The organism is uncultured Phascolarctobacterium sp. (assembly GCF_937920985.1).
Taxonomy (GTDB): domain Bacteria; phylum Bacillota; class Negativicutes; order Acidaminococcales; family Acidaminococcaceae; genus Phascolarctobacterium_A.
The window spans coordinates 1-57,671 of sequence record NZ_CALDXR010000047.1 but is presented as its reverse complement, the minus strand read 5'-3'; the positions used below and the strand labels follow the sequence as shown (position 1 = coordinate 57,671).

Sequence of the window (57,671 nt, the reverse complement as noted above, 5' to 3'; positions counted from 1 at the left end):
ATCGCGGACGCTTTGCTTTGGTGCAGTTGCCGGAGCGCTTTGCCGAAAGCATGCAGTTGGCGCTGAAATATGGCCTGCAGCCGAAGCGTTTGCAATGGGTGCATTCCAAAATTGATAAGCCTGCCTGGATTTTCCTGATGGAAATGCAGAAGGGCGGCAGCTACGGCTTGGATGTTCTGCCGCCGCTGATTATGTATAATCAGGATGGCAGCTATACGGAGCAGGTGAAAAAATTCTATGAGCCTGCTGTTAAATAATCTCAATGGACGGGAAAATGTTAGAATATAAGTAGTCTATATGCTAACAAATTATATATTTTAGATATGCGAAAATGCTGTAAATGTCACGGATTTGACGCTTCCTGCTGTTTTATGTTAAAATAATTACCGGATTAAGGAGGTTTTTATGATTAAGCATATATGCAGATTACATTTAAATTGTTTATTATCTGCCGTTATCCTTATGCTGATGGTGCCTTTCCTGACCGGTTTTGATATTTCACAGCAGGTGACTATTCTTTATGATGGTCAGACCAAGGAAGTGCGTACTAATGCAGTAAAGCCTGGCAAAATTTTGCAGGAGGCCGGCATTGTCCTGGAGAAGGGCGATGGCTGGAAGCTGCAGAATACCAAAAGGGTACAGAACGGCAGTGTGATTGAGGTACTGCGCGGCAAGCCCTTTACTGTTATCCGTGGCAATGAAACGGTAGAATACAAAAGCTGCAAGCCGACTGTAGGCGAGGCGCTGAAGGATTTGGGCATCTCCTACAAAAAGGAGCGTGTTTATCCGGATGTGCATGAGCCGTTCAAGGAAGGTATGCAGGTTTATATTTTGAATGCCGATGAGGAGCTGCAATTCAGTGAAGCGAGTGTAGATATTCCGGTGAAGTATGAGGACGATTACAGTCTGAACTTCGGTACGGAAAAGATACATGTTGAAGGCAAGGCCGGTACAGCGAAGGTTGTTTCCAAAAAGGTGAAAAACGGTGATGGCAGTCATTCTGTACAGGAGCTGACGCGTCATGTGCTGATTGAGCCGGAAACAAAGGTTATCCGCAAGGGTATGGCGATGAGCGTCTATACTCCTGAGGGCTATAAGCGCTATACGAAAAAAATCAGTGCGCATGCCTCTGCTTATGTAGCAACAGGCAGCCGTACTTCTATCGGTCTTGTTCCGTATGAAGGCATTGTGGCTGTTGACCCGCGCTTTATTCCGTATTATACAAAAATGTATATCCCCGGTTATGGTATCGCTATGGCCGGTGATACCGGTGGCGATATGGTTCACCACAGAGTAGATTTGTTTTTTAATGATTATCATCGTGCTATCCAGTGGGGCAGACGCGATGTAGATATTTATATTTTAGCTGATTAAGGTGGAATTTATCTGATGCTTAAGGAAGTGCTCGTAGTAGAAGGAAAAATGGATACGGTGGCAATCGGTAAGGCGCTGGAGGCCGATACTATCGAAACCGGCGGCTTTACGCTGGCCCCCTATACTTTGCGCCAGATAGAGGCTGCGTATAAAAAACGCGGGATAATTATCCTGACTGATCCTGACGGTGCCGGTGAACGCATTCGCCGCTTTTTGACGGAGCGCTTTCCGGAAGCAGGGCAGGCGTTTATTCCTAAGCGTCAGGCAACTGCCAATAATGATGTAGGCGTGGAGCAGGCGCAGCCGGAGGCTATTTTGGAAGCTCTGGCTAAGGTGCGACACCATGAATATCGTCCGCAGCAGGAATTTACTATGCGCGATTTGTTCCAAAATAATCTGAACGGCAGCGAGAGTGCTTCTGCACGCCGTGATGCGCTGGGTGCCGAGCTTGGTATAGGCTATGGCAATGCCAAACGCTTTTTGGAACGCCTGAATCATTATGGTGTGAGCCGTGAAGAATTTACGGTTGCTTTACAAAAATTGGAGAGTGAAGAGTGAATAAACCGGTTATTGCTTCTCCCCAGGTAACGAATCATATTCTGCACCGCTTTAAGCTGCGTGCCGATAAGAAGCTGGGGCAGAATTTCCTGATTGATGAAAATATCGTGCGCCGTATTGTGGAAGCAGCAGAGCTGTCCCCGGCAGATAAGGTGCTGGAGGTAGGCCCGGGCATCGGTACGCTGACACAGGGGCTGGCAGAAAGCGGTGCCGATGTTGTGGCGGTAGAGCTGGATAAACGCCTGCTGCCGGTACTGGATGTTACGCTGGAGGGTTATGACAATGTTCGCATCGTCAATGGCGATATCCTGCAGGTAAATATTATGGAAACGGTGGCAGCACCGGAATTTAAGGTGTGTGCTAACCTGCCGTATTATATTACCACGCCGATTATTTTTGCCCTGTTGGAAAAGCGCCTGCCTATGGAACGCTTAGTTGCTATGGTGCAGAAGGAGGTTGCCGAACGCATGGCTGCCAAACCGGGCAGCAGAGATTATGGTGCGCTTTCGGTAGCTATTCAGTATTATACCGAGCCGGAGATAGCGTTTATCGTACCTCCGACCTCATTTATTCCCGCACCGGCTGTTGATTCGGCTGTTATTGTATGCAAGCGCCGCTCCGAGCCGCCGGTAAAGGTGTGCGACGAAGCGCTGTTCTTCCGCGTGGTTAAGGCAGCCTTCTCCCTCAGACGCAAGATGCTCAGCAATTCGCTGAAGAATATGGGCATCAACTCCGAGCAGTGTGCGCAGTGGCTGCAGCGTGCCGGCGTAGACGGAAAGCGCAGAGCGGAAACTCTCAGCCTGGAGGATTTTGCGGCTTTGACCAATACCTTCGGTGCAGAAAAATAAAAAACGCTGAAAAGAAGTTACTTTACAAAACAGCAGAGAAAATGTAACGTAGTTTACACTTTCTCTGCTGTTTTTGGCTTTAAAGGGCTTATGTTATTCCTACTGCGCATTATTAATATTCCAATAAAGCATAACTAATATAAAACTAATTGCCGCATGCCCAAACGATATAACTTGACCTCTTGAAAATTCTGACAGAATAGTTTATATTATAACTACAGGGAATAATAAATATTCCCCAAGGTTTGCGCGGCGCTTCACCTCCCACGATGAAAGCGAGGTAAGTATTATGGAAAAGTTATTAGCAAAAATGTATGAGCAGTCAGAAAGCAAAGCAGAAAAGAAGCAGTACCGGGTGCTGAACGCACTCAAGGCTGCAGCCTTCTTAAATCTGGCAGTTTTCTACTTCCTGTATAATATAAATGTAGCTCAGGGTACTAATCCTGCTTGGGATTATGCTTGGTGGCAGCGGCTGACGCTGTGGAGCATTGTGGTTCTGTGCGGTATGACATTTAGCCAGGGCAGCAATTACCTCAAATGGGGATTGGGCCTTTTGGGTGTAGGCACTGCGATTTCGCTTTGCACCTATATCTTCACACCGCAGCATCCCATTTATTTCGGCATCTTTACCTTCCTTGGTCTTGCATATCTGGTAGTACAGCCCATTCATTGGTGGCTGCAGAAGTCTCCCGGTTCCTGCGGTTGGCTGTTATCTGCAATAGCCTATGATTTGACCAGGCATCTTACCGATGGCGTGATCATCTGGCAAGGTAAGATAATCGGACATCTGCCGTCCTTCCTGTACGGTGACTGGAACGTATGGCTGGGGCTGCCTAGTGCAGATTTTGTCTCGCTGGAGTATGTGCCTTTCCTGCCGAACATCTTCTTATTCCTGTGCGGCCTCTACCTGTTCCAGTTTATGTCCGAGCACGAAAAAGGACAAGCTTATCTGAAAAAGCTGAGCTAATTTAACAAGCCTTTCTTTAAAAGTCAATTTGCATAGAAATTCTCGTAGTTATACAGTTTGTCTGCATATGGTGTTATCCCTCTGCTTATTTCTTCTTAACTTTTAACACCCCTTGCTTTTAGCCAATGTCCCAACAAAGCTAATGTCCCCGGACTCATAATTAACGAGAGAGAAAGAAGAAAATCCTCCGCAGCTGGCGAGCTGACGGAGGATTTTTCTTTATGGCTGATTTAATTTAAAGCTGTCCAAGGAATAAATTGCCTGAGGCAGATAGTTATCTGCCTGCATTGCAGGCATTACGTACAGCAGCTGGTAGGTTTTGTTGTTCTGCTGAGCTTCTGCAGTCAAAAGCAGCTTGTTGCTGTGATAATCATTGTGGGCGCTCAGGCGGCAGGTCCAAATTAACTGATTGCCATGCTGCCATTGCCAGTATACTTTGGCATTTTCATAGACAGGCAGAGCTTCTGTTGCCTTAAAGCTTGCAGTGTCCGCAGGGTCAAGCACGGTTGCTGCCAGCATCAGAGTGTTGCCGGCTGTGCGCACCAGCATAGCTCCTTCGGTTTGCGGCAGGTCTGCCAGCGGATTTTTACCGAAGGCCTTGGGCACGACCATACTGTAGCCGCCGGCTTCACTGCTGACGCTGATGAAATCGCTTGCCTGCGGTGTACGCATGAACTGCCTGGGCAGCGGCGGCTTGCCTACCAGATTCAGCTTTGGTTTAGGCTTGGGTTTATCTGCAGGCGGCACAGGCTCGTTGCTGACAACGGGAGGCGTGGCTGCAGCGTTTGCAGCTTCTGCTGCTGTTGCTTCGGTAGCTACGGCTTCCTCCTGCTTTGGCGTTGCCGGTACAGTAGGAGCAGTGCTTACGATGTTATTGTCTGCAGCGGTTTCCTCTGCTTGGGAAGTGCCAATACTGTTTTCTGCTTCCGTAGGCTCAGCCGGTTGAGCCGGAGAGGTGGAAACTACAGCAGGCTGCGTAGCATAATTTGGCAGCTCCTCGGCTGCAGCTGCAAAGCTGCTGCCTGCAAGGCTGAGCAGCAGCGAGCAGATTAAGACTGTGCGCCTCATAATTTATCGCAGACTTCGTTGATGGCTGCTTCGTCTACACGCATAGCGGCGATAGTTTTTTCCATCAGCTCGTCTAAAGGCCAGCCCAGGATATCGGCACCTTGTTTGATTACATCGCGGCTGCAACCGGCTGCAAAGTGTTTATCCTTAAATTTTTTTTTCAGGGATTTCAGCTCCATGTCCTGTACGCTTTTGGAAGGGCGCATCAGGGCAGCGGCACCGATTAAGCCGGAAAGCTCATCGATAGCGAAAAGCACCTTTTCCATCTGATGCTCAGGTTCGATGTTAGCGGCAGTCAGGCCCCAGCCGTGGCTGGCAGTGGAGCGGATAATGTTTTCATCTACACCGTGCTCGCGCATCAGCTCCTGAGATTTTACACAGTGCTCTTCGGGATACAGCTCAAAATCCAGGTCATGCAGCAGGCCTACGATGCCCCAGTATTCCTCCTGGTCTGCATAGCCAAGCTCCTTGGCAAAGTAACGCATAATGCCTTCTACAGTCAGTGCATGACGCAGATGAAAGGACTCCTTGTTATATTGACGTAATAAATTCCAGGCTTCTTCTCTGTTCATATTATTTTCCTCCTAATGCTTTGTTATTTTTCTATAAAATGCGGGTGCTTAGCTCGCTTTTAAATATTTTCAGCCTTCGGATGCTTGGCACGGTAATCGCTTATCATATCGTGCAGCGTAGTGTGGTCAACTACGCCGTCAATGGCCTGCTGAATTTTTTTGTAAAGACCGATGGTGATACAGGAGTCAAACTGATCGCAGGGTGTTTTGCAGTCCAGGCAGGATACGGGAGCAAGACTGCCCTCGACTGTGCGCAGAATTTCACCGACAGTGTATTCATCAGGCGTGCGCGCCAGACGATAGCCTCCCTGAGCGCCGCGGGCACTTTGGACAAAGCCTGCTTTACTCAGCTGGTGAATAATTTGCTCTAAGTATTTATCGGAAATATTTTGCCGTTGGGCAACTGTTTTTAATGGTATATAGCTACCGGTGTGGTTGATTGCTAAATCGAGCATCAATCGCAGGGCATAACGTCCCTTGGTAGAAATTTTCATTACGGTCACAACCTTTCTAATGACTATATTCTACTATGAATTTAGTAGGAATTCAATAATGATTATCATATCTGTGTTATGCGGGCATAAATTAATGATTCTGCACACGGAATATGAAAATGCTAGTGCCATTTTATTGCTTTTGTGTTAAAATACCCTTATACAACTATTTTTGGAGGAAGTAAGATGGAAAAAAATAAATTAGATAAAACCTTTAAGCATTATCTGGGAATTTTTACCGAGGATAAGGAACTGGGCAAGATTTTGAACAAGGTATCCTTCCAGGAATTATTCAATCCTAAGTTTTTGCAGGAAAACAGCAAATTTACATCTATGGATGATATGATCTGGCGCAGCGGTTTTGGCATTATGAACCTGATGGAAGTAGAAAATGTTAATCAGGATAAGTGGAATGAGTATATTGCCAAAAATACCGAATGTGAAACCTGGCACGATTTTGGCAAGGTAGCAATGATTGACTGGATGAAAAACAAGCTGGAAGAAGTAAAAAAATCCAAAAACTAAAATCTTCGTTGCCGGAGCTGAATGCTTCGGCAATTTTTGCCTTATGAGGGGAATGAACAATGGAAATAGTTTTACATGCATTAAACGGTGTGCTGACCATCATGCTGATGATTGCTGTCGGCTTTTATTTAGAGCGCAGGGGCTGGTTCAGCGAGGAAAGTGTGGCGCTGATTTCGCGTCTGGTGAATTATGTCTGCCTGCCTACATATATGCTGACCAATATTTTGGGGCAGTTTAAGCATGACCAGCTCATTACGCTTTCGCATGGCCTGATTGTACCGGTTATTTCGATGCTGGCAGGCTATTTTATCAGCAGGCTGCTCGGACGTCTGATAGGTGTGCCGCGGGAGCACAGAGGAATTTTTTCTATCTGCGTCAGCTTTTCCAATACAATTTTTATCGGCCTGCCGTTAGGTATAGCCTTGTTCGGTGATGCCGGCGCTCCTTATATTATGATTTACTACATGGTGAACACAACGCTTTTCTGGACTATAGGATTTCATGACTTGGCAAGCAGCAATGGCGTAACCATGCCGCTTTTCAGCCGTAAGACACTGAAAAGCATTATGTCGCCGCCGCTTATGGGCTTTATGTTGGGTGTAGTGATGGTACTGCTGGAATGGAATCTGCCTGAGCCGGTATTCAAGTCCTTTCATTATCTGGGCAGTATGACTACACCGCTGGCGATGCTGTTCATCGGTATTGCCATGAGCAAAACCCGTTGGGAAGAAATTGCCGTAGGCAAGGAGCTGGTAGTTGCTATGCTGGGACGCTATTTAATCTGTCCTTGGATAGTTTTCCTGATCCTGCCGTTTTTCCATCTGGAGCCGATGATGGAAAAGGTTTTTGTGATTATGGCGGCGATGCCGGCGATGACTAATACGGCGATTGTAGCAAAAGGCTACGGCGGCGATTATAAATATGCTGCCATGCTGACGGCGGTAAGTACGGTGCTGGCGGTCTTTGCAATACCGTTTTATATGTGGCTGGTACACTGAAAAATATTTGCTGTTATAAATGTCGCTGTTTGTGATAAAATAAGCATAGAGTAGTTTAAAATATAAATGTTGCAAATGAGGAGGACTGAATTATGGAGTATAACAAGCTGTCTGACGAAATAATTGCCAAGCTGCAGGCTTTGGTCGGCGTGCAGAATGTATTGACGGATGCAGGGCAGATGGAAATATATGCCCATGATGAAGTAACTGACCCGGCTTATCATCATATGCCTGAGGCTGTCGTATTTGCGGAAAATGCACAGCAGGTGGCGGCTGTGGTCAAGCTGGCGAATGAATATCACTTCCCGGTTGTGCCACGTGGCGCAGGTACAGGTCTTGCCTGCGGTGCAGTGCCCATTTATGGCGGTGTAGTGCTTTCGCTCGAAAAGATGAATAAAATTATCGAGGTTAATGCCGATGCTATGTATGCGGTTGTAGAGCCGGGTGTGCGCACTTCCGATTTGCAGACTGCGGCTGCAGCTAAGGGAGCCTTTTATGCAGGCGACCCCTGCAGCGGTGATTCCTGTTTTATCGGCGGCAATGTGGCAACCAATGCCGGTGGCAACCGCGCGGTTAAATACGGTACTACGCGTCATCAGGTATATGCCGTTGAGGTGGTAAATCCTACCGGCAAGATTGTGCAGCTGGGAGCACGCCTGCAAAAGCAGACTACAGGCTATTGCCTGGAGCAGCTGATAATCGGCAGTGAGGGTACTCTTAGTATCATTACGCAGATTACCGTAAAGCTGCTGCCGTTGCCTAAGTACAGCATGGATCTGCTGGCGGTTTTTGAATCCCCTGAGGATGCTATCGGCACGGTAAACAAGCTGATTATGGCCGGTATTATGCCTACCTGCGTAGAATACATGGATAATATCACTATCAAATCCGTAGAGCGTTATCTCGGTACAACGCTGCAGGGCAGTGACAAGGGCAATTATCTTATCGTAGAAGTGGAAGGCACCAGCGAGGATGACTTGGATGAAAAGGCTTGTACGATGGATGAAATCTGCTCGGAAAACGGTGCCGGCGATGTGCTGGTAGCGGAGCACGATAAAATCTGGCAGGCACGCAAGGCCTTCGCCGAAGCAGTGCGTGCGGAAAGCCTGATTGTCTGCAAGGAGGACGTTGTCTGCCCGGTAGACCATGAGCCTGCGTTGCTTGCGGAAATTTTGCGTCTGGCCGATAAGTATCAGCTGGTAACACGCATTGCCAGTCATGCCGGTGACGGTAATATCCATTTGAATATCCTGAAGCAGGAGCAGGAAGATTATGCGGACTGGGATGCCAGAGTCAAAGCCAACCAGCAGGAGCTGTACCGCTTTATTTACGCACACGGCGGTCGCTTGAGCGGTGAGCATGGCATTGGTTATAAACGCAAACAGCTGATGGAGGAATTCACTAATCCGGATGAGCTGGAAATGATGCGGGCGATAAAAAAAGCCCTGGATCCCAATAATATTTTGAATCCGGGCAAAATTTTCGATATAGAGTAGCATATATTAAGCAAAAGGGCATTGCCGAGAGGTGATGCCTTTTTTGCTGCAGTAATTTTTTGAATATAACGTATAAACTATATTGGAATTTGGAAATACGTTCGCAAAGAGTCGGCAAACAACAAACAAAAATTCATAAAAGTGTTGACAAAGTTCGTGCGGCACACTATAATATAAGCAAACAGAGATTTATTAGGTGGTGATAGATATGAAAAAGTTTTTAAGTATTATCTGCTGTGCTTGTTTCCTTTATGTCGGATATAGTGCTGTGTTTGCTAATGAACCTGTTTATAAGGAATATACGGTGACTGTCGCTGAAGGCGAAACGCTGTGGGAAATTGCCGGTCGTCATACAGAAGCGCGTGAGGATGTGCGTGAGGTTATTTTCCGCATTGAACAGGCGAACAAACTTAACTCTAAGCATATTTATCCCGGTCAGGTTTTGAAGGTGCCTCTGCGCGTTCATGATAACGGACTGATGGTAGCGGAAAGATAGATGAGAATATAAAATATAATAAGCAAAATGATAAGGGCTGTTGTACCTGCGGGGTGGTGCAACAGCCTTGTTATTTAAAATAGAATTTATTGGTAATACTATCTGGGTTATAATCTCTTGGAATTCAATTAGGTTATAAAGGAAAACAAGTCAAAATATAGTAATAAGCTAAATATTTTCATTCCTTTTCTACCGCAACAGAAAGCATACTTATATAGTCATCTCTTGTCTTAGCTGTCCAAAAATCTTTCAAGGTAGTAATTTTTATCGGGCTAATAATCTTTAAATGTTGCTTATGCAGATATTGGGTAATAATATCATAGATTTTTGTGGCTTGCGGTTGAAAAGCTCCTTGAAAAATATATGTTAAGTAATTTCCAGCAGGTAAGATAATCTTTTCTTTATTATTTGAATCAACATATGTTGGTGAGCAGTAGTAGCGTTTTTTCCTGCATTCACCATTAAGAAAATCATTTGCTGTAATTATCCAACTGACTTTGCAGGACTTAAAGTGATTTGATTTATATAGTGGTAGGTTGAAGTTTCCTAATATTTTTATTCTTGTTTTGATTGGTGCTTTTTTATCAACCAAAGGACTAAGTATTAGAATCTCTTGCTCTTGTTGGTGAATAGTTAGACTACCGACGTTATATTTATTGATTGCTGCTAAATTTGTGCGAACTATTTCGATATCTGCTAATAAACATTTTAGTTTTTTTATAGTTAACTCATATTCTGCTGCTTTGTTCATTAGTATGTTATCTAAAGCTTCTGGACTTTTTTCATTTATGTAAGCCTTTATTTCGTCTACAGACATACCTAATTTGCGAAAATTTAATATTATTTCTAAAATAAGATATTCTTTGAAGTGGTAGTATCTGTAACCATTGCTGTCTATAAAATTAGGTTTTAGTAAATTGTGCTTATCATAGTAGAGAATAGTTTGTCGAGATACATTACCTAAGGCAGCGAGTTCACTTACAGAAAAGTAGTTTGTGTTACTCATTTTAATACTAAATCCCCTTGAAAAACATATTGAGTGTATAGCGCTATATAGTATATAATATCACATAAGCTAAAAAAATCAATCGAATATTGAAGCTTATAGGAGAGTGAGTGCAATGATTTCAAGTGGTTATAAGAGTTTAATATTGATGTTGGCTGTTGGCGCTATTACTAATGTTGCAAATGCAATGCCTACAGAAGATTTACCTGAATTTTCATTAGAGAAATTGGTAGTTAGTGCGACAAAGGTACCTACGACAATGTTTAATGCTAATGCGAACGTTAATGTAGTAGGTAGACAGGAAATAGAAAATAAGCATTTTAATAATATTGGTGAAGCAATCCGCAACTTGCCGGGTGTTAATGTTCAGAACATGGGTGGCAGTGGTGAAGCTTATGCAGATAACACTCTTTATATTAATGGTTCAAAAAATATTGTAGTTTTAATTGACGGTGTAAGAATAAATTTTAATGGAGGCGATGCTGAAAAATTTTCTAGCGCAGACTTCATTGATATGAATTTAGTAGAACGTATAGAGGTGCTTAAAGGTTCTGCTTCTACTTTATATGGTTCTGACGCGCAAGGTGGCGTTATTAATATTGTTACTAGAAAGCAGATTGGTAATGGGTATGGTAAACTTCACACAGATTACGGAAGCTTTAAGACAAGCCACGTAGGTTTGAGTGCTGGCGGTACTGAAAAAGGCTTGAACTGGTATATTGCTGCACAAAATAAAAAATCTGGTAGCTTCAAAGATGGTCAAGGAAGAAGGGTACCGGAAACTGTTGATGCCAAAACTTTTAATGTTAAGTTGGGCAAAACTTTTGATGAAAAAAATGACTTGAGCTTAATGTACACGCAGTATAAATCTGACTATTCCAGAATTAAACCTAAAAAAGGACAAGTTTATGAAAAAGCCACTCCGATTTATGGAACTAAGGATAACAATAATTTTGTTATGAGCTATAATCATAAGTTTTCTGAGAGTAGCAATAATATTTTAAGCTTCAGCAGGAATAGCAAGGATATAAATGACAATTATACCGCGAGAAAACCAGTACAATATGTACAAACTAACCTTAGTATTAATGACCAATTAACAAATAAAATAGGTGAACATCATACTTTGGTAGGTGGCTTTGAATATACAAAAGATAGTATTGATAGAGCTTCTCAGACTATTAAAAACAAAGATTTCCATAATACAGCTTTATATATACAAGATATTTGGGATTTTTCCAAACAATACAATTTAACATATGGTCTGCGCTATGACAGTCATTCCAAGTATGGCAACCATACTAGCGGTAGTGCGACTATCGGTTTTACTCCTGATGATAAGACAAATTTTTACGCGTCTTATAAGCAGTACTTTATTGCACCAACAGTAAACCAACTGTATTCTTCCGGTTCCGGCAATCCTGATTTGAAATACGAAACAGGCTATACTTATGAGCTTGGCATGAAGCATTACTTTGATAAGAATACCACAATTGATTTGAATGCCTATAGACGTAAATCCAGCGATGCTATCGGTTTGGTAAAGAAAAATGATGGCAGTGATGATAGTATCTATACTAACTATGATATTGAAAAAACAAAAGGTTTTAGCGTAAAGGTTAATAAGAGTATTAATGACTGTATTAATCTTGGTGCTGGCTATACTTATATTTATGTTGACCCGCAACCAAATAAGAACCCTAATAAAAACGGATATTTACCACGAGGTGTATGGAATTTTAACATCGGCTATGACAATGACCGCTTGGCGGTAGATTTTGACGGACGTGGAGTTATTAACAGGGAAGGACGCAAAGCAGCTAAGGTGCATACGTCTACAAGCTTTTGGGTGTGGGATATAAGTGCTAATTATAAATGTAGCAATAGTATCAAATTGTTCGGCAAAATAGGAAATATTTTTAATACCAACTATACTGAAAGAGTATATGATTTGGATCCAGAGGCATGGTATGCTTCACCAGGAAGAAATTATATGGTTGGCATGGAATATACTTTCTGATTAAAGGTGTTAGATAATGGGACAACAGCTTTTGCGAAGATTTAAAGGCTATGGTTGTAGCATGATAGGGGCTTGCCGCGTTGTGGCGTATGCGGAAGATGTGGTAGTAATCTTAAACAGCCCACTGGGATGTGCACATATTTTGCGTGACAGGGAGCTGGAACGCAACTATCAGGCTACCAACGCTATGCGTGGAATGTTTAACAGCATTGGTAGAAGGATTGTATATACAAATTTGACTAATGATGACTGCATCTACGGATCCGGAAAAAAGCTGGCTGCTGCAATAGGTATGGTTGCGGAATTATATAACCCTGCCTATATCTTGGTGGTTAATTCGTGTATGGTAGGGATTATCGGTGATGATATTGAAGCAGTAGCTGCGGAAGCAGAAGGTACCTATAAAGTGCCAGTCATTTCAATTAATAGTTTTGGCTTTATGAATGGCGCTTACTCTAATGGCTTTAAACTTGCTGTCAGCATAATGCTTAATCGATTTTGTATACTTCAAGAAAAGCGGGACGATACAATAGTTATAATAGCTCCATTTGAAGGAAAACACTCTGCGGCATTCCGCACCATAGAGCAATATCTTTACTTCTTAGGTCTGAAGAAAGTTATATTATTCCCGGGAGCTGCTAGTTTGGAAGAAATAAAGCTATTGTGTACCTGCCGCTATGGTGTCATTATCGATCATAATAACATGTTGGTAGCGGATTATGAGTCAGCGGCGAATTTACTTAACGAAAAACTTGGAATCCAGATACTAGATTATGCTGATCCGGCAGGTTTTAAGGAAACATTGACTTGGCTGGAAAGAATACATATTGCTCTGCAATCGCCAGAATACAGTTACAAGATGCTTTGCGAACAGTTAAAACAGCAATATAGTCAATTCATAAATGATTTTTTAGCTATAGCTGGTAAAGGGAATAAGGTTAGCATAGTTATCAGAGATGCTAAGGTTATACTCAACTTTACATGGCTGAATGAGCTGTTGGATGATTTGCAGCTGGAAGTAGAAGGCATTTATATGGATCAGGATAATTCAATGGCGAACGGAAATGTCCTAGATACTTTGCTGCATGATGTACCAAGGCTTTCAAACATAGACCGCTTTTATCTTACCATAGAAGAAATCAGCTTAAGGTTAGATGGCAAAAATGTGCTTTCTGTGAGAGTACCACGAGACTTATTACCATTTGCCGTGTCGTTACCATACATGAATATGGGCTTTGGGTTAGAAGGCCTGCAAATGGTAATAGAAGATATCAAAAGAATGATAGTACAGAAAAAGCATAGAGGCTATTATGAATAAACGCTTATATGAATTAAAAAAAGAAACAAATTATTGTGCAGGTGTGGGAGAAATTGCCTGCTTGCTTGAGCATATTGGGGAAGCCGTTGTGTTGGTTAATGGACCGCGATTTTGCTACTTGCAAATGAAACGAATACTTCAGCAAATGCTACCATTTAGTATTGAAGACAGGCTATATTGTAGTGATGTTGACGAAAACGCCATTGTTTTTGGTACAGAAGGCAAAGTAAAGAAGGTCTTGAGGCAGATTAAAACACAAAAGCAAGCAATAACATGTATAGGTGTTGTCAATTCTTGTGCTGTTAGTTTAATAGGTGATGACATTTTAGGCATTGTAGCAGAAGAAATTCCTGATGTGTGTTGCTTAAGTATGGAAAGCGGTGCTATGACTGGCGATTTCTGGGATGGTTATAACTATGCATTTAAGATGGTAGAGCAGGCAGGCCTAAAAGTAACATTTGGCTGTTTGCGGGGGTATAGTTTGTGCTATTATAATGCTTATTATGATATGCAGGAAATTCGTCGTTTACTTCGTCAAGGGTTGAATTTGCAGTATCAGGATTTTCCTGTAATAGCATCAGAATTATCCCAAGGGAATGAAGGAATACTTGCATCAGGTATACCATATGGTTATGCTGGCACTTGGCAATGGCTAGAAAAGATAGCAAAACAACGCAATCTTTCTACGGATAGACTAAACGTATTGAAAAAAGAGTCTGAGGCTACTTATAAGATGTTTACTGCTGATGAACTTAGCTTGCAAAGGGAGTGGGGTGGCATTTATTTCCCGATTATAGTAGTTGCGGCGCCAGAGTCAGTTGCATATGCTTTGGCAAAAAGTCTGACAATGGAATTAGCAGGATTTGATAAAATGTACTTAATTATTCACGGAAATATGAAGCAGAAAAATGCTGATGGTCCATATAAGATTGTTCGGGATATGGATGATGTGCTACAAGAAAATAGCGGTACAGTAATTCTTATTATAGGTAGTAGCATTGAAAGTGAGCAGTATATACGCCGTGCAGGACGCAGAGCATATTTTATTGCAATATCCCAGCCAGTTTATGATGACATCAGTTGTATGCCGCTTGCAGGAATAACAGGTTACTATAATTTAAAAAAACTGCTTTGGCAGCAGTATATACAAATGCGATATGATAAAATAATTGAGGCAGAAAGATGAAGCGACTAATTTGTGTAATAATGCTTATAGCCTTAGCCCTTTTGGCGATGGCTTGCGGGAAAGGGCTGAAAACACATGATGAAGAAGCCTTATATACAGTTCAAGATGCTACAGGCGTTAATATAAGATTTAGAGAGAAACCGCATCGGATATTACCATTAGGTGTTGGTGTGCCTGATATAGTAATGGATCTTACTGGACCAGAACGTATATTGGCTTTGCCAAAGTATTTTTCTGATGCGCAAGTGTCGTTTATTGCAGATAAAGCAAAAAAAGTGCCGATAAAAACAGAACGTATTATTCCTGTTGAACAAATAATGAAGCTTAAGCCAGATTTAGTTTTGGCGCCATATAATGCCGACAGGACGAAGATTGAAACGATGCGCTCTATGGGAATAAAGGTTTTCGTTGTTAAAGCACCGCATAATATGCAAGAAATAGAGCAATGTGTATTAGATGTAAGTGAAGCAGTAGGTGAAGCTGAAAAGGGAAAGTCTATTGTGCAGAACATGAAGAGTATCTTTGAGCTGATAAAAAAGACTAATTCATCTATTCCAGTGACTGAACGGAAAAAAATACTTGCTGTATCTGTAGAAGGTGCATTTGGCGTAAAAGGTGGATTGTTCGATGATTTATGCCATTATGCATATATAGAAAATGCGGCTGGAAATATTGAACTGCCAACTGGTGCACGTATTGGAAAGGAAGGTATAGTAAAATTACAGCCGGACGTTATTCTTTTACCGACTGCTACCAGAATGATGGCAGATAGCAAACGTAAAACTGCTATAGATGAAATCCTCCATGATCCGTCATATATGACTTTAAAGGCTGTACAAAATAAGCAGATTATTGCTTTGCCAGATAAATATTATCGTTACTGTGTGTCACATTATGCTGCAGAAGCTGCATATGTTTTAGCAAGTTCAGTATATCCACAATATTACGAGCAACTACAAATGCCGGGATTATTAGCTGGTATTGAAGAATGAAGGATTGACTATACAGCATAGCATATTTTGTTCGTAGTAATTTCACAGAATGCTTGCAAGGCTTTTGATGCTGCTTGTCGAATATAATAAGTATTCGAGGAGGTATGCGTTATGAGAAATAAAAAATGGATTGCGGCAGCACTTGTGTGCGGCTTTGTGTTAGGTAACAGTATGCCTGCAGCGCAGGCTGGTATTTTGGATAAGGTTCTCAAGGGCGGCGTTATCGGTTATGCTGTAGATGCTACCGCTCCGGCGTTGAATAATGCAATTAACTCTGTAACGGCCAAGTATGGTGTAAGCTCGACGGATGCTACGAAGGTAGTACCTGTTATTTCTGTTGGTGACGGCAGCCGTGCCGGTGCGGCGCAGGTTTCCGGCCCGCAGTCTAAGGTTGATCAGGTGAAGGCAGCGCTGATGATTGAGCAGACGTTGTTGGGTGTGCGCTGCAAGGTGCTGATTCCGGTAGATAATGTGTCCTATCAAAATGTTAACCGTGTACAGGGCGTGGGCGTGAGTGCTTCGCTGGACGTAAAGCTTTAAGAAGAGTGAATTTGGCATAAAAAGTTGCTGGGACATAACTCAGCCTTAAATAGAAAAACCGGTGGAAACTTACCTAACGGTAAACTTCCACCGGTTTTTTAGTACATAAAGCACATAACAAGCTTTTCTGTTAGGCTTAAATAATCGGCGACACGTTCAATGCCATCGGGCCGTGTTTACCGCGTGACAGATGATAGGAAACACGCTGGCCCTCCTGCAGACAGCGATAGCCGTCGGAACGGATGGCTGAAAAATGCACGAAAACCTCCTGACCGTTGCGTGCTTCTATAAATCCATAGCCTTTGTTATTATTAAACCATTTTACTGTACCAATACTGAGCATAATTAAGCACCTTCTTTGACAAATATTATACTAACAGCTGTTGTAATGGATTATAACATACAATCTTGCAGAAAACAAGAAAAATTCAGAAAATTAAAACGAAATAATTAGAGTAAAAAAAAATCTTACTCTAAGATGCTCCATTTGTCGAAAATATGTAGCTTGTTGCTGTAAAGCTGTATCCAGCGGCCGACGAGGATGGCTGCGGCAATCGTGCCTACGCCTACGCCGCGCATAGCACCGAAGTGCATAAAGGAAATTGCCAGGCTGATAGCAACGAGTGTGCAGTCGAAGCAGTTCTTGATGATGCTGAATTTAATTTTGCTGACGAAGGCGATAACCAGGACGATACCCTCACCGGCGGCAACAAAAATTTTAGCGCGGATGCAGAGAAAAACGCCGAAGGCAAGGATGATGGTGCTAAGGATGCAGTCAAACCATTGCCAAAACAAGGTGTCCGGTTTTACCCAGCTCAACAGGTTCATCGAAAAATCTATGCAGTAGCCGAAGGCGAGCAGTGTTACCAGCTGGCCCAACAGCTCACGCCAGTAAATTTGCCGCAGCAGGATTGGCTGGGCAATAATAAAAAGCAGATTCAGGACAATAGTTATTTCACCGATGCTCCAGGGTGTAAACATACTCAGAACCCATGGTACACTGGAAATGGGTGAGGTGCCTAAATCAGCTTTACAGGAAAGAGCGATGCCGATGGTCATGGTAAAGATGCCGACGAGAAACATACAGCAGCGCTGCGGAAAATATTGCTTGTGCAAGCTAAGAACCCCTTTGAAAAAATAAAAGACGCCTATGTACGGCAGTTATTGTTGTACAAGAACGTATATATATTATACCATTTTTGTATGAAATGCACAATACGGCTTGCCAGCGGGTGCAAAGCCTTTGCTTTTCAGCTGTTGATGTAGTACAATAATATATTGAAGAAATATATCCATGAAGGAGGATAACCTGTGATTCGTAAAACATCTGCCATGGTTGAGGCTGGTATTTTAGCTGCCGTTGCCATCGTTATGGCTTTAATAAGTATGTATGTGCCTGTGCTGGGTGCTTTCGTTAATTTCGTCTGGCCGCTGCCTATAGTTATCTGCGGCTGCCGTCATGGCTTGAAATGGAGCATTATGACGCTGTTGGTTGCTACAGTGATTATCGCGATGATTATCAGTCCGATTAATGCCTTTTTCCTGGCGGCGATTTTCGGCCTTTTGGGCTTGATTTTAGGCGAGTGCATGCGACGTCATCTGCCGCCGATGAAAATGATGCTTTATGGCAGTGTTGGCGCAATAATTGCGCTGATTCTGAATATCGTGCTGAGCTTCTGGGTACTGGGCATTGACCCGATTGAGATGATGTTCAGCTCCTTCTACCAAAGTCTGGAGCAGCTGACAGTTTATTGTCGCGAGCATGGTATGAGCGAGGCCGATATCAAAAAGACTGTCGACGGTTATGCTGAAATGCTGCGTATGATGCGCATTATTATGCCGGGTGCTTTTCTGATGTGTGCGCCTTTGATGGCCTTTGTAAACTACATGGCTGCCAAAAAGATTTTGACGAAGCTGGGCGAAAGCTTTGAAGCCTTTCCTCCGTTTACAATGCTGCAGGTTCCCGGTTGGATTTTGTGGCCCTATGCTGCTTCTCTGTTTGCAGTAACCTATTATTATCAGCATGACCAGGCCAGCTGGATGTATACGGTTTCTGTCAATGTGCAGACTGTCTGCAGCTTTGTGCTGGTTTTGCAGGGCATCGTGCTGCTGTACTGGTTTGTCGAAACTAAGCATAAGCCGCGTTGGTGGGCTAATATCGGTATAGCATTGCTCTTTATAGTGCCTATCTTTACCCAGATTATGGTTTATGTAGGTGCCTTTGATATTGTTATGGACTTCAGGAAAATCCGTCCTGCAAGCAGATTCAGAAAACAAAGGTAAAGTTCGGCAGCTGTGCCGGATTTGAGGTGAAAATAATGTTCAGTAGGTTTAACCGGAATATGAATTCCAAAGCGGATACTAATATTTATTTGCTGATAATTGTGCTGCTGGCAATATTAGTCTGCTATCTGCAGCCAAAGCTGATTATCCCGGCGCTGATTATTTTTGGTATTATCTACTATTTCAGCCGCCAGAACCTTATCAACAGGGAAATCTTCTTCAGCAGTTATCTGGATAATATTATCCGCAATATTGAACGTACCAACCATTTTGCGGTGCGCAAGCTGGATGTAGGTATTGCTGTTTTTTCTAAGGATGGCAAGCTGCAATGGAAAAATGAATTATTTGCCTCCTGGACCGGAAAAAGCAATCTGGAGGGAAAAAAGCCGGAGGAGATTCTGCCGTTGGCGCAGAATGCCTTTGAGCTGATGCGCGTGCGTGATGGGGAGCATGTTATCCAATTTGAGAATCACTATTACCGTATGCGCTATTACAGTGTAGAGACGCAGGAGCATCATAACAAAAAGGAAGATACCTCCAGCGGTCTGATGCTGTTTTTAACAGATGTTACAGATTATGAGCTGCTGCGTCAGAAATGCAGCAATGATAAGCTGTGCCTGGCCTATGTGCGCTTTGACAACTATGAAGAGGTTATGCGCGGGCTGAGTGAAACCAATATGGCCAATTTGAATGGCGAAATCAACGAGCTGCTGACGAAGTGGGCTGCCTCCAAGCAGGGCTTTATATGCCGCATGAATAAGGAAAGCAGCTTGATGGGCTTTTACCAATCTGCCGTTATGGATATGATGGAAGATAAGTTCATGATTCTTGATAAGGTGCGCGAAATCCGCAGCGGCAATAAAATACCGCCGACTGTAAGTATAGGTGTAGCCTGCGACGGTGTTACGCTGGAGGAGCTTATCGGCAATGCCAATAAGAGCCTGTATCTGGCATTAGGCCGCGGCGGTGACCAGGCTGTTGTTATGAAGGATAAGAATACGCAGTTCTTTGGCGGCACGAGCAGTGTTGGTGCAAAAAGCACGCGTGTACGTGCGCGTATTGTGGCACAGACGATTCATGAGCAGATGCTGCAGGCTGACCGTATCTTTGTTATGGGACATGTCAATGAGGATTATGATGCCATCGGCGCTACTATTGGTATGGCTAAGCTGGGCTTGTCGCTGGGCAAGGAAACCTATATTGTCAGCAGCGAGCATAACGCTTATTATAAGCGTATTACCGAGGTGCTGGATAATGAGAATATCATTCTTTCAGCTAACGAAACAAAGTATATAGATATTATGCGGAGCGGTGCCGATGCTTTGCCGTTGGTTACCAATAAGAGCCTTTTGGTTATCGTCGACCATCACCGCGAGGTGCTTTCGGCCAGCAAGGCTGTGCTGCAGGCAGCCAAGAACCGCATTATTATTGACCATCATCGTCGTGCCGAGGATATTATCGGTGATACAACACTGCTGTATCTGGAGCCTTCCAGCTCGTCTACCAGTGAGCTGGTAACGGAGCTGATTGGTTATTTTGATGACAGACTGGATATTACTCCGGCGGAGGCAACTGCCTTGTATGCAGGCATTGTCCTGGATACGAAAAACTTCAATGTGCAGACAGGCGAGCGTACCTTTGAGGCTGCCGCTCTGCTGCGCCGCTGCGGTGCCAACCCGAATCTGATACGCCAGCTGTTTAAGGATGATTTGAGCTTTGTACAGCAGAAGGCTAAGCTGATAGCCGGAGCTAAAATGCCGATACCCGGTTTATCCATTGCAATTATGCGTAATGCAGATAATGATACTATGTCTTCCGTGCTTGCCGCGCAGACAGCGGATACTCTGATTACTATTGAGAGTGTAGCTGTAGGCATGGCAATTGTTGAATATAAAGATGGTTCCCTGAGCATAAGTGCCCGCAGTGACGGCAGCGTCAATGTGCAGGTAATTATGGAAGAGCTGGGCGGCGGCGGTCATCAGACGGTGGCCGGTGTGCAGCTGGCAAATAAACGTGCCAGGGATGTAGAAGCGCAGATTATCGCGCTGACTAAAAAACAGTTAGAGGAGTGTCGAACAGATGAAAGTAATTCTTTTACAAGATGTTAAAAGCTTAGGCAAGAAAGGTGAAATCGTAGAAACCGCCGAAGGTTATGGCCGCAACTACCTGCTGCCGCGTAAATTGGCTAAGGAAGCTACCGCTGCTAACCTTAACCAGGCTAAACAGGACCAGGCAACCGCTAAGCATCGTGCAGCTCAGGCTAAGGATGAGGCTGTTGTTTTGGGCGCACAGGTAGAAAAGGTTGTAGTAACCATGAAGGTACGCGTGGGTGAAAACGGTAAAATGTTTGGCTCCGTAACCTCCAAGGACGTTGCCGAAGCTTTGATTAATCAAACCGGTCTGAACATTGACCGTCGTAAAATCGAGCTGAAATCCGCAGTTAAAGGCTTAGGCGAATACACCGCTGTTGCTAAGCTGCATACCGATGTAACTGCTAACTTCAAGGTTATGGTAGTTGCCGAATAATTTCAGAACGAAGCTGATGCATGTGGCAGTCGCCGGTGGCGGCTGCCGCTTTTTCTTGTGAGCCCTGTTACCTTCCACTCTTGACGGCTGCAAGAGCATGATGCTGCCCTGGCTGGCGGTAGCTGGGAAAAATTAACTTTTCCTAAGTAATTTATATCACAGGTACTTCCTTTTTTGATAATTTAGGTGTAAAATATTTGCTGTTCCGCAATTGTTTTTGAATACTTGCGGAATATATGAGAATACAGGTCAAAAGATGATTTTGACCGACGAGAGATTAAAAAAAACTAAGCTAATCTGCAATGAGAATTATGAGAGAATGAGAGGGATGCAGATGGAAGTAGCAGGCTTTTTTGCCTTAGGTATTTTAGTTGGCTTATTGGGGGCGCTTTTAGGCATTGGCGGCGGTATGGTGATTGTACCGCTTCTGGTGTTTGCTTGGGATTATGAGCCGCAGCTGGCCATTGGTACTTCGGTGCTGGTGGTACTGATGAATGCTGTTTCGGGGACCTGGGGTTATATCAGGCAGAAGAAGGTTTGCGTAGATGCGGCCTTGAAATTTGCCGTGGCTACCATTCCCGGTGCATTTTTAGGCAGCTATGCTGCAGAATATCTGCAGGGCAGGCTTTTTTATCTGGTGTTTGGTGCTTTCTTTGTGCTGGCAGCGATAAATATGTATCGCAAGGCCAGTAAGAATGCGGCGGGTAAGACGGCCGGTGAGGTGCCGGAAGTCTATAACTGGAAGCTGGGCGTTCTTTGCAGCGTCGGTGTGGGCTTTTTAGCCAGCATTTTGGGCATAGGCGGCGGTATCGTCCACGTTCCCTTTATGGTTTATGTACTGAATTTCCCGGTGCACGTGGCCATTGCTACTTCTACCTGCATTTTGGCAGTTTCCTCGCTTGCAGGCTTAGTTTCGCATGCTATGCTGGGGCATATTGTGTGGGCCAGCGGCTTAGCGATTGGTGCGGGTGCCTTTGTCGGTGCTCAGGGCGGTGTAGCCTTGGCGCAAAGGCTGCAGTCCGGCATTTTGATGAAGCTGGCGAGCGTACTGGTGCTGATTACCGGCATTAAATTTTTGATGAATGCTCTATAAAGTGCAGTACGTTTATAATTAAATATAGTGCAGTAATTAGAGTTCAGTTTTGCATGAAAATGTGAGGTCAGATGCAAAAGTAATGACATCCGGAAGTTGTAAAATGCTATTGCCGTTGTTATGAAGAAGGCAGATATGTAAATGCAGTATTGAGCTTGCTGAAGATACGCAAAAGCAGTCGCCATCATCGTTGATGATAGAGCGACTGCTTTTTTGCTGTCTGCGGCAACGCTTCAGGCGTTGCTTAGCATTATGTTTGTGTAAGCTGTGAAAAAACCTATATTAAAACTGAACATAGTAAATTGATGATAAATGAATATACTAATAAGCTCAGATGTAGGTATAATACTACACATAACCTATTATTTGCATATATATTGGAGGTATTCACAATGAACGAACGTTATAAATTAAATGCACAGCTGGCACAGATGTTAAAGGGCGGCGTAATTATGGATGTTACGACACCGGAACAGGCACGTATTGCGGAGGCAGCAGGTGCCTGCGCTGTTATGGCGTTGGAAAAGATTCCTGCTGATATCCGTGCGGCAGGCGGCGTAGCACGCATGAGCGACCCGAAGCTGATTAAGGAAATTCAAAACGCAGTTTCTATTCCTGTTATGGCAAAGGTGCGCATCGGTCATTTCGTAGAAGCGCAGATTCTGGAGGCTCTGGAGATTGACTATATCGACGAGAGCGAAGTGCTTTCTTCGGCTGATGATGTTTACCATATCGATAAAACTAAGTTTAACGTACCGTTTGTCTGCGGTGCCAAGGATTTGGGCGAAGCATTGCGCCGTATTAACGAGGGTGCATCCATGATCCGTACCAAAGGCGAGCCCGGTACCGGTGACGTTGTACAGGCAGTACGTCATATGCGCAAAATGAATCAGCAAATTGCGCAAATCGCTGCGATGGAAGAAAACGAACTGTTCAACGCTGCCAAAGAGCTGCAGGTACCGTATGATCTGGTGGTTTATGTACACGAGCATAAACGTTTGCCGGTAGTAAATTTTGCGGCAGGCGGTGTAGCAACTCCGGCGGATGCAGCACTGATGATGCAGCTGGGTGCCGAGGGCATATTCGTAGGCTCCGGTATTTTCAAATCCGGCGACCCGGCAAAGCGTGCGCAGGCTATTGTTAAAGCAGTAACCAACTTCAACGATGCCAAGATGCTGGCAGAGCTGTCCGAGGATTTGGGCGAAGCTATGGTAGGCATCAACGAGCAGGAAATTCAGCTGCTGATGGCGGAGCGTGGTAAATAATGAGAATCGGCGTTTTAGCACTGCAGGGTGCATTTATTGAGCACGTGCAGGCCTTGCGTCAGCTGGGTGCGGAAGCTGTAGAGCTGCGTCAGCTGCCGGATTTGGAGCAGCCCCTGGACGGCATTGTCCTGCCGGGCGGCGAAAGTACGGTACAGGGCAAGCTGCTGCATGAGCTTGGTATGTTTGTACCGCTGCAGAAAAAAATAGCGCAGGGCTTGCCGGTACTGGCAACCTGCGCAGGTATGATTCTGTTGGCGAAAAAGCTGACAAACGACAGCAAGGTGCACTTGGCAACCATGCCGATTACTGTTAAGCGTAATGCCTACGGCAGGCAGCTGGGCAGCTTTTTTACCGAGGCAGAATTCAGTAAGCTGGGCAAGGTACCGATGACCTTCATCCGTGCGCCGTATATTGACAGCGTGGGTGACGATGTAGAGGTGCTTGCTGCCGTAGATGAGCATATTGTGGCGGCACAGTACGGCAAGCAGCTGGCGCTGGCCTTTCACCCGGAGCTAGACGTAGCAAAAAGCACGGCCATCCACGAATATTTTGTCAGCCTGTGCGCTGCGAAATAATTACAGCTTCAGATAAGGCTTCAGCACGGTAAACAGTGTGTCTAAGGCCGGATACAGCTTATCATCCGCCAGACCGGTGTAATTCATCAGCAGGGTGTGCGAGCTGTCACCGACCTTTTCGTGATAATAGTCCGAAAGAAATTTAATCTGAATGCCCTTGGCGGCTGCAGCTTGCACAAGCTGGGAATCCTTGGCGTCGGTAGCAAGATGCAGCAGAAAATGCAGACCGCTGTCCTCGCCTTCTACCGTAAGTGCGGGAGCAGCGTCGGACTGCGTCAGATACTGCAGCAGACGGTCACGCTTGCTGCGGTAGTAGGTGCGCATGCGGTTGATGTGGCGTTCAAAGTAACCGTCCTCGATAAATTTAGCGAGTGTAAACTGCTCAAAATTAGATACAGTACAGGAATAAAAGCCCAGCTTGTCATAAAACAGCGATGCCAGGTGCGGTGGCAGCAGCATGTAGCTGATACGGAAGGTTGGTGCCAGCGTTTTGGAGAAGGTATTGATATAGATAACCTTTTCCTCGGTATCAATGCTTTGCAATGGCGGAATAGGCTTGCCGAACAGGCGGAATTCGCAGTCGTAATCATCTTCGATGATATAACGGCTGCTTTTTTTTGCTGCCCAGTGCAGTAATTCGTAGCGACGGCTGACTGGCATGACGATACCTGTCGGGAATTGGTGCGAAGGGCTGATATGCAGAATATCGGCACCGCTGTTTTCCAGAACGTCGGCGCGGATGCCCTGGGCATCCATCGGCAGATAACGGCAGAAAACATCGTTGGCCTGATAAGCTGCTGCCAGCTGTGGATAGCCGGGATTTTCCAACGCATAAACGTGGCTACGTCCCAAAAGCTGCACGATGAGGTTATACAGCGTCTGTGTGCCTGCGCCGATGATAATCTGCTCGGGGGTAATGTTCAGGCCGCGGAACTGGTAAAGATGACGGGCGAGCGCCTGACGCAGCGGCAAAACGCCGCCGGCGCTGGTGTCGCTGATGAGGGCGTGCTCGTCCGCTGTAGTGAGCGTGTTGCGCAAAAGGCGCGCCCAGATGTTATAGGGAAAGGTGTCCGGCGGAACGCTGTTTTTGGCGAAGCTGACGCTTTGCGCCGTTGCTTGTGTTTTGAGTGACGGCAGCGCCTGGCGGTCTGCTTTTTGCGGCAGAGGCTGCTGCTCAATGCGCGCTACGTAATAACCGCGCTTGGGCTGCGAATAGATATAGCCTTCGACAACGAGCTGGGCGTAGGCATTTTCTACGGTGATGAGGCTGATGCCTAAATTTTTGGCCAGCATGCGCTTGGAGGGCAACTTTTCTTCGGCATGCAGGATGCCGTTGGTGATATCATTTTTGATGCATTTGTAAAGATGAGCGTACATGCTCTCTCCCTGTAAGTCGGCAAAGCTGTAGGTTAGCATAGCAGAAAATCCTTTCTGACAGAAAAGCCCAAGAATAATTTTTGACTATAATGAAATTCAGTATATTGGATAAATTGATAAGTTCAGATGAAAATATCATACTATGTATCGGCCGAAAAGTAAAGCAGGCAGAAAAATAGTGCCAAATAAGGCAAAAAAACAACCTATCCTACCCGAAAAACGCCTTTGGGGTAGGGGCAAATTACCGGGATTACCTTATAATAGAATTACACAAAATACAATAGCTGCAGGAAGCGAGGTGTAACCATGAAAAATTTAAAGAAACTGACACTCTTACATTCCAATGACCTGCATGGTGATTTTCTGGCTGAAAGAATTGATAATAAGCTTGTCGGCGGCGTATCCATGCTTTCCGGCTACATCAATAAGGTAAGAGCAGAAGAAGAGAATGTTATCTACTGCATCGCCGGAGATATGTTCCGTGGCTCCGTAATTGATGCGGAATACAAGGGCGTATCGACCATTGAGATTATGAATCTGCTGGGACCGGACGTTGTGACCATCGGCAATCATGAGGTAGATTACGGTCTGTCGCATCTGCTATTCATCGAAAAATGCGCTAATTTCCCGATTATCAATGCGAACTTTCACATCCGCACGAATAATAAGCGTCTTTTCCAGCCGTTTTATATCGCGCATATCGATGGTATGAAGATTCTCTTCATCGGCATAATTACCGAGGACGTACTGGCGCAGACGAAGATGGATAAGGTAATCGGTTCCTTTGTAGATATCTGCGAGGCGGCAGAGGAAATCGGCCGTATTTGTAATACCTACAATCCAATCGATATCGATTTTACGATTATTCTTACGCATATCGGCTTTGAAGAGGATAAAAAGCTGGCAGCAATGCTTGATCCCGCTTGGGGTGTTGACGTTATTATCGGCGGTCATTCGCATACCTTTTTGGAGCATCCGGTAAAGGTTAATGATATTCTTATTGTACAGGCCGGAACAGGCACGGACCAGATCGGTCGTTTTGATATCATGGTAGATACCGACCTGAATGCGGTGGATACCTACACCTGGTCGACTGTGCCTATTGATGAACCCCATTGCCCACGTGATGAGAGTCTGGAAAACTTCATTATGCATTACAAGGATTTGACAGATAAAAAGTACGGCAGACTGGTTACCCGCTTTGCCCGCAAGCTGGAGCATCCTTCCCGAATACAGGAAACTCCTCTTGGCAGCTTGGTAGCGGATGCGCTGCAGGAGAGCCTGGGCATCGATGTTATGCTGATGGGTTCCGGTGCTATCCGCAGCTATAATCTGGGACCGGTAGTGCTTTACAGCGACTTTACCGAATGCTTCCCCTATGATGAAGCTGTGTATATGCTGCCGGTTACCGGCGAACAGCTGACGCGTATGATTAAGCGCTTCCTGCGCGAGGAGGCTTTTACCGGCGAGCATACGGAATTTTACCAACTGTCGCAGGGAATGCACGTGGTTTGGAGCCGCAGTGGCCAGTGCTTCAAGGAGCTGACGTTGGATGGCAAGCCCTTGGGAGCACAGCAGATTTACAAGATTGGTCTGTGCAAATATCACTACAGCAGCCTGAAGCCGTTTTTGGATATTACGCTGGAGGAGGCCGAAGCCAACGGCAGAGTACGCGTGCTGGCGACTTCGTATCGCGATGTGATTGAGGAATACTTTATGACGCATCAGCATCTCAAACGTGAGCTTGAGGGACGTCTGATTATTGAGGAATAATTGTATAAAAGCATCAGGCAGACGTAAAAAGGACCGTCACGGCAAGTGGCGGTCCTTGATGCTTTGGGTAATAATTTGCGCTGTGATTTCAGTGGAAAGCTTCCAGCTCCTTGATTCTATCGATTACAGCAAGTCCGCAGCCGATGCCGTGGTCATGCAGTGCCAGCAGCTTGTGCGGCTTGATATCGAATTTATCAATTGTGAGCGGAATCTGCGGGCGGATGATGACAGCCTTGCCCTCACGCGCCATTTTTTCGACAGCCTCCAGCTGCTCGTTGTAGAGCTTAGGACGTTGCTCCATGATATCCCACAGCTTAGGATATTTTTTGTACACTGATTTGAGCAGGAACTTGGGCACGCCCTTTTTCTTGCGGTAGCCTTCGTTGCGTGTGAGCACAACAATCAGCTTTTCATAGCCTGCGTCGAGCGCTCTATGGTAGGGAATGGGTGCGAGCAGTGCACCGTCGAGCAGCGCACGACCTTCATGCTTGACGACAGGGGCAACGAAAGGCATGGAGGAAGAAGCGCGCACAGGAATAAAGTCCTGACCCAATGCCTTTTGGTCATACCAGACACTTTCGCCGTTGACGATATCGGTAGCGGCTACCTGCAGTACGCCAGGATAGGCGCGGTAGGCAGCGTAGTCAAAGGGCAGCAGCTGCTTGGGAAGCTCATTGAAGATAAAGTCAAAGCCGAAGATACTGCCGCTTTTAATCCAGTTGCGCACGCTGAAGTAGCGCTTATCGGTGACGTAGTGCTCGATAATCTGTCGTGTGCGCAGCGGTTGGGCAGACATATATGATAAGATATTGCAGGCTCCGGCAGAAACGGCGGTGATGTAGGGAAAGGTTAGCTGATGCGCTAAAAAGGCTTCAAACACACCGGCGGAAAACATTCCCCGCATACCGCCGCCTTCCAGAACGAGAGCTGTTTTTTGTAAATGCATAGTAGATTCCTCCTAATTGCTATTATACACTAGCAATTTAGATATACCAATAGCAGAGCGAAGCGCAAATGTAAAATATCGGTGAGCAAAGCGTTTAGGCTCCGTCCGTATAATAATGCAGTCACAATGTTGCAAGACGGCAAAACGACCTGTTGAAGTCTATTCCGAGAACTAAACTTCAGCAGGTCGTTTAATATAACGCCTTAGCTTATCTGTACTTATTAGTGTGTTTCTTTTTGGTGTGCTGTTCGCGGTAGTCTGCCTGCACCTGATATACCTGATAGATATACAGAGCGCACAGGGGAATAGCGACAATCAGGCCTAACCAGCGGTTGTTGAAGAAGTAGCTGCCGGCCATGCCGCCGAGCAAGCTGATGATAAGTACAATCAGCATATTAACCTTGATTTTCATTAAAAATTTTTTCATTATATATTCCTCCCAGGTTTTATAATCAGTATAATGTGTTATTGCCTGCGCAATCAAAGCAACTGCGGTACAACGATATTGTCATGGGGAACCGCTTCCGGACGGAAAAGCGGCAGCAGCTCTGCGGCGGTAAGCGGCTCCGGCTTAGGCAGTTGCCCGGCAAGATAGGCCAGGAGGCCGATAATAGGCTCGGGACTGCCGAAGTGCTGCCTGAGGGCTGCGATTTCCAGATCACCGTCGCGCTTGGAAAGCCTGCGTCCCGCGGCATCTGTCAGCAGCGGAATGTGGCAGAAGGACGGCGGCGTAAGGTTCAGCAGGCGGTAAAGATAAAGTTGCACCGGTGTGGAGCTGAGCAAATCACAACCACGCACTACCTGATTTACGCCCATGAGCGCATCGTCAATGACTACAGCTAACTGGTAGGCGTAGACGCCGTCGCTGCGGCGCAGGATAAAGTCACCGCATTCGTGCGCTAGGTTGGCCTGTTGCCTGCCGTAGTGCATATCCGTAAAGGCGATAAGCTCGTCAGCAACCTTAATGCGCCAGGCGGGATGGCGCTGCTGCATTTTGGCGCTGCGCTGTGCTGCCGTCAGCTCGCGGCAGGTTCCGGCGTAAATAATACGTCCGTCGCTGGCGTGAGGTGCTTCGGCGGCGTGCAGCTCGCTGCGGCTGCAAAAGCAGGGATAGACAAGCTCCTGCTGCTGTAAAAGGTCAAAGTAGTGAGCATAGATATCGCTGCGGCGGCTTTGGAAAAAGCTGTCGCTATCGGCGCTGCAGTACGCACCCTCGTCCCAGGTGAGGCCCAGCCATTCCAGCTCGCGTGCCAATGCGTCAGCCTTAGCGCGCGAGCAGCGCTGCGGGTCCAGGTCTTCGATGCGCAAAACTATTTTGCCGCCGCTGCTTTTGGCATAGAGCCAGGCCAGCAGACTGCAGAAAACGTTGCCTAAATGCAAAAAGCCGCTGGGCGTAGGCGCAAAGCGTCCTACGACAGGCGCAGTAGCTGCTGCCATTTTATCTCACCACCTCGACGTAATATCAATATATACTATAATATTTTACCATAAACTCTCCTGCTTTGCTAAGGAGATTAGTACAGCGACGGAAAAAGTTTGCTATAGCCAGTGATTTCACGATAAACTCACTGTTTTGCCTACCTGCTTTGCTGTATAATGTAATTATAAAAAGTATGCTGGTTATAAGCTTAAGGAATGGAGTGTAAAAATGACAGAACGCTTAGATGAGCATAAAATGAAATATGCTGTTGATACGGATAAGGAGGCAGAGGATATCTGCCGTTGGGCTGCTGCCCGCGCCGGTGTGATTGTAGTTGCTCCGGTAGTAGGTACGATGACACTGATGGCTAACGAGGTTTATATGATTACCCGCCTGGCCAAGCTGCGCGGTGTCAAGCTTTCCGAAAGTGCCGTGCTGGGGCTTTTGGGTTCACTGGGCGGTGCCTTTGTAGGGCAGACGCTGGCGACGCTGATTCCCTTTGCGCCGGTGCAGATTCCTGTAGGTATGTCGGTGACGTATGCTGTGGGCAAGGTGGCGAATGCCTGGCTGGCAGCAGGCTGCCCGGAGGATTTGTCGGCCTTTAAAACAACATATGAGGAGGCACGCATCGAAGGCATCAAAATGCTGGGCGAGCTGAAGAATATGGCCTGTAAGGATAAGCCGCTGGGCGATGAAAGCCGTCGCTTTGAGGTGGATGACGATTCGCCGGCAAATAAAAAGGTCGACGATTTGCTGCGTAAGGTAAAGGGCGTGTTGAAGAAGGACTGAGACACCTGCTTATGCCGGTAGTGTAATTATTATGCTGCCGGCTTTTTTATAATTCTTTTCCCAAGTTAAGGGGATTTGTTGTATAATATATACTTGAGAAAATATTTTTATGTGAGGTCTGACTATGCGCTTAAGAAAAAAACCATGGATTGAAGAAGCTATGAAGGAAGTGCAGGGAGAATACGTTTTCCTGCATGATATTGATAAGTTCAAGGGACATTGGCAGGAGATGTTTCCGGGCAAACGTCTGTGTCTGGAAATTGGCTGTGGCAAGGGACGCTTTACTATTGGTATGGCAGAGCTGTATCCGGATAAGGCCTTTATCGGCATTGAAACACAGCATGATATTGCCTATTTCCCTGCGAAGGCTGCCAAGGATAAGGAGCTGACGAATGTAAAAATCATTTGCGCTAACGCTGAAAACCTGCTGGGCTGGTTCGAGCCGGGCGAAATCAAGGAGCTGTACCTGAACTTCAGTGACCCTTGGCCGAAGGCACGTCATGCTAAGCGCCGTCTGACGCACCGCAACTTCCTGGCGCTGTATAAGCAGCTTTTGGGCGAGGGTGGTCACCTGCGCTTTAAAACAGATAACCGCGCTTTGTTTGATTTTTCCGTAGAGGAATTCAAGGAGTTTGGCCTGCAGATTATTGCTTTGAGCTATGACCTGCATCATTCTGAATATGAGAATCCTGTACAGACAGAATATGAGCAGAAATTCAGTGCGCTGGGAACGCCAATCAATTTCTGCGAGGTAGTTTTTTAAGTAAGGCTTTGCCATGAAGAAGAGATTTTTGTTATGGGACAATCCCTGCATTGCTGTTTATGCACTTGTGGGAGTTTTGCTGCTGGTGGGTGGCATAAATGTGTTCAGTGCCAGCTTTGTGAAGGCACAAGGGATGTTTGGTGACGGTCTTTATTTTCTGCTTTTGTATTATGTCTATGCGTTGCTTGGCATAGTAGCAATTGCTATTATCCGCTATTTTGGCTACAAATTTTGGTTGAATAAAAAATTGCTTTACTTGGCTTTGGCTGTTGTATTGGGCATGCTGATAGCAGTTGAGTTTGTGGGAGAGGTCAATAATGGCGCTGCCCGATGGCTCAAAATCGGTCCGCTTAAGCTTCAGCCATCGGAAATAGCCAAGCCTTTGCTGATAATGATAGCTGCGAAGTATCTGGGCAATGTGATGAAGCGGGATGAAAGATTAAGCCAGTGCCTTGGCGATTGTCTGAAGGTAATTATCCCGACGCTGGTTATTGGCTATCTTGTTTATAGGCAGCCTGATATGGGAACGGCGGCAATTATCGTGGCTCTGGTCATGGGATTGTTTGTTGTTGCTGGTCTGCCTATGCTTTGGGTAACCAGTATGGGTATCTTAGGTGTCGTGGGAGGCGGCATTCTGGCTTTTTCTTCGGAGTATCGTGCGCACCGTTTCATGGTATGGCTTGACCCCTGGCTTGACGCTCAGGGCAGGGGTTATCAGACGATACAGTCGCTGAAGGCCATTGGCAGTGGCGGTCTTACAGGTACCGGCTGGGGACATGGTGCAGCTAAGTTTGCTTTCCTGCCGGAGTCACATACGGACTTTGCCTTTGCTATTTTTTGTCAGGAAAATGGCTTAATCGGTGCTATGCTGTTGCTTCTTGTATTTTGTCTTTTGTGTGCTGCCTTTTGTAAGATTGCCTTCCATACACGTGATAAGGTTGGTTTTTTGCTGGCTGTCGGTGTTACCTTTTTAATTATCGGTCAGGCAGTTTCCAATATGGCCATGGTTTGCGGTTTGCTGCCGGTTATCGGCGTACCGCTTACCTTTATCAGCTATGGTGGTACATCAATGGTAATTTCTATGGCAGCAATTGGCCTGCTGTTGTCAGTTTATGATGAGGAAGAACGTCTGCAGAAGCTGGAGGCCGAGCCGCCGGAAAAACGCCGCAGTGATTTGCGCGTTGTGCATAGCGGGAGGTGGCAGCGGTGAAGCGTTTTTCTTTATTGGATGCGCAAAAACGTTTTGTTAGCCTGTGTTTATTGATGGGATTGTTAGTGTTCCTTGTATTTTTGCGACTTGTCTGGCTGCAGGTGGTAGATGCCGCAAAGTACAAGGAAATGAGCAAATACCAGATGACATTAGATTATGAGCGCGGCACTCCGCGCGGACGCATTATGGACCGCGATGGAGAGGAGCTGGCCGTGAGCATTATGACGGGCTCGCTTTATGCGGACCCCGAGAAGATGGTTGACAGCGAGAACAGAATAAAAGAGCATGGGCCGCGTGATGCACGTCGCCTGTGTGCTAATCTGCTGGCGCCGGTGCTGAAGCGGGATCCCGAAAAGCTTTATAAGGACTTTTGTGGCGGCGGTAATTATCTTTGGCTGAAGCGTTATATGGATCCCAAGGAAGTGGCGCAAATCCAGAAAATTATTGACGATAATGATTTGCCTGGCCTGCATTTTGAGCAGGAAAGCAAGCGCTACTATACTAAAAAACGGGCAGCGGCACAGGTTATCGGCTATGTTGGTACAGATGATAAGGGACTGGCCGGTATTGAACACGCATATGATGACCTGCTTAAAGGTAAGAAAACGCTTTATTCATGTCTCATGGATGCTAACGGCAAGCGGCTGGTAGGACTGCTGTTTAATGAGCCTGCGCATGATTTGCAGCGTAAGCAGGAGCAGCTGCCGACAATCTATTTGACCTTGGACAGCAAAATCCAGTATGTGCTGGAGGATGCTATGGATGATGCTATGAAGCGCACCAAGGCTCAGGGAGCAGCGGCAATCATCATGGATCCGTATACCGGCGAAATCCTTGGTATGGTCAGCCGTCCGACATTTGATCCAAATAATTTTGGCAAATATAGTGCTGATAGCTGGAAGAACCGTGCTGTTTCGCTGGTTTATGAGCCTGGCTCGGTCTTTAAGCCGATTGTAGGCTGCATGGGCCTGACGGAGGGTATTATTACGCCAGATACACTAATTCAGGACAACGGTCATATCAAGATTGCTGACCGCACTATTTATAACTGGGACGGCGAGGGCCTGGGCACGGTGCCCTTTTCTACGGTTATCAAGTTTTCGATTAATACCGGTATGGTACAGCTTGGCATGCAGCTGGGAGCGGAAAAGCTTACGAGCTATGCGAAAAAGTTCGGCTTTGGCTCGCCCACCGGCATCGAGCTTCCCGGTGATGAAAACGGCATCCTGTATAATCCCAAGAATATGTACGAACCTGATATTGCTACCATGGCCATTGGCCAGGGCATTGGTGTGACACCGCTGCAGGAGCTGCGCGCGATTTGCGCTATTGCCAACGGTGGCGAGCTGCTGCAGCCCTATATCGTCAAAAAAATAGTGGCTGCTGACGGAACCGTTATCAAGGAGGGCAAGAAGACGGTGGTGCGCAATGTCATTACCGAGCAGGTTGCTCGCCAGATGCGCGAGATGATGGAAATGGTAGTCAGCGAGGGTGGCGGTAAGACTGCTTCCATTAAGGGTTACCGCATTGCCGGCAAGACTGGTACGGCCGAAAAGCGGGCTGAGAGCGGCATTGGTTACGCTGCCGGTCAGTACATTGCTTCCTTCGTAGGCTTTGTGCCTGCTGATAAACCGCGCTATGCGATGATCGTTATGCTGGATACACCGAAGGGTGCCTTCTACGGCTCGCAGGTCAGCGCGCCTATCTTCCGCGATACGCTGCAGCAGATTCTGGTAGCGAAGGGCATTCAGCCTGTCTACAGTAAGGGCTTACCTTCGTTTGAGGAGTTGAATACTGTCAGCCAGAAGGCTGATAACAAGCCGAAGCAGCTGCCGGTGCTGCAAAGAATGCCGGACGGCAAAATCAAGCTGCCGGATTTCAAAGGCTTGGATATGCGTAATACTGTCGACCTGCTGGAGCCGTATAAGCTGCGGCTGAAGCCTTATGGTAGCGGCCATGCGTGGCAGCAGAAGCCGCCACCTGGTAGCGAGGTGCTTGAAAACACTACGGTAGAAGTGTGGTTTAACTAAAAATTTTTGTATTATTTTACTTCCCCGGGCAGGAGAAAAGCTGCTCGGGGAAGAACTATATATGATACTTTGTTTTCAATGTAGTTTTTACGCAATGAAATAGGAGGAGATAAACATGTTATCCGATATTGAAATTGCCCAACAGGCAAAAATGCAGAAAATTACTGATGTTGCTGCCAAATTAGGCATCAGCGAGGACGATATTGAATTATATGGTAAATATAAAGCAAAGCTGTCCTACGATTTAATCCGTCGTGTGAAAGATAAAAAAGACGGTAAGCTGATTCTGGTTACTGCTATTACCCCGACACCGGCTGGCGAAGGCAAGTCCACTACTACCGTAGGTCTGGCACAGGGCCTGTCTAAGCTCGGCAAAAAGGTTATCGTAGCTCTGCGCGAGCCTTCCCTCGGCCCATGCATGGGCATTAAGGGCGGCGCTGCAGGTGGCGGCTATTCCCAGGTTGTGCCGATGGAGGATATCAACCTGCACTTTACCGGTGACTTCCATGCTATCACCTCCGCACATATGCTGCTGGCAGCAATGCTCGACAACCATATCCAACAGGGAAACGCTCTGAACATTGACCCGCGCCGTATTGCGTGGAAGCGTGTTGTAGATATGAACGACCGCGAGCTGCGCAACATCGTAGTAGGCCTGGGCGGCAAGGCTCACGGTGTACCGCGTCAGGACGGCTTTGACATCACCGTTGCTTCCGAGGTTATGGCTATTCTTTGCCTGGCAAGAAGCCTGCACGACCTCAAGGAGCGTCTGGCAAAAATTATCGTTGCTTATGATTACAACGGTAAACCTGTTACTGCAGGCCAGATTAAGGCTCAGGGCGCAATGGCAGCTCTGCTGAAGGACGCCGTTAAGCCGAACCTGGTACAGACTCTGGAAAACGTACCGGCAATCATCCACGGCGGTCCGTTTGCTAATATTGCCCATGGCTGCAACAGCGTTATGGCAACTCAGACCGGCATGAAGCTGGCTGATTACACTATCACCGAGGCAGGCTTCGGCGCTGACCTGGGTGCAGAAAAATTCTTCGATATCAAATGCCGTTATGCTGGCCTGAAGCCGGACGCAACTGTTATCGTTGCTACCGTGCGTGCACTGAAGATGCATGGTGGTGTACCGAAGACCGAGCTGAAGACTCCGAACGTAGAGGCTGTTAAAAAAGGTCTGGTAAATCTGGAGAAGCATATCGAAAACGTTAAAAAATTCGGTGTTCCCTGCGTAGTTGCTATCAACATCTTCGCTCAGGATACCGCAGAAGAGCTGGAGGCAGTACGCGAGCACTGTGTTAAGCACGGCGTTAATGTAGCACTGTCCGACGTATTCGCTAAGGGCGGCGAGGGCGGCATCGACCTTGCTAAGGAAGTAATTGCCCTGGCAGACAGCGGCGAGAGCAAATTCGCACCGATTTATCCGCTGGAGATGAGCCTGAAGGGTAAGATTGAAACCATCGCTAAGGAAATTTATGGCGCTGACGGCGTTAACTATACTAAGGAAGCAGATAAGGCTCTCAAGGAATTTGAAGAGCTTGGTTATGGCAATCTGCCTATCTGCATGGCTAAAACCCAATATTCCTTCTCCGATGATCCGGCACTTCTGGGCCGTCCGAGCGGCTTTAAGATTACTATCCGCAACTGCCGCATTGCAGCAGGCGCCGGCTTTATCGTAGTTCTGACCGGTGATGTTATGACTATGCCCGGTCTGCCTAAGGTTCCGGCAGCAGAGAAAATTGATGTTACGGATGATGGTGTTATCAGCGGTCTCTTCTAAAAAAGTCTGACGGATAAAGCGCCATCCTTTAAGGAAATCGGAGGATAAAGCGCCATCTGCGTTCCTGTTTTGCTATCTATAATAAATCAACTATGCTTTTTGAGGTGAATTTACTATGGAAACTGTTTTAATGAGGGGTAAGCCTGTTGCTGATGTTTACCGTGAGGCTATTGCCAAAAAGATTGCTGTTGCCAAGCAGCACGACCTGGTAGTAACCCTGGCTATTTTGGTTGTGGGTGATGATCCAGCATCTCACGTATATAAGGACAGGCTGGTCAAATTAATTGAAAGTCTGGGCGGTGCTGCTAAGGTTATCACCTGCCCTGCCGATACTCCGGAGGAGGAGGTTATCAGCATCATCAAAAAGCTGAACCGTAACCGTTACGTTACCGGTATTATGCCGATGATGCCGATGCCGAAGCATATCAACAGCGATAACGTGGGCGCAGCAGTTTCCCCGAACAAGGACGTGGACTGCCTGAATCCGCAGAATATCGGTGATGTGTTCATGGGACGCAGCCGTTTTGCTGCCTGCACGCCGCGTGCCTGCATGGCAACTTTGGCGCACTATGGCATTGAGCTGGAGGGCAAGAACGTTGTTGTTATCGGCCGCAGTAATGTTGTAGGCAAGCCGGTAAGCGTACTGCTGCTGCAGAAAAACGCTACCGTTACCATCTGCCATTCGCGTACACGCAATCTGCCGGAGATTTTAAAGCAGGCTGATGTTATTGTAGCTGCAGTGGGCAAGGCCTGCTTTGTGAAGCCGGAAATGGTTAAAGAGGGCGTTGTGATTGTAGACGTAGGCATCAACGCTGTAGACGGCAAGCTGGTGGGCGACGTTGATCCTGCTGTTGCTGAAAAGGCGAGTGCATTTACACCTGTGCCGGGCGGTATAGGTGTTGTCAGCAATATGATGGTAATGGAGTGCCTGACGCGTCATATCTGATTTTGGCTGCAGACACATTAAGTGAGTGATGGAGCTATATGAAGTATTTTTGGTTTTTACTGGCTGCCTGTTTGGTGGGCATAATCTTTTATAATTCGTCGCTGCCTCTGCGGCAGTCATCCCAGCTTAGCGGCTGGGTGACGGCGCTGACGCAGCTTTTGGCGCAGCACCTGGATATCCAGCTGACGGGTGATGTGGAGCATCATATCCGCAAGCTGGCGCATTTTTGCGAATTTGCGCTGCTGGGGTTTTTGCTGTGCCACAGCTTCAGTGCTCTGGGCGTGTCGAATCGCACAGCAACCGGCTATATCCTGTTTTTGGCTTTGTTCGCGGCGGTGCTGGACGAATATATCCAAAGCTTTTCGCCGGGACGTGCCTGCAGGGTGACGGATGTGCTGCTGGATTTCAGCGGTGTGTTCTGCGCCTGGCTGGAATACCGCATCTGGCAGTGGTGCCGAAGATAATTAAACATGGAAGGCTGCAGCTTGGCGCCGACAGGCGCTGGGCTGCGGCTTTTTGCTGTTTCAGCGTATTGGTGCAGAGAAAATAAATGCTTTTGCAGACATTTTGCCGCTTCTCCTGCTTGCACTCATCGTTATCCTGTGCTATAATTTTGGTTAACAGATGGTGCACGTTAAAAACGTCAAGGTTAACGTACCACTTATTTTTTTACAGTATAAGCCTACCGATTAAATAGGTTACAAAAGGAGAAGAGAATATGAACCCGCAAGCATTAGCACAAGAAATTATTGATGGCAGAAGATTGACACGTCAGGACGATTTAAAGGCATTTCTGACCTGCGATTTGCAGGCCTTATGTGAAGGCGCAGATAAAATCCGCAAGCATTTTGTCGGCGAGCGCGTGGATTTGTGCTCCATCATCAACGGACGCAGCGGCCGCTGTCCGGAAAACTGCAAATTCTGTGCGCAGTCCGCACATAACCATACCGATTGCGAGGTTTACAGCTTCCTGCCGGAGGAGGATATCGTGAAGCTGGCGCGTCTGAACCAGGAGGAGGGCGTGCACCGCTTTTCCATTGTAACCGCAGGCAAGGCGCTGACCGGCGAAGAGTTCGACAAGGCGATTCATGCGTATGAAACCATGCACCGTGATTTGAAGATTGATTTGTGCGCTTCCATGGGCTTCCTTTCCCGTGAGCAGCTGCATCGTTTGCATGAGGCAGGTGTCACCAGCTATCATCATAATATCGAAACCTCTAAGCGCAACTTCCCCAACATCTGCACTACGCATACCTACGATATGAAAATCAACACGCTGAAGATGGTTAAGGAGGAGGGCATGTGCGCCTGCTCCGGCGGTATTATCGGCATGGGCGAAACCTGGGAGGACCGTCTTGATATGGCTATCAGCCTTGCAGAGCTTGGCATTGATTCTATTCCGCTGAATGCGCTGATGCCGATTCCCGGTACGCCGTTGGAGCATCTGCCGCGTCTGAGCGAGGCTGATATCCTGCGTACTGTGGCCTTCTTCCGTTATATCAATCCTTTGGCTAATATCCGCTTGGGTGCAGGCCGTGCACTGCTGACCAATGATGGTGAAACAGCGTTTAAGGCTGGCGCCTCCGCAACTATTACCGGCAATATGCTGACTACTGTGGCCTGCGCTACGATTCGCAGCGACAGAAAGATGCTGAATCATATGGGACGTGACATTAAGCCGGAATATATGACGGATGAAGAAGCTGCTGCTATTGATGCCAGAGCGGAACAGGCATGATTATAGCTTAAAATGAATTTTGCTGCCTGCGGACGGACGAGGTCCTTTTGCAGGCAGCTTTTGTTTTTAGTTGGGTGCAGAGAATTTTGTATAAGAAAATAACTCTTTCTGTAATAACAAAATCAGAAGCCTAACCTCCTTCTCACTTTGTCCTCATCGTTACCTAATGCAATATTTTAGTCAACAATAGTAACGCAACAAGCATATATATACATAAATACCTAATTAGCCGCCTGCAGAGGAAACTCCTATATCCGCAGGCGGCTTTTTGACGTGTGCACTTGTAGAGATGTGCCTGGTGTTATATAATAAAATATGTATACATGAAATATGCACTTGTTTGTTGACAGTGGCTCAATGGAGGGCTTATGGACTTTAAATTTTTTAGGAACAGAATAAAGGTATCTCTATACAGCATAGGCATCTTCGCCTTCTTCCTGCTTGTTTCCCTGGTGAGCCTGTATATTGTGCGCGAAAAAATATTGGATAATTCGCATATTATGGGACAGCAGTTGGCAGCCCGCTTTGCCACAAGGGAAACAGGACGCATAAAAGCTCAGGAAATGCTGCTGCGCAGTGCCGCGCAGAACCTTGCATATATGCTGGAAATGAAGCCCGATATGACGGATGCAGAGCTGGAGGAGGCGCTGACGCATTTTACCGATTATATGGAAAAAAATGCTGATGTGGGCCGCTTTGATATGTGCGCTGTAGTACACGGGCATCTTATTGGCAAGCGATTGGAGGGACAGCCGACAGATGTTGCTTCGCTGAAATGGTATCAGGCAGCGCTGAGCAATAAAAGCGGCGTAGCCTATACTAATTTATATCAATACGGCAAGAATAATGAGCGCCTGCTGACGATGGCCGTGCGCTTTAGCGATAACAATGTACTGGCGATGAATCTTTATCCGGAGCGTCTGAATGGCCTGCTGAGTGACAATAAGCTGCCGAAGGACAGCTATTACTACCTTTGCGATCCGTCCGGTAATATTATGTTTACCATCAATGACCGCAATCTGTCGATAGAAGAAGAGCAACCTTATGTAGATAAAATCTTTAAGGAAATCCGTGATTCTGACAGTGATGTATCTTATATTACCGACTATGAAGGCAATAAGCGCGGGGTTTACTACACGGTTTCGGAAAAGGGCTGGATATCTATTGTAACGATTCCCTATGATTTCCTGATGGGTGATTATAAGGATTTGATGCAGTGGTTCAGCCTGACGCTGGCCATTTTCCTGCTGCTGGCTGCCGGTTTGGCGCTGCGCGAGCATATGCTGAATAAACAGCTGCAAAGCATCAATGAGGTTATCCGCGTTATGAGCAAGTCCTTCCTGGCTGTGTTCAGAGTGAATTATGTTACCGGACGCTATTATATGCTGAAAAGCACCAGCCCGGGGCCGCAGGAGCCGGAGGGCGATTATGATGAGCTGCTGCAGGAGCTGATAAAGAATGTGGAGACGGAGGCTGCCGATGAGTTTGCGGCCAGCTTTTCACGTGAGCATATCAAAGAGCTGGTGGAGCGGCATATCAATGACTTCGGCGGTGAGTTCCGCCATCGCTTCGGCAAGGAATACAGATGGCTTAATGTCCGTCTGATGCGTGATGATTTGCTGAATAAGGACGAAGCGGTTTTCTTCTTCCGTGAGGTGGAGGCTGAAAAGCAGAAGGAGCTGGAGCATCTGCAGCTGACGGAGCAGGCGCTGCAGGTAGCACAAGAAAATGCCAAGTCCAGAAACATGTTCTTCTCCGCACTGTCGCACGATATGCGTGCGCCTCTCAACGGCATTATCGGCATGGCTGAGCTGGCAGAGCTGCACAAGGATGACTGCGGACAGGTGAAGGAATATATCCGCAAAATAAGCGCCGCAGGGCAGCAGCTGCTGACCTTGATTAACGATATTCTGGAAATGGCACGCCTGGACAACGGCAAGGTGGAGCATGTGCAGGAAACCTTTATGATTGCCAAGGTAGCGCAGGATACCAGCGATATTTTTGCGGCGCAGGCCGAGCTGGAGCAGAAGTTCTTTGACTCTCAGCTGATGCTGCAAGAAGATGAAATGGTGAGCGGCGATTTGCAGGGCTTGCAGCAGATTTTGAATAATATTTTGTCGAATGCGCTTAAATATACCAAGGCGCATGGCAAAATCAGCTTTTTGGCGCGTCGTGAGCCGGGCAATGAGCGCAACCGCGTGCATTATACCTTTGTTATTAAGGATACCGGCTGCGGTATGTCGGCCAAATTCTTGGAGAAAATCTATAAGCCGTTTGAACGCGACAGCCGTTTCGGTGTGCCGCGCGTTACCGGCACCGGTCTTGGTATGACGATTGTCAAAAGCTTGGTGGAGCGTATGGATGGCAGCATTCACATCAGCAGTCGTGTTGATGAAGGCACCTGCGTAATTATTTCTTTGCCGTTCAATATCGTGAAAAAGGTGGAAAGCAAGCCTCAGGATGCAATGCCGAAGCTGGAGGATTTTGCGGGCTGCAGAATTTTAGTAGCAGAGGATAACAGTATCAATATGGAGATTATCAGCGAGCTGCTGACGATGAACGGCCTGGAGGTTGTGCCTGCCTGCGACGGCAAGGAGGCTGTGGAGCTGTTTGAGGCTTCGGAGGAGGGCAGCATCAGCATGGTGCTGATGGATATGCAGATGCCGGAAATGGATGGCTGTGAGGCTGCCGAGGCTATCAGAGCTTTGCCGCGCGAGGATGCGCGTAAGGTGCCGATTCTGGCGCTGACAGGCAACAGCGGCAGTGATGACGTGGAACGCGCGATGGCTGCCGGCATGAATGATTTTATGGTGAAACCGGTACAGATGAAGCTGCTGGCGCAGATGATGAGTGCGTATCTGCAGCATTAAGAGCAGAAAGGGGTGCGAAGCCGTGCATTTACAGGAACTGCCGCAGTATGTGGCGATTGATATTCAGGAGGCGCTGGAGGAGCGCTTTATGGAAAGTGAAGCTATGTATGTGCGTTTTTTGCGCAAGCTGCTGACAACTGATGATTATAAATTGATGGAGGAGGCTGCGGATGCAGGTAACCTGCAGGATGTGCTGCGCTATGCGCACAATCTGAAGGGCGTGTGTGCAACGCTGGGGCTGACCGGCCTGCAGGCACAGTTTACCGATATTGTGAGTTTGTTGCGCAGCGAGGATTATACCATGCCTCAGCTGCAGGCGAAGCTGACAGCAGTGAAGAATGACTGGCAGCGCACGCTGCAATATATTGAGCAGCTGGAGAGTGCATGATGGAAATAATAAGTGTAGCAGTCGGCGGTGCTTTGGGCGCAGTGTGCCGTTATCTGCTGGGTAATTTTATCAGCAGAGCGAGCGGCAGCGCCCTTCCATGGGGAACCTTCGCCATAAATATCATAGGCTGCTTTTGCATGGGCCTTTTGATGACGCTGATTGTGGAGCGCGGTCTGCTGCCTGCGGCCTGGCGCCTGTTCTTGTGCGTAGGCTTGTTGGGCGGCTTCACCACCTTTTCCTCGTTTGGCTATGAAAGCCTGATGCTGCTGACGGAGGGTAATATCGCTGCCGCGGCAGCGTACAGCGGCGGCAGCCTGCTTTTGGGACTTGTGGCTGCTGGAGCAGGTGTGCTGGCGGGTAAAGGGGTATGAGGCTGACGCTGTAAGGAATAAACAACACTTGTGAAAATGTATGTTATAATCAGTGATATAGACTATGCGCAAAAGCAAGGGGGAGAATCATATGGGATTATTGTTAAATACTCTCTCTCCGGCAGTGTTATACGAGGAGATGGCTAAAAGTACATATTTTGTTGATAAAACAGCCTTTATAGGCCAAATGCTGCAACGTATAGGTACCAATGGCAAGTATGTGTGCATCACACGTCCGCGCCGTTTTGGCAAAACCGTTATGGCCAATATGCTGGGAGCATTTTTGACTAAAAGCGCTGCCACGAAAAAGCTTTTTGCACAGTTAACCATAGGACGTGATGCCGAGTCTATGCAGCATATTAATCAATATAATGTTATTTATATTGATTTCAGCAGAATCAGCAGTAATGATTACCAAAGCTATATAGATAATATTGCCGATGCCTTAAAAAACGATCTGCATAAGGCGTATCCCGATGTTGATTATCGTGCGGCAGGCGGCGTAGCTGAGGATTTGGAAAGAATTACTGCAGCGACGGGCGAAAGGTTTATTTTCATTTTTGACGAATGGGATGCAATCTTTCATGCTGCCTTTATTTCCGAAGATGACAGAAAAAAATACCTGCTGTTCTTAAAGGATTTACTTAAGGACAGAGTATATGTTCAGCTGGCGTATATGACTGGCGTACTGCCGATATCAAAATATACCAGCGGCTCGGAATTAAATACCTTTGCGGAATATAATATGGCTACTATGTCATTATATAGTGATGTTTTTGGCTTTAATGATGCGGAAGTAGATGCGCTGTTTGCCAAGTATCAGGCTTTGACGGCTCAACCGCAGGTTACACGTGAAGGCTTAAAAATATGGTACGACGGTTATCACACTGCTGCCGGTAATTTGCTGTATAATCCGCGCTCTGTTGTTATGGCTTTGCAGAATAACCAGCTTTATAATTATTGGACAAGCTCTGGTCCCTATGACGAATTATTTTATTATATCCGCAACAATGTGACTGCGGTGCGTGATGATTTGGCGCTGATGGCTGCTGGTGAACGCATACCCTTGAAAATACAGGAATATGCGGCTATGCTGCTGGAGCTTAATACAAAGCAGCAGATTTTTTCAGCGATGGTTGTTTATGGCCTGCTGACATATGAAAACGGCAAAGTGTTCATCCCTAACAAAGAATTGATGGATAAATTTAATGAGCTGCTCCTGAACAAGGATTCCTTGGGCTACGTACATCAGCTGGCGGTGAAATCGGAAGCGATGCTGCAGGCTACGCTGAAAGGCGATACCGCTACAATGAGCAGGATTCTGGAATTTGCGCACAATACGGAAACACCGCTGTTGGCGTATAACAATGAAACCGAGCTGGCTGCTATTGTTAATCTCATATATCTGGCAGCACGTGACAGATATAATGTCCAGAGGGAGGATAAGGTCGGGACAGGCTATGTTGACTTTATCTTCTATCCCTATCAGGAAAACGATGATTGCCTTATTTTGGAGCTGAAGGTGGACCATACGCCTGAGGAAGCGATTGAGCAGATTAAACGCAGACAGTATGCGCTCAAATTTGCCGGAACTTTGGGAGATGGCAGCAAGCGTTATAAAGGACGGATTTTGGCTGTCGGTATAGGCTATTCCAAGAAAACAAAGCAGCACCGCTGTAAGGTAGAGGTGCTGCAGAAATAGTTGGCTGTATAAAACAAAAAGCAATTTGTAACTGCGATTTGGCAGAAGCAAATTGCTTTTTATTTTTTATATTGTTAGTGTGTTTCTATGTTCTCCTGATATTCAACACGGCAATCGCCGCAAATATCAGTCCCATACCGATGATTTTCACCGGCGTCAGTGCTTCCGCAAAGAAAATAACACCGACAACGGCAGCGACAAAGGGCTCAATCGTCGCAAGGATGGAGGCTTGTCCTGCTTCAATCTGCTCAAGTCCCTTGGTGTAGAGCAGATAAGGAAGCACGGCGCAGAGCAAGCCCAGTCCTAAAACGCTGACGATGGACGGCAGGTCAATGGCTGCAAGACGCTGATAATCAAAATCTGCCAATGGCCAGGAGGCTGCAAGTGCCAGATAAAAGGTGTAGGCGGTGATGGTGAGTGATGAATATTTGCGCACGGCGTACTTGCCGAAGATGCTGTACAGCGCGTAGCCGAAGCCACTGCCCAGACCGTAGAGCAGGCCGCTGAGCGTGAGCGTCAGGCTGCTGCCGAAGACGCCGGTTACACAGGCGCAGCCGCTGAAGGTGAGTAGCAGAGCGAGTGCCTTGGTGCGCGTGAAGGCTTCACCGAAGCACAGCAGTGACATAAGCATAACAAAGACAGGCGCTGTGTAAAGCAGTAGCGCTGCCACTGCCAAGCTTGTCTGCTGCATGGCGTTGAAGTAGCAGTAGTTGAAGAATACCAGGCTGCAGATGCCGGTGCCTACGAAGAGCCAAAGGTCACGCAGTCTGATGCGCAGGGCGGCACGTCCTGAGCGCAGCAGCGGCAGCGTGACGCAGATTGCTGCTGCCAGCGAACGCAGGGCAACCATCTGCATGGAGCTGAAGCCATGAGCTGCCAGCGTTCTGACGAAGAGACCGATTAAACCCCAGCAGACAGCAGCGGCGATGATATAAAAATAGGCCTTTGTTTTCATTGCTCAGCCTGCTTTTTGCCACGTCCCCAGAAGGTGTGGAATTTTTGCAGCAGCTCCTTGCCGGGCTTGGGCGGCCACAGCTCCTGCCTGTCGCTGTCACGCATGGCTGCCGCCAGATGCTCGTAGATTTCCGGATACTGCGCGTTGAGCGCGGCGATATGCTCTTTGATGTCCTGACGCATGGTGTGACCGTCATAGGGACAGGGGTTTTTAATGGGCTTCAGGCCCAGCTTTGCCACCAGCTCGCGGATTTCCTGCTCGCGGTAGTAAAGCAATGGGCGCAGTACCGTGATGCCGGAGCGCGACAGCGGTGTTACGGGCAAGAAGGTGCGCAGCTGGCCGCTGGTTACAAGATTCATAAAGAAGGTTTCCACTGCATCGTCATTGTGGTGTGCCAAGGCCACCTTGTTGAAGCCAAGCTCCTGTGCGCGGCGGTTGGTGGCGGCGCGGCGGAAGTAGGCGCAGGTGAAGCAGGGGCTGCCGCCCTTTTTTTCGTGCGCTGCCATTACGTCAACATCGTCACTGTAGTGTGTAAGGCCGAACTGCGCGCAGAAGGCCTCCAGCTCCGCCTTGGGAAAGTTGGGTGCAAACATGCCGTTGACAGTGTAGCAGGCAAGGTCGAAGGGAATAGGCGAATATTTTTTGATTTCCGCCAGCATGGCTGTCAGAAGCATGCTGTCCTTGCCGCCGCTGAGGCCGACGAGGATGCGGTCGCCGGGCTGGAGCATGTCGAATTCTATAATAGCCCGCCACAGCTTGCTCAAATCCTTGGCGGGAACGAAGGTGCTTTTCTTAGTCATCTGTATAATCTCCTTTTGCATTACATAGCCTTATTTTAACACAATGCAGCTGCTTTTCCTAGCATCTCTCTAGGCAAAAGCGGTTGCTTTTCTTCTGCTAAGAGTCGCGTTTTGTGATATAATATTTAAGTCAAAAATATTTTTACCAAAGCAGAGGATGCAGGTGCATCCGTGAAATATTATGGAGGCTAACGACTGATGACCGATACAATGCAAGGACTCAATAAACAGCAGCTTGATGCAGTACAGACTATCAACGGACCGATGCTGATTCTGGCAGGCGCAGGCAGCGGTAAGACCAAGGTGCTTACCTGCCGCATTGCCCACCTGCTGCAGCAGGGCGTGCGTCCCTATCGCATTTTAGCGATTACCTTTACTAATAAAGCCGCCGCGGAAATGCGTGAGCGTGTAGACCGTATGGCAGGCGCTGCTGCCAGAGATGTGTGGTTGTTTACCTTCCATGCCTTCTGTGCGCGTCTTTTGCGCTACGAGCTGGAAAATCTCAACGGCTATGCCAATAATTTTGCTATTTACGATACAAGCGACAGCAAAAACCTGATTAAGCAGGTGCTGAAGGAAATGAACCTTGATGAAAAGCGTTTCCCGCTGCCGGCGATTATCAGCAATATCAGCAATGCGAAAAATGCTTTGCTGCTGCCTGATGCCTACGCCCGTGAGGCCTCCGGCTACTATGAGCAGCAGGTGGCAAAAATTTATGATGCTTATCAGAAAAAGCTGCAGGCCAACAATGCCGTAGACTTTGATGATTTGCTGCTGCTGGCGCTGCGTCTGCTGCAGGAAAACCCTGCGGTAAGAGAAAAATACCAGCGCAAGTTTGATTATCTGATGGTTGACGAATATCAGGATACCAACCATGCGCAGTACTTGCTGACGAAGATTTTGGCAGCAGGCCACAGAAACATCTGCGTCGTAGGCGATGCTGACCAGAGCATTTACGGCTGGCGCGGCGCCGACATCCAGAATATCCTCGATTTTGAAAAGGATTACCCCGATGCCAAGCTGGTAAAGCTGGAGCAGAACTACCGCAGTACGCAGGTTATTCTGGATGCCGCTAATGCCGTTATCGACAACAACAGCGGACGCAAGCCGAAAAATCTTTGGACTGCCAACGGCAACGGTTCGGAAATTGTTTACTATCAGGCGAACGATGAAAGAGATGAAGCACGCTATGTGATTGAAAATATGCAGAAGCTGCAGCTCAACGAAAGCGCCAAGCTGGGCGATATGGCAGTGCTGTACCGCACCAATGCGCAGTCGCGTGTATTCGAGGAAATGCTGATTAAAAGCGGTATCGCCTATACGATGGTCGGTGGTACGAAGTTCTACGAGCGCAAGGAAATCAAGGATGCGCTGGCTTATCTGCGACTGATTTTCAACCCCAGTGACAGTCTGAGCCTGCTGCGTATTATCAACGTCCCGCGCCGCGGTATCGGTGATGCTACGCTGGCACGTCTGCAGGAGCATGCTAATGCTACTGGCCAGACGCTGTTTGAGGTAGTGACTAATGCAGCTGATGTTCCGGGACTTGCCAGCCGTTTTGCCGGTAAGCTGGACGAGCTGAGCGAGCTGCTTTTTGAGCTGATGGGCGAGGCCGCTGATGTGCCGGTAAAACAGCTTCTAGATGATGTGTTGCTGAAAACCGGTTATCTGGAGGAGCTGCAAAGCAGCAAGGACCCGCAGGACGAAAGCCGTGTGGAGAACCTGAAGGAAATGCTGAGCGTAACCGAGGACTTTGCTGTCAAATGCGAGCGCAACGGCGAAGAACCGACGCTGGAAAACTTCCTGGCCGACGTAGCGCTGGTTGCCGATATTGATGATGCTGAGCTGGGTGAGGATGCAGTTACACTGATGACGCTGCATTCTGCCAAGGGCCTGGAATTCCCCAATGTCTTTTTGGTAGGTATGGAGGAGGGTATCTTCCCGCATTCCCGCACATTGATGAACGATGATGAGATTGAAGAGGAACGCCGCCTGTGCTATGTAGGCATTACGCGTGCGGAAAAGCATTTGTTCCTGAGCAACGCCAGAACACGCACTATCTACGGCCGCACGCAGTATTATACACCGTCCCGCTTTCTGCAGGAGGTGCCGCGTAATCTGGTGCATGTGATTAAACGTCAGTCACCGCAGCGTCCGGCGATGACGCAGCAGGTGCATAAGACGAGTGCAAAAGAGGCTGCTAACTGGTTTGAGCAGCACAAGGCCAGCTTCTTCCCGAAGGAAAGCAGTGCGGCGGCCGGCTGCAGCTTCCGCGTCGGTGATAAGGTTATGCATAAAAAATGGGGCGCAGGCACGATTGTTACTGCCAAGGCTGCCGATGATGGCCAGGAGGTTACAGTTGCTTTTGCCGGCGGTGGTATCCGTAGCCTGCTGACGAAGTATGCTAAGCTGGAAAAGCTGTAAGCCGTTTTGCAGATAAAAGTGTTGGAGGATAAAGCAATGGCAGAAATGGATTTATTTGCTGATGAGCGTGCGGCGGATTTGGCTGAGGCTGACAAGCTGCGCCAGGAAATCCGTCATAACGAATATTTATATTATGTATTAGACGCACCAGAGCTGACTGACGCTGAATATGACAGTCTGATGGCACGACTGCGTGAGCTGGAGGCGCGCTATCCTGATAGTATTCCGGCCGATTCTCCTACGCAGCGCGTCGGCGGCCGTGCCTCCTCGCAATTTACCGAGGTGCGTCACCTGGAGCCGCTGCTGAGCCTGGGCAACGTGTTTTCCGCCGAGGAGCTGCGTGCCTTTGATGAACGTGTTCGCAGCGGTCTGCCTGCAGGCAGCAAGGTGGAATACGTTATGGAGCCGAAGATTGACGGCCTGGCCTGCAGTCTGATTTACGAAAACGGTAAGCTGGTTCGCGCCGCTACCCGCGGTGATGGAGTGGTAGGCGAAAATGTTACGGCTAACGTGCGCACAATCCGTAGCATTCCGCTGACGCTGAAGGTGCCGGAGGGTGAAGCAGTGCCAGAGCTTCTTGACGTGCGCGGTGAGGTCTATATGCCGCGTCAGGCCTTTATGCGTTTAAACGAGCAGCGCGCGGAGCGCGGCGAGAGCGAGTTTGCCAATCCGCGTAATGCGGCGGCAGGCAGTCTGCGCCAGCTGGACCCGCAGGTGACTGCAAGCCGCAGCCTGAGCTTTTTTGCCTACTATCTGGTAGGCGAGGGAGCGCAGCCCAAGCACAGCGAATCGCTGGCTTTGCTGGCACGCTACGGCTTTAAGGTGAGCGAAAATTATAAGGTTGTTGAAAATATCGACGAGGCGATTAAATATATCGGCGATTTCAACGAGCTGCGTCAAGGCCTGTCCTATGATACCGACGGCGCTGTTATTAAGGTCAACGATGTTTACCAGCAGCGTATTCTGGGCGCGACAGGCAAGGATCCGCGTTGGGCAACGGCCTACAAATATCCGCCGGAGCAGGCGGAAACTACGCTGGAGGATATTGACTGGCGTGTAGGGCGCACAGGCGTACTGACGCCGACGGCAGTGCTGACACCGGTAAAATTAAGCGGCAGCGTTATCAGCCGTGCTACCCTGCATAATGAGGACTTTATCCGTGCCAAGGATATCCGCATCGGTGACAGGGTTGTTATCAACAAGGCCGGTGAAATTATCCCTGAGGTACTGCGTGTAGTTATTGAAAAGCGCACCGGTGACGAAAAAGAGGTGGAAATTCCCGGCGTATGCCCGGAATGCGGCTGGCGTGTAGAGCGTCAGGGCGAGGAGGCAGCTATCCGCTGCACCAATCCGCATTGTCCTGCGCTCGGACGCGAGGGCCTCATTCACTTTGTCAGCCGTGATGCAATGAATATCGACGGCTGCGGTCCTTCTGTTATCAATGCACTGCTTGATGCGGGCTTAGTGCGCGATGCTGCGGATTTGTACAGCCTGCGCAAGGAGGATTTGCTGAAGCTGGAGCGTATGGGCGAAAAGTCGGCGGATAATCTGCTGACGGCGCTTGCTGAAAGCAAGAAGAACGAGCTGGACAAGCTGCTCTTTGCTTTGGGTATCCGCCATGTTGGCGCCAAGGTGGCGCGTATTCTGGCAACGGAATTCGGCAGCATGGAAAAGCTGCAGCAGGCACAGCCGGAGGAGCTGGCACAGATTCGTGATATCGGTGATAAGATTGCGGAAAGCACCGTTACCTGGCTGAACGTACCGGCGAATATCGACCTGGTGGAGCGCCTGGCGGCAGCAGGACTGACGATGACGTTTACGCCGCCTGCCAGTCAGGAGGATAACCCCTTCTTCGGCAAAACTCTTGTCTTTACAGGCACAATGCCCACGTTAGGACGTGCCGAGGCCAAGACGATGGCGCAGGATGTGGGCGCTAAGGTCAGCGGCAGCGTCAGCAAAAAGACGGATTACGTCATTGCGGGTGCGGAGGCCGGCAGTAAGCTGGAAAAGGCACAGCAATTAGGCGTAACGGTTATTGATGAAGCAGAGTTCTTACGTCTGCTTAAAGGTGAATAGAGTATAAAAATAGCGTGGCTGCGAGTAGCGGCCACGCTTAATTTTTTAGTGATGATATTCGTTTTTGTGTTCCTTGGCCAAAGCGTCCCAAACAGGCAACTGCAGGCCGGCGATTTCGGAGGTGAACGGAGTACCGTCGTTCTTTTCGAAATGCTTCCAGGCACGCAGTACATATTTAAAGCCGATGTATTGCAGCGGTAAGTTGCAGTATACCATGAGGATGTTGGCGAAGTCGCTCAATTCCCAGAGTGCGCCTAAATCCATACCGGCGATGTTAGTGATAACGCCGAAGGAAATAACGATGAGGCACAGCACGCGGATGGCGTTGATGAAGGATGTCTTGCTGGAAATGCGGTTGGCGCACATTTCGGTGAAGGACATAAAGCCCAACAGGCAGGTGAAGGCAAACAGGCCGAAGCAAACGCTTACGAGCAGCGTAACAACGCTGTAAAGCATGTCACTGCCACCGGTCAGAGCGCCGCAGGAGGCGAGAAATTTATCCAGCTTGCCCATCTCGAACCAGGCATTGGCATCTGCCGTGAGCCACATGCTGCCCATGATAACGACAAAGCCTGTCAGAGTGCAGATAACGATGGTATCAAGGAATACGCCTAAAGCCTGCACACAGCCCTGCTCGCAGGGGTGGTCAACCTCTGCTGCCGCTGCCGGCATGGTGATGGTACCCTGGCCTGCTTCGTTGGACATCAGGCCGCGCTTGATACCTTGGCTGAGCGCCAGACCGAAGGCGCCGCCGAAAACAGCATCAGGAGCAAAGGCCTGCGTGAAAACGGAGCTGAAGAACAGCGGGATGCGCTCAAGGTTGCCGACAGTCAAGGCAATGACGGTGAGCACATAAATAACTGCCATAACGGGAACGATGCGGTCGGTAACCTTCGTTACCTTTTTAATACCGCCGAAGCTTATAACAGCAGTGATAACAATAAGCATTGCAAAGGAAATCCAGTAGAGCGAGGAATTGGTGGGAATGTTCACGCCGGAGATTTTGCTGGCGATGGCACCCACGGCGGAAATAGTGTTGAAGCCCTGCGCGGGGAAGCACAGCAGCGCATAAACGATATACAGCATGCTGAGCGCAACGCCGGCAGCGGCGGAATCGTTCAATAATTTGCGTGCGTAAAAGGGCAGGCCGCCGACATATTCGTTATCACGCTTTTCCTTGAAAATCTGCGAAAGCGTGGATTCTGCGAAGGATGTTGCCATGCCGAAGAAGGCGGAAACCCACATCCAGAACAATGCGCCCGGGCCGCCGATGGAAATTGCGCCGGTTACACCCAAAATATTGCCGGGGCCGACACGCATAGCGGTGGAAAGCAAAAAGGCTGTGAGTGAGGAAATACCGTTGCGCGTATGGTTGCGCTGCATCAGCACTTTCACGGCGAAAATAAAGTTGTGTATCTGGACAAAGTGCAGACGGAAGGTGAAGTAAATACCTGTGCCGACCAATAAAATAATTGCCAGACTGAAGTTTCCCAGAATGGGGATAGAACTGTACCAGTCGAGATTACAGGGGAAATCCCAGAACCAGTTGGAAACAATCTGGATTTTGGCGCAGATTGCGTTAACTGCATCAAATAAAGCTTGCATAAGACCTCTCTCCTATAGCTGTAAATTTATTTTGCCCTTGCGTTAAGGCGCAGCAAAGGCAGCTTCATTATCTATATCTTAACCTTTTTTATATTGCTTGGCAATGGGTGCGGGGAAGTATACAATATATGGCTGAGCCTATTTTCTCTGCAAGAAAAACTTTTTGTGTTGATTTCTCATACATAATTTACAGACAAACAGAGTGATTTGTACTATAATATAAAGTTAGATAAGTAACATCTGCTGTCTTTCGCACAGATGTCTATATGTAATTTAGAAATGAGGGAATATGATGAAAGAGTATAATTCCGTATCAGAACCGTTTTTAGCGGATGTGCGCGCCGTAGTAGGTGACGCCAATGTTTTTACCGAGCCTGAAAAGCTGGAGCAATATAAAACCGACGAGGAATATGATCCGCGCCGTTTCCGTGTGCCTGAGGCTGTTGTGCGTCCTGCCAATGCCGAAGAAATTGCCGCAGTTGTGAAGCTGTGCAATAAGTACAATGTGCCGCTGACTGTCCGCAGCGGCGGTACCAGCCTTGCCGATGGCGCAATTGCTGTCTGCGGCGGTATTGTACTGCTCATGGAGCGCTTGAATAAAATTATCGAGATGAATACCGAAGCGATGTATGTTGTCGCCGAAGCCGGCGTGCGTACAGTTGATATTCAGAAGATGGCCAATGAAGCAGGCTATCTTTACGCAGGTGACCCCTGCAGCGCCGAAAGCTGCCTGATCGGCGGCAATCTGGCAACCAACGCCGGCGGCAGCAAGGCAGTCCGCTATGGCGTTACCCGTAATCAGGTTTATAGCCTGGAGATGGTTACTCCGACCGGCGAAATCGTGGAGGTTGGCAGCCGTCTGAAAAAATGCAGCACAGGCTATTGCATGGAGCAGCTGGTAATGGGCAGCGAAGGTACTTTGGGTATTATCACCAAGGTAACCTTGAAGCTGCAGCCGATGCCTCCGTATCGCTTTGACCTGCTGGCAGTATTTGACGACCCGTTCAAGGCTCTTGATGTAGTGCCGAAGATTATGCAGGCCGGTCTGAACCCGACGAGCATGGAATATATGGATAATTCCTATGTGCGTGCCTGCGCCGATTATATTGAATTTAAGGGAGCACCGCATTATGAGGACGGTATTTACGTTATCATTACGGTAGAAACCTTCAGCGAGGATGAGCTGGACATGAAGATGGAGCAGCTCGACGAGCTGTGCGAGGCAGCAGGTGCCGTTGAAGTTCTGGAAGCGGATGACCGTATCTGGGCAATGCGCCGCAACTGCCAGGAATCTATCAGCCTTGTGAGCAAGGTTTCCCTGACCGACGATGTTGTTGTGCCTGTAGATCGCATTGCGCCGACCATTAAAGAAATTATGCATATCGGCAGCAAGTATCCCTTCCCGATTCCGGTAAAAATCAACGCGCATATCGGTGACGGCAATCTGCATATCGTTCTCTGCAAATGCGATTTGGATGATGCAACCTGGGAAAAAATCGTGCATGACTTCCATGAAGAGGTTTATGCCTATGCTTACGCTCAGGGCGGCCGCTTAGCCGGTGAGCACGGCATCGGTGCCAAGAAGCTGGCTTATATGGAAGAGTTTACGCCTGCCGGTGAGCTGGAGCTGATGCGCAGGATTAAGCTGGCTTGGGATCCGAATTTGATTTTAAATCCGGGTAAGGTGTTTAACGCATAAGTAAGAGCGCATATAAAGCACCATCTGCGTCGGGATGGCTCCTAGGAGTACGTGGAAGTACGCCGTCGTCGCCCTCCCTCGCATCTGATACTTTCTCTGCACTCTTTATAAAAATTAGAAAAAGTAGTGTATTATTGAGAAAATAAAATTCTGGCGCATATAAAGCACCATCTGCGTCGGGATGGTATCTGGGAGTACGTGGAAGTACGCCGGCGGTGCCTGTTCTTCGCCTCTGATACCTTCTCGTCAGCCTTTAGAAAAGGTAGTGTATTATGAGCAATTACAATTCTGTAACTCCTGAATTTATTGATGAATTAAAAACGCTGTTGGGCGAAAAATATGTCAAAACCGATGCTGATACGCTCGACCGCTATAAGACGGACGAGGAGGCGGACGAGCGCTGCTTCCATCTGCCGGATGTAGTGGTAATTCCGGCAAACGCCGAGGAAATTGCCGGTGTGGTGAAGCTGTGCAACAAATATCTCATTCCGCTGACCGTGCGCGGTGGCGGTACAGGCATCGTTGACGGCGCTATTGCCGACAAGGGCGGCGTAGTGCTTTTGATGGAACGTCTTAACAAAATTATCGAGCTGAATAAGGAAGGCTTGTACATGGTAGCACAGGCCGGTGTGCGCACGCTGGATATTCAGGCAGCGGCGAAGGCGGAGAATCTGCTTTATGCAGGTGACCCGTCGAGCAGCGACAGCTGCCAGATCGGCGGTAATCTGGCGACGAATGCCGGCGGCATCAAGGCTGTGCGCTACGGTGTAACGCGCAATCAGGTCTACGCTGTGCAGATTGTTACGCCTTACGGCGATATTGTTGACCTGGGCTCTCCGCTGAAAAAATGCAGCACAGGCTACTGCATGGAGCAGCTTGTTATTGGCAGTGAGGGTACGCTGGGTATCATTACGCAGGTAACACTGAAGCTGCAGCCCTTGCCTCCGTATAAAATTGATATGCTGGCAATTTTCCATGACCCGATGGCGGCAATCGGCGTTGTGCCGCAGCTTGTGAAAGCAGGTATTGACCCGACAAGCATTGAATATATGGATAATCCTAATGTGCGGACAACCTCGGAATATCTTGAGTTCCCCGGTGCACCGCATGTTGAAGACGGTATTTACGTTATTATTACGATAGAAACCTTCAACGAAGATGAGCTGGACATGAAAATGGAGCAGGCCAGCGATATCTGCGAGGCCGCAGGCGCTGTGGATGTTCTGGAGGCTGATGAGCGTATCTGGTCAATGCGCCGCAACTGTCTGGAATCTGTGAGTCTTATCAGCAAGGTGTGCACGACGGATGACGTAGTTGTGCCAGTTGATGAAATGAGCGATATGATTCAGTACATCATTAAAACGGTGGCAAAATATCCCTTCCCTCTGCGTATCAACGCACATATCGGTGACGGCAACCTGCATATCGTTTTGTGCAAGCTGGATTTGTCCGACGAAGAGTGGGAAGCCGAACTGAGCCGCTTTACGGAAGAGGTTTATACATATGCTTATGCGCATGGCGGACGTCTTTCCGGGGAGCATGGCATTGGCAGCAAGAAGGCACACTTTTTGGAGCGCTTTACTCCGAGCGGTGAGCTGGAGCTGATGAGAAAAATTAAAAAAGCCTGGGATCCGAATAATATCCTGAATCCAGGCAAGGTTTTTAATTTATAAGACTATCTCAATGGTCTGCTGTAAAACTAAAATATGTAGCATTGTAGCTAAGTAGCAAAGGAGAGATTTTAGTATGACAAATTACAATCCCGTAACCGAAGAAGTCCTGGAGGAGCTGCGTAAAGCAGTCGGCGCAGAGCATGTAAAAAATGATGCCGAAACTCTGGAGCGTTACAAAACCGACGAAGAGCCGGACGCTCATTACCATCATCTGCCGGAGGTGGTTGTAGCACCGGGCAGCACCGAAGAGGTGGCTGCTATTATGAAAATCGCCAATAAATATCTTGTTCCTGTAACTCCGCGCAGTGCCGGAACCAGTGTATCTTGTGGTGCGATTCCTGTTTTCGGCGGTATTGTGCTGCTGATGGAGCGCATGAATAAAATTATTAAGCTCGATGCCGATGCTATGTATATGGAGGTTGAAGCAGGTGCGCTGACCTCCGATATCCAGGCTAAGGCTAATGAGGTAGGCCTGCTGTATGCCGGTGACCCCTGCAGTGCTGACAGCTGCATGATCGGCGGCAACATTGCAACCAACGCCGGCGGCAACAAGGCTGTACGCTACGGCACTACCCGTCATCAGGTTTATTCTATTGAGGTTGTTACTCCGACCGGTGAAATTGTTGAGCTGGGCAACCGTCTGAAAAAATGCAGCACCGGCTACTGTCTCGACCAGCTGGTAATGGGCAGTGAGGGTACTCTTGGTATTATCACCAAAGCAACCTTGAAGCTGTTGCCGCTGGCTCCGTATCGTCTGGATATCCTTGCTGTCTTCACCGAGGTACAGAAGGCTGTCGACCTGGTGCCTGCACTGGTTAAGGCCGGCCTGAATCCGACAAGTGTTGAATTTATGGACAACGGCTTTGTACGTGCTGCCAGCGATTATGCAGAACAGCGTCTGCCGCATTACGAGGATGGCAGCTACGTTATCGTTACCGTGGAAACCTTTAACGAGGACGAGCTGGATATGAAGATGGAGCAGCTTGACGAAATCTGTACTGCCTGCGGTGCAACCGACGTTGTTGAAGCAGACGAGCGCGTATGGAAGGTGCGCCGCAGCTGTCTGGAAGGCTCCAAGGCATTGAGCAAGGTTTCTACCTCTGATGACCTTGTTGTACCTATCGACAAAATTGCTGTCTGCCTGAACCACCTGATGGAGGTTTCCAAGCAATTTGATTTTGAATGCATGTGTCTGGCGCACGCTGGCGACGGCAACCTGCATTTCAACTGCCTGAAGATGGATATGAGCGATGAGGAGTGGGAAAAACAGCTCGCAGAGTTCCACAAAATCTGCTACGCATATGTTTACAGCCTGGGCGGCCGTCTTTCCGGCGAGCATGGTATCGGTGCGAAAAAGATTGACGCACTGGCAGCTTATTGCGACCCGGTAGAAATGTCTATCATGAAGACTATTAAACGCGCTATGGACCCGAACAATATCCTGAATCCGGGCAAGCTTATCCGTGCCTGATTCTTTTTGAGCACTGCTGAATAATTTTAATATAGCGTCCGACGTACTCTTATATGCAAGAGTACGTCGCTTTTTTTATTTACAATATTCCTCGCCTACATTATAAATGTTGCCAACTTGATAGAGGCAGAGTTAAATAAATTGCGGAAAATTAAAAAACTATTGCTTGTAAAATACGTATATGTTATAATGCTGTCTATATAAATTTAATTAGGAATAATGAATATATATTATGAAAAGGGGAGGATGATGATGAATATGAATATGACAGAGGAATACAATCGCCTGATAGGCAAGCGTGTAAAAATGCAGCGCATCTCAGCAAAGGTATCTCAGACAGATTTAGCGAAAGAGTTGGGGGTAACTCAGACGCATTTGAGCAACATCGAAAACGGACGTGCGGGTTTGACAATCCCAAATCTGATTAAGCTGCATCAGATTTTGGAATGCCCTATCAGTTCTTTTTTTGTTGATATCGAAGGGGAAAAGGAAGCTGATAATAGCAGCGATATAACTCTGGAAAATGTTATGGAGCTGGCAAGACTCCTGAAAAAGGCGCGTGCCTGAAATAAAAAGCAAAGTCATTTAAGGGCTTTGCTTTTTATTTTTGCTGGTGCGCCCAGCATGGGCGATAACTAGGTGGTGAAAGTCCACTACGC

At 47.6% G+C, this 57,671-nt stretch carries 52 protein-coding genes (1 of these 52 running past the window's edge); 39 read left to right on the top strand and 13 right to left on the bottom strand.

Annotated elements, in window-relative coordinates; translation table 11 throughout:
* The 5 genes from Q0612_RS08555 to Q0612_RS08535 form a co-directional block, all read left to right on the top strand.
* Window positions 1-257, top strand: the 3' portion of a protein-coding gene (locus tag Q0612_RS08555; protein ID WP_298883419.1) for a tRNA1(Val) (adenine(37)-N6)-methyltransferase. Its footprint begins 490 nt before the window's first position; 257 of the gene's 747 nt are visible here — the last part of the coding sequence; the start codon falls outside the window, past its left edge; it ends in the stop codon at window positions 255-257.
* A gap of 148 nt (window positions 258-405) precedes the next feature.
* A complete protein-coding gene (locus tag Q0612_RS08550) occupies window positions 406-1,374 on the top strand; it encodes a 3D domain-containing protein (RefSeq protein ID WP_293387884.1) in 969 nt (322 codons plus the stop codon).
* A 15-nt stretch (window positions 1,375-1,389) separates the two neighbouring features.
* A complete protein-coding gene (gene rnmV, locus Q0612_RS08545) occupies window positions 1,390-1,932 on the top strand; it encodes a ribonuclease M5 (protein WP_298883412.1) in 543 nt (180 codons plus the stop codon).
* Window positions 1,929-2,780, top strand: coding sequence for a 16S rRNA (adenine(1518)-N(6)/adenine(1519)-N(6))-dimethyltransferase RsmA (rsmA, locus tag Q0612_RS08540; protein WP_210685194.1), 852 nt, complete (start codon window positions 1,929-1,931; stop codon window positions 2,778-2,780). The genes rnmV and rsmA overlap by 4 nt, the downstream gene beginning before the upstream one ends.
* Window positions 2,781-3,069: 289 nt before the next feature.
* Complete coding sequence (locus tag Q0612_RS08535) at window positions 3,070-3,747, top strand: heparan-alpha-glucosaminide N-acetyltransferase domain-containing protein (RefSeq protein ID WP_298883402.1); 678 nt, start codon at window positions 3,070-3,072, stop codon at window positions 3,745-3,747.
* Between the two features lie 219 nt (window positions 3,748-3,966).
* Here the strand turns inward: Q0612_RS08535 and Q0612_RS08530 are convergent, their stop codons facing one another.
* The 3 genes from Q0612_RS08530 to Q0612_RS08520 are packed head-to-tail and all read right to left on the bottom strand — an operon-like array spanning window position 3,967 to window position 5,881.
* Complete coding sequence (locus tag Q0612_RS08530; protein ID WP_298883398.1) at window positions 3,967-4,815, bottom strand: hypothetical protein; 849 nt, start codon at window positions 4,813-4,815, stop codon at window positions 3,967-3,969.
* Window positions 4,812-5,387 (bottom strand): hydrolase, encoded by a 576-nt coding sequence (locus Q0612_RS08525; protein ID WP_298883396.1) that lies wholly within the window; start codon window positions 5,385-5,387, stop codon window positions 4,812-4,814. Before Q0612_RS08525 ends, Q0612_RS08530 begins: the two co-directional genes overlap by 4 nt.
* 59 nt (window positions 5,388-5,446) lie before the next feature.
* Window positions 5,447-5,881 carry an Rrf2 family transcriptional regulator gene (locus Q0612_RS08520; protein ID WP_293387902.1) on the bottom strand — a complete coding sequence of 145 codons (435 nt, stop codon included), beginning with the start codon at window positions 5,879-5,881 and terminating at the stop codon, window positions 5,447-5,449.
* A gap of 186 nt (window positions 5,882-6,067) precedes the next feature.
* Here Q0612_RS08520 and Q0612_RS08515 point away from each other — a divergent pair, with 186 nt between their 5' ends.
* The 4 genes from Q0612_RS08515 (at window position 6,068) to Q0612_RS08500 (ending at window position 9,396) form a co-directional block, all read left to right on the top strand.
* Entirely contained in the window at window positions 6,068-6,406 is a 339-nt protein-coding gene (locus Q0612_RS08515; protein ID WP_009144405.1) for a hypothetical protein, read from the top strand.
* A gap of 59 nt (window positions 6,407-6,465) precedes the next feature.
* The gene (locus Q0612_RS08510) at window positions 6,466-7,404 is read left to right on the top strand and encodes an AEC family transporter (RefSeq protein WP_210685190.1); all 939 of its coding nucleotides are present in this window, start codon (window positions 6,466-6,468) and stop codon (window positions 7,402-7,404) included.
* A gap of 92 nt (window positions 7,405-7,496) precedes the next feature.
* Window positions 7,497-8,900, top strand: coding sequence for an FAD-binding oxidoreductase (locus Q0612_RS08505; RefSeq protein ID WP_298883390.1), 1,404 nt, complete (start codon window positions 7,497-7,499; stop codon window positions 8,898-8,900).
* Between the two features lie 208 nt (window positions 8,901-9,108).
* A complete protein-coding gene (locus Q0612_RS08500; protein ID WP_298883387.1) occupies window positions 9,109-9,396 on the top strand; it encodes a LysM peptidoglycan-binding domain-containing protein in 288 nt (95 codons plus the stop codon).
* 178 nt (window positions 9,397-9,574) lie between these two features.
* Here the strand turns inward: Q0612_RS08500 and Q0612_RS08495 are convergent, their stop codons facing one another.
* Window positions 9,575-10,402, bottom strand: a complete 828-nt coding sequence (locus Q0612_RS08495) for a MerR family transcriptional regulator (RefSeq protein ID WP_298883385.1) — start codon at window positions 10,400-10,402, stop codon at window positions 9,575-9,577.
* A 115-nt stretch (window positions 10,403-10,517) separates the two neighbouring features.
* Here Q0612_RS08495 and Q0612_RS08490 point away from each other — a divergent pair, with 115 nt between their 5' ends.
* From Q0612_RS08490 to Q0612_RS08470, 5 genes are all read left to right on the top strand, one after another.
* Window positions 10,518-12,422 carry a TonB-dependent siderophore receptor gene (locus tag Q0612_RS08490; RefSeq protein ID WP_298883382.1) on the top strand — a complete coding sequence of 635 codons (1,905 nt, stop codon included), beginning with the start codon at window positions 10,518-10,520 and terminating at the stop codon, window positions 12,420-12,422.
* A 16-nt stretch (window positions 12,423-12,438) separates the two neighbouring features.
* Window positions 12,439-13,740, top strand: coding sequence for a nitrogenase component 1 (locus Q0612_RS08485; protein WP_293806400.1), 1,302 nt, complete (start codon window positions 12,439-12,441; stop codon window positions 13,738-13,740).
* A complete protein-coding gene (locus Q0612_RS08480; protein ID WP_298883377.1) occupies window positions 13,733-14,926 on the top strand; it encodes a nitrogenase component 1 in 1,194 nt (397 codons plus the stop codon). The genes Q0612_RS08485 and Q0612_RS08480 overlap by 8 nt, the downstream gene beginning before the upstream one ends.
* Window positions 14,923-15,918, top strand: coding sequence for an ABC transporter substrate-binding protein (locus tag Q0612_RS08475; protein ID WP_293806404.1), 996 nt, complete (start codon window positions 14,923-14,925; stop codon window positions 15,916-15,918). Before Q0612_RS08480 ends, Q0612_RS08475 begins: the two co-directional genes overlap by 4 nt.
* Window positions 15,919-16,029: 111 nt before the next feature.
* Window positions 16,030-16,458: a hypothetical protein gene (locus tag Q0612_RS08470; RefSeq protein ID WP_009145362.1), complete on the top strand. Its 429-nt coding sequence runs from the start codon at window positions 16,030-16,032 to the stop codon at window positions 16,456-16,458.
* Window positions 16,459-16,594: 136 nt separating this feature from the next.
* Here Q0612_RS08470 and Q0612_RS08465 read toward each other — a convergent pair whose 3' ends face one another.
* Window positions 16,595-16,801: a cold-shock protein gene (locus Q0612_RS08465; protein WP_210685187.1), complete on the bottom strand. Its 207-nt coding sequence runs from the start codon at window positions 16,799-16,801 to the stop codon at window positions 16,595-16,597.
* 125 nt (window positions 16,802-16,926) lie between these two features.
* Entirely contained in the window at window positions 16,927-17,574 is a 648-nt protein-coding gene (locus Q0612_RS08460; protein WP_298883372.1) for a YitT family protein, read from the bottom strand.
* 195 nt (window positions 17,575-17,769) lie between these two features.
* Between Q0612_RS08460 and Q0612_RS08455 the strand changes: the two genes are divergently transcribed.
* The 6 genes from Q0612_RS08455 to pdxT all read left to right on the top strand — a co-directional run bounded on the left by Q0612_RS08455 (window position 17,770) and on the right by pdxT (window position 24,200).
* Window positions 17,770-18,741: a YybS family protein gene (locus Q0612_RS08455; RefSeq protein WP_298883370.1), complete on the top strand. Its 972-nt coding sequence runs from the start codon at window positions 17,770-17,772 to the stop codon at window positions 18,739-18,741.
* Between the two features lie 59 nt (window positions 18,742-18,800).
* Entirely contained in the window at window positions 18,801-20,849 is a 2,049-nt protein-coding gene (locus Q0612_RS08450) for a DHH family phosphoesterase (protein ID WP_298883368.1), read from the top strand.
* Window positions 20,821-21,267, top strand: coding sequence for a 50S ribosomal protein L9 (rplI, locus tag Q0612_RS08445; RefSeq protein WP_298883367.1), 447 nt, complete (start codon window positions 20,821-20,823; stop codon window positions 21,265-21,267). Before Q0612_RS08450 ends, rplI begins: the two co-directional genes overlap by 29 nt.
* A gap of 328 nt (window positions 21,268-21,595) precedes the next feature.
* Window positions 21,596-22,360 (top strand): sulfite exporter TauE/SafE family protein, encoded by a 765-nt coding sequence (locus tag Q0612_RS08440; RefSeq protein WP_298883363.1) that lies wholly within the window; start codon window positions 21,596-21,598, stop codon window positions 22,358-22,360.
* Window positions 22,361-22,752: 392 nt separating this feature from the next.
* On the top strand, window positions 22,753-23,625 hold the full coding sequence (gene pdxS, locus Q0612_RS08435) for a pyridoxal 5'-phosphate synthase lyase subunit PdxS (protein ID WP_298883360.1): 873 nt from the start codon (window positions 22,753-22,755) through the stop codon (window positions 23,623-23,625).
* Complete coding sequence (gene pdxT / locus Q0612_RS08430; RefSeq protein ID WP_298883355.1) at window positions 23,625-24,200, top strand: pyridoxal 5'-phosphate synthase glutaminase subunit PdxT; 576 nt, start codon at window positions 23,625-23,627, stop codon at window positions 24,198-24,200. Before pdxS ends, pdxT begins: the two co-directional genes overlap by 1 nt.
* Here the strand turns inward: pdxT and Q0612_RS08425 are convergent, their stop codons facing one another.
* On the bottom strand, window positions 24,201-25,616 hold the full coding sequence (locus tag Q0612_RS08425) for a PLP-dependent aminotransferase family protein (RefSeq protein ID WP_298883351.1): 1,416 nt from the start codon (window positions 25,614-25,616) through the stop codon (window positions 24,201-24,203).
* A gap of 267 nt (window positions 25,617-25,883) precedes the next feature.
* Between Q0612_RS08425 and Q0612_RS08420 the strand changes: the two genes are divergently transcribed.
* Window positions 25,884-27,350, top strand: coding sequence for a bifunctional UDP-sugar hydrolase/5'-nucleotidase (locus tag Q0612_RS08420; RefSeq protein WP_298883348.1), 1,467 nt, complete (start codon window positions 25,884-25,886; stop codon window positions 27,348-27,350).
* An 88-nt stretch (window positions 27,351-27,438) separates the two neighbouring features.
* On the opposite strand, the gene Q0612_RS08415 is transcribed toward Q0612_RS08420, so the two are convergent.
* The 3 genes from Q0612_RS08415 to gluQRS form a co-directional block, all read right to left on the bottom strand.
* A complete protein-coding gene (locus Q0612_RS08415) occupies window positions 27,439-28,296 on the bottom strand; it encodes a patatin family protein (RefSeq protein ID WP_298883345.1) in 858 nt (285 codons plus the stop codon).
* 208 nt (window positions 28,297-28,504) lie between these two features.
* The gene (locus Q0612_RS08410; RefSeq protein ID WP_293391733.1) at window positions 28,505-28,723 is read right to left on the bottom strand and encodes a hypothetical protein; all 219 of its coding nucleotides are present in this window, start codon (window positions 28,721-28,723) and stop codon (window positions 28,505-28,507) included.
* A 53-nt stretch (window positions 28,724-28,776) separates the two neighbouring features.
* Window positions 28,777-29,733 carry a tRNA glutamyl-Q(34) synthetase GluQRS gene (gluQRS, locus tag Q0612_RS08405; protein ID WP_298883342.1) on the bottom strand — a complete coding sequence of 319 codons (957 nt, stop codon included), beginning with the start codon at window positions 29,731-29,733 and terminating at the stop codon, window positions 28,777-28,779.
* 211 nt (window positions 29,734-29,944) lie between these two features.
* Between gluQRS and Q0612_RS08400 the strand changes: the two genes are divergently transcribed.
* The 12 genes from Q0612_RS08400 (at window position 29,945) to Q0612_RS08345 (ending at window position 44,309) form a co-directional block, all read left to right on the top strand.
* Entirely contained in the window at window positions 29,945-30,505 is a 561-nt protein-coding gene (locus Q0612_RS08400) for a hypothetical protein (RefSeq protein ID WP_298883340.1), read from the top strand.
* A 124-nt stretch (window positions 30,506-30,629) separates the two neighbouring features.
* Window positions 30,630-31,268, top strand: a complete 639-nt coding sequence (trmB, locus tag Q0612_RS08395; protein WP_298883337.1) for a tRNA (guanosine(46)-N7)-methyltransferase TrmB — start codon at window positions 30,630-30,632, stop codon at window positions 31,266-31,268.
* 13 nt (window positions 31,269-31,281) lie between these two features.
* Window positions 31,282-32,478, top strand: a complete 1,197-nt coding sequence (locus Q0612_RS08390) for an FtsW/RodA/SpoVE family cell cycle protein (RefSeq protein WP_298883334.1) — start codon at window positions 31,282-31,284, stop codon at window positions 32,476-32,478.
* A complete protein-coding gene (locus Q0612_RS08385) occupies window positions 32,475-34,508 on the top strand; it encodes a penicillin-binding transpeptidase domain-containing protein (protein WP_298883331.1) in 2,034 nt (677 codons plus the stop codon). The genes Q0612_RS08390 and Q0612_RS08385 overlap by 4 nt, the downstream gene beginning before the upstream one ends.
* Window positions 34,509-34,623: 115 nt before the next feature.
* Window positions 34,624-36,294 (top strand): formate--tetrahydrofolate ligase, encoded by a 1,671-nt coding sequence (locus Q0612_RS08380; protein WP_298883328.1) that lies wholly within the window; start codon window positions 34,624-34,626, stop codon window positions 36,292-36,294.
* A gap of 115 nt (window positions 36,295-36,409) precedes the next feature.
* A complete protein-coding gene (locus Q0612_RS08375; protein WP_298883325.1) occupies window positions 36,410-37,240 on the top strand; it encodes a bifunctional 5,10-methylenetetrahydrofolate dehydrogenase/5,10-methenyltetrahydrofolate cyclohydrolase in 831 nt (276 codons plus the stop codon).
* A 38-nt stretch (window positions 37,241-37,278) separates the two neighbouring features.
* On the top strand, window positions 37,279-37,704 hold the full coding sequence (locus Q0612_RS08370; RefSeq protein WP_298883320.1) for a VanZ family protein: 426 nt from the start codon (window positions 37,279-37,281) through the stop codon (window positions 37,702-37,704).
* A 254-nt stretch (window positions 37,705-37,958) separates the two neighbouring features.
* The gene (bioB, locus tag Q0612_RS08365) at window positions 37,959-38,978 is read left to right on the top strand and encodes a biotin synthase BioB (protein WP_293806487.1); all 1,020 of its coding nucleotides are present in this window, start codon (window positions 37,959-37,961) and stop codon (window positions 38,976-38,978) included.
* 368 nt (window positions 38,979-39,346) lie between these two features.
* Window positions 39,347-41,848, top strand: a complete 2,502-nt coding sequence (locus Q0612_RS08360) for a response regulator (protein ID WP_298883312.1) — start codon at window positions 39,347-39,349, stop codon at window positions 41,846-41,848.
* 22 nt (window positions 41,849-41,870) lie between these two features.
* Window positions 41,871-42,236 carry an Hpt domain-containing protein gene (locus Q0612_RS08355; protein WP_298883309.1) on the top strand — a complete coding sequence of 122 codons (366 nt, stop codon included), beginning with the start codon at window positions 41,871-41,873 and terminating at the stop codon, window positions 42,234-42,236.
* Window positions 42,233-42,607 carry a fluoride efflux transporter CrcB gene (crcB, locus tag Q0612_RS08350; RefSeq protein WP_210685144.1) on the top strand — a complete coding sequence of 125 codons (375 nt, stop codon included), beginning with the start codon at window positions 42,233-42,235 and terminating at the stop codon, window positions 42,605-42,607. The genes Q0612_RS08355 and crcB overlap by 4 nt, the downstream gene beginning before the upstream one ends.
* Before the next feature lie 91 nt (window positions 42,608-42,698).
* On the top strand, window positions 42,699-44,309 hold the full coding sequence (locus Q0612_RS08345) for an AAA family ATPase (RefSeq protein ID WP_298883300.1): 1,611 nt from the start codon (window positions 42,699-42,701) through the stop codon (window positions 44,307-44,309).
* Between the two features lie 85 nt (window positions 44,310-44,394).
* Here the strand turns inward: Q0612_RS08345 and Q0612_RS08340 are convergent, their stop codons facing one another.
* Together Q0612_RS08340 and Q0612_RS08335 are read right to left on the bottom strand one after the other, a co-directional pair.
* Window positions 44,395-45,264: a DMT family transporter gene (locus Q0612_RS08340; protein WP_298883298.1), complete on the bottom strand. Its 870-nt coding sequence runs from the start codon at window positions 45,262-45,264 to the stop codon at window positions 44,395-44,397.
* Complete coding sequence (locus tag Q0612_RS08335) at window positions 45,261-46,064, bottom strand: tRNA 2-thiocytidine biosynthesis TtcA family protein (protein ID WP_298883296.1); 804 nt, start codon at window positions 46,062-46,064, stop codon at window positions 45,261-45,263. Before Q0612_RS08335 ends, Q0612_RS08340 begins: the two co-directional genes overlap by 4 nt.
* Before the next feature lie 198 nt (window positions 46,065-46,262).
* Here Q0612_RS08335 and pcrA point away from each other — a divergent pair, with 198 nt between their 5' ends.
* On the top strand, window positions 46,263-48,488 hold the full coding sequence (gene pcrA / locus Q0612_RS08330; protein ID WP_298883294.1) for a DNA helicase PcrA: 2,226 nt from the start codon (window positions 46,263-46,265) through the stop codon (window positions 48,486-48,488).
* Window positions 48,489-48,524: 36 nt separating this feature from the next.
* On the top strand, window positions 48,525-50,564 hold the full coding sequence (ligA, locus tag Q0612_RS08325) for an NAD-dependent DNA ligase LigA (protein ID WP_298883292.1): 2,040 nt from the start codon (window positions 48,525-48,527) through the stop codon (window positions 50,562-50,564).
* 45 nt (window positions 50,565-50,609) lie between these two features.
* Here ligA and Q0612_RS08320 read toward each other — a convergent pair whose 3' ends face one another.
* The gene (locus tag Q0612_RS08320; RefSeq protein ID WP_298883290.1) at window positions 50,610-52,169 is read right to left on the bottom strand and encodes a sodium:alanine symporter family protein; all 1,560 of its coding nucleotides are present in this window, start codon (window positions 52,167-52,169) and stop codon (window positions 50,610-50,612) included.
* Between the two features lie 292 nt (window positions 52,170-52,461).
* Here Q0612_RS08320 and Q0612_RS08315 point away from each other — a divergent pair, with 292 nt between their 5' ends.
* From Q0612_RS08315 to Q0612_RS08300, 4 genes are all read left to right on the top strand, one after another.
* Window positions 52,462-53,868, top strand: a complete 1,407-nt coding sequence (locus Q0612_RS08315; protein ID WP_040564517.1) for an FAD-binding oxidoreductase — start codon at window positions 52,462-52,464, stop codon at window positions 53,866-53,868.
* 272 nt (window positions 53,869-54,140) lie between these two features.
* A complete protein-coding gene (locus tag Q0612_RS08310) occupies window positions 54,141-55,541 on the top strand; it encodes an FAD-binding oxidoreductase (protein ID WP_298883284.1) in 1,401 nt (466 codons plus the stop codon).
* A 73-nt stretch (window positions 55,542-55,614) separates the two neighbouring features.
* Entirely contained in the window at window positions 55,615-57,012 is a 1,398-nt protein-coding gene (locus tag Q0612_RS08305) for an FAD-binding oxidoreductase (protein ID WP_298883281.1), read from the top strand.
* A 246-nt stretch (window positions 57,013-57,258) separates the two neighbouring features.
* The gene (locus Q0612_RS08300; protein WP_298883277.1) at window positions 57,259-57,579 is read left to right on the top strand and encodes a helix-turn-helix domain-containing protein; all 321 of its coding nucleotides are present in this window, start codon (window positions 57,259-57,261) and stop codon (window positions 57,577-57,579) included.
* Window positions 57,580-57,671: the final 92 nt, after the last annotated feature.

Bases quoted from the DNA above. Each gene is read 5' to 3' on its own strand.
- Q0612_RS08420 (WP_298883348.1), top strand. From the start codon at position 25,884: ATGAAAAATTTAAAGAAACTGACACTCTTACATTCCAATGACCTGCAT.
- rplI (WP_298883367.1), top strand. From the start codon at position 20,821: ATGAAAGTAATTCTTTTACAAGATGTTAAAAGCTTAGGCAAGAAAGGT.
- Q0612_RS08470 (WP_009145362.1), top strand. From the start codon at position 16,030: ATGAGAAATAAAAAATGGATTGCGGCAGCACTTGTGTGCGGCTTTGTG.
- Q0612_RS08390 (WP_298883334.1), top strand. From the start codon at position 31,282: ATGAAGAAGAGATTTTTGTTATGGGACAATCCCTGCATTGCTGTTTAT.
- pdxT (WP_298883355.1), top strand. From the start codon at position 23,625: ATGAGAATCGGCGTTTTAGCACTGCAGGGTGCATTTATTGAGCACGTG.
- Q0612_RS08315 (WP_040564517.1), top strand. From the start codon at position 52,462: ATGAAAGAGTATAATTCCGTATCAGAACCGTTTTTAGCGGATGTGCGC.
- Q0612_RS08450 (WP_298883368.1), top strand. From the start codon at position 18,801: ATGAATTCCAAAGCGGATACTAATATTTATTTGCTGATAATTGTGCTG.
- Q0612_RS08310 (WP_298883284.1), top strand. From the start codon at position 54,141: ATGAGCAATTACAATTCTGTAACTCCTGAATTTATTGATGAATTAAAA.
- Q0612_RS08525 (WP_298883396.1), bottom strand. From the start codon at position 5,387: ATGAACAGAGAAGAAGCCTGGAATTTATTACGTCAATATAACAAGGAG.
- bioB (WP_293806487.1), top strand. From the start codon at position 37,959: ATGAACCCGCAAGCATTAGCACAAGAAATTATTGATGGCAGAAGATTG.
- Q0612_RS08505 (WP_298883390.1), top strand. From the start codon at position 7,497: ATGGAGTATAACAAGCTGTCTGACGAAATAATTGCCAAGCTGCAGGCT.
- gluQRS (WP_298883342.1), bottom strand. From the start codon at position 29,733: ATGGCAGCAGCTACTGCGCCTGTCGTAGGACGCTTTGCGCCTACGCCC.
- Q0612_RS08360 (WP_298883312.1), top strand. From the start codon at position 39,347: ATGGACTTTAAATTTTTTAGGAACAGAATAAAGGTATCTCTATACAGC.
- Q0612_RS08550 (WP_293387884.1), top strand. From the start codon at position 406: ATGATTAAGCATATATGCAGATTACATTTAAATTGTTTATTATCTGCC.
- Q0612_RS08520 (WP_293387902.1), bottom strand. From the start codon at position 5,881: ATGAAAATTTCTACCAAGGGACGTTATGCCCTGCGATTGATGCTCGAT.
- Q0612_RS08500 (WP_298883387.1), top strand. From the start codon at position 9,109: ATGAAAAAGTTTTTAAGTATTATCTGCTGTGCTTGTTTCCTTTATGTC.
- trmB (WP_298883337.1), top strand. From the start codon at position 30,630: ATGCGCTTAAGAAAAAAACCATGGATTGAAGAAGCTATGAAGGAAGTG.
- pdxS (WP_298883360.1), top strand. From the start codon at position 22,753: ATGAACGAACGTTATAAATTAAATGCACAGCTGGCACAGATGTTAAAG.
- Q0612_RS08530 (WP_298883398.1), bottom strand. From the start codon at position 4,815: ATGAGGCGCACAGTCTTAATCTGCTCGCTGCTGCTCAGCCTTGCAGGC.
- Q0612_RS08425 (WP_298883351.1), bottom strand. From the start codon at position 25,616: ATGCTAACCTACAGCTTTGCCGACTTACAGGGAGAGAGCATGTACGCT.
- Q0612_RS08335 (WP_298883296.1), bottom strand. From the start codon at position 46,064: ATGACTAAGAAAAGCACCTTCGTTCCCGCCAAGGATTTGAGCAAGCTG.
- Q0612_RS08440 (WP_298883363.1), top strand. From the start codon at position 21,596: ATGCAGATGGAAGTAGCAGGCTTTTTTGCCTTAGGTATTTTAGTTGGC.
- Q0612_RS08375 (WP_298883325.1), top strand. From the start codon at position 36,410: ATGGAAACTGTTTTAATGAGGGGTAAGCCTGTTGCTGATGTTTACCGT.
- Q0612_RS08485 (WP_293806400.1), top strand. From the start codon at position 12,439: ATGGGACAACAGCTTTTGCGAAGATTTAAAGGCTATGGTTGTAGCATG.
- Q0612_RS08465 (WP_210685187.1), bottom strand. From the start codon at position 16,801: ATGCTCAGTATTGGTACAGTAAAATGGTTTAATAATAACAAAGGCTAT.
- ligA (WP_298883292.1), top strand. From the start codon at position 48,525: ATGGCAGAAATGGATTTATTTGCTGATGAGCGTGCGGCGGATTTGGCT.
- Q0612_RS08490 (WP_298883382.1), top strand. From the start codon at position 10,518: ATGATTTCAAGTGGTTATAAGAGTTTAATATTGATGTTGGCTGTTGGC.
- Q0612_RS08510 (WP_210685190.1), top strand. From the start codon at position 6,466: ATGGAAATAGTTTTACATGCATTAAACGGTGTGCTGACCATCATGCTG.
- Q0612_RS08475 (WP_293806404.1), top strand. From the start codon at position 14,923: ATGAAGCGACTAATTTGTGTAATAATGCTTATAGCCTTAGCCCTTTTG.
- Q0612_RS08400 (WP_298883340.1), top strand. From the start codon at position 29,945: ATGACAGAACGCTTAGATGAGCATAAAATGAAATATGCTGTTGATACG.
- Q0612_RS08345 (WP_298883300.1), top strand. From the start codon at position 42,699: ATGGGATTATTGTTAAATACTCTCTCTCCGGCAGTGTTATACGAGGAG.
- Q0612_RS08535 (WP_298883402.1), top strand. From the start codon at position 3,070: ATGGAAAAGTTATTAGCAAAAATGTATGAGCAGTCAGAAAGCAAAGCA.
- rnmV (WP_298883412.1), top strand. From the start codon at position 1,390: ATGCTTAAGGAAGTGCTCGTAGTAGAAGGAAAAATGGATACGGTGGCA.
- Q0612_RS08300 (WP_298883277.1), top strand. From the start codon at position 57,259: ATGATGATGAATATGAATATGACAGAGGAATACAATCGCCTGATAGGC.
- Q0612_RS08370 (WP_298883320.1), top strand. From the start codon at position 37,279: ATGAAGTATTTTTGGTTTTTACTGGCTGCCTGTTTGGTGGGCATAATC.
- Q0612_RS08515 (WP_009144405.1), top strand. From the start codon at position 6,068: ATGGAAAAAAATAAATTAGATAAAACCTTTAAGCATTATCTGGGAATT.
- Q0612_RS08340 (WP_298883298.1), bottom strand. From the start codon at position 45,264: ATGAAAACAAAGGCCTATTTTTATATCATCGCCGCTGCTGTCTGCTGG.
- crcB (WP_210685144.1), top strand. From the start codon at position 42,233: ATGATGGAAATAATAAGTGTAGCAGTCGGCGGTGCTTTGGGCGCAGTG.
- Q0612_RS08480 (WP_298883377.1), top strand. From the start codon at position 13,733: ATGAATAAACGCTTATATGAATTAAAAAAAGAAACAAATTATTGTGCA.
- Q0612_RS08495 (WP_298883385.1), bottom strand. From the start codon at position 10,402: ATGAGTAACACAAACTACTTTTCTGTAAGTGAACTCGCTGCCTTAGGT.
- Q0612_RS08410 (WP_293391733.1), bottom strand. From the start codon at position 28,723: ATGAAAAAATTTTTAATGAAAATCAAGGTTAATATGCTGATTGTACTT.
- Q0612_RS08415 (WP_298883345.1), bottom strand. From the start codon at position 28,296: ATGCATTTACAAAAAACAGCTCTCGTTCTGGAAGGCGGCGGTATGCGG.
- Q0612_RS08380 (WP_298883328.1), top strand. From the start codon at position 34,624: ATGTTATCCGATATTGAAATTGCCCAACAGGCAAAAATGCAGAAAATT.
- Q0612_RS08320 (WP_298883290.1), bottom strand. From the start codon at position 52,169: ATGCAAGCTTTATTTGATGCAGTTAACGCAATCTGCGCCAAAATCCAG.
- pcrA (WP_298883294.1), top strand. From the start codon at position 46,263: ATGACCGATACAATGCAAGGACTCAATAAACAGCAGCTTGATGCAGTA.
- Q0612_RS08305 (WP_298883281.1), top strand. From the start codon at position 55,615: ATGACAAATTACAATCCCGTAACCGAAGAAGTCCTGGAGGAGCTGCGT.